The sequence below is a fragment of the Streptomyces sp. NPDC006487 genome (genome assembly GCF_042870555.1).
Classification (GTDB): Bacteria; Actinomycetota; Actinomycetes; order Streptomycetales; family Streptomycetaceae; genus Streptomyces.
On the sequence record NZ_JBIAHN010000003.1, the window covers coordinates 450955 to 507455 of the forward strand.

Sequence of the window (56501 nt, forward strand, 5' to 3'; positions counted from 1 at the left end):
ACTTCACGACGCCGTGCAGGGTCTTGCCCGCGTACGCCGTGACCTGGTTGCGGTGGTGCAGGTGGGCCGGGTCCACGGTGAAGGTCTCTTCGGGGGCCAGGACGGCGAAGTCGGCGTCGCGGCCGGCCTCGATCGCACCCTTGCCCGCCAGACCGGCGAGGGCGGCCGGGGCGGCGGACATCCAGCGGACGACGTCCTCGAGGGTGCGGCCGCGCTTCTTCGCCTCGGTCCAGATGGCCGGCAGGCCCAGCTGGAGGGAGGAGATGCCGCCCCACGCGGTGGCGAAGTCGCCGGTCTTGAGGTCCGCGGTGGAGGGTGAGTGGTCGGAGACGATGCAGTCGATCGTGCCGTCGGCGAGCGCGTCCCACAGGACGTCCTGGTTGGCGGACTCGCGGATGGGCGGGCAGCACTTGAACTCGGTGGCGCCGTCGGGTACTTCCTCGGCCGTCAGGGTGAGGAAGTGCGGGCAGGACTCGACCGTGATCTGTACGCCCTCGGCCTTCGCGACGGCGATCAGCGGCAGCGCGGAGGCGGAGGACAGGTGCAGGACGTGGACGCGGGCGTTCAGTCGCTTCGCCTGGTCGATCAGGTTCTGGATCGCGGTGTTCTCGGCGTCCTGGGGGCGGGAGGCCAGGAAGTCGGCATACTTGGGGCCCGGGTGCTGCGGCGCGGACTCCAGGTGGTGCGGGTCCTCGGCGTGCACGATCAGCAGGCCGCCGAAACCGGTGATCTCGGCGAGCGAGGCGGCGAGCTGCTCCTGGTCCAGGAGGGGGAACTCGTCGACGCCGGAGGGCGACAGGAAGCACTTGAAGCCGAAGACGCCGGCGTCGTGCAGCGGGCGCAGGTCCTTGACGTTGTCCGGCAGCGCGCCGCCCCAGAAGCCGACGTCCACGTGCGCCTTGGTCCGGGCCACGTCCTGCTTGACCACCAGGTTGGCGGTGGTCGTGGTCGGCGGCAGGGAGTTGAGCGGCATGTCGAGGATGGTGGTGATGCCACCGGCCGCGGCGGCGCGGGTGGCCGTCCAGAAGCCTTCCCACTCGGTACGACCGGGGTCGTTCACGTGGACGTGGGTGTCGACCAGGCCGGGGAGGAGCACGTCGTCGCCGAAGTCCTCCAGCCGGGCACCGGCCGGTACGTCGGCCTCGTACGGCAGCACGGCCGCGATCTTCCCGCCGGCGACGGCCACCGAAGCGGCACGCGTCCCCTCGGGGGTGATGACGCGCGTCGAGCGCAGTACCAGTTCCACAGCCAGGTCGGACACCGGAACCTCCCCATCTACTTCCACAGAGCGAAATTCAACGTTCTGTTGACGGAGTCTTCACGTCGATCCGGACCCAGTCAAGAGCGCCCGGACGGACCACTGACGGCGGCGTATCGCAATTGGAGGTTTCCACAGGATGGAATTAAGATTTCGCTATGCAGAATGTAGCTACCACCACCGGGAACCGGACGGGCAACTTCCCGAGGACGTCCGCCACCCGGACAAACCGCCTCTGACCGGCGGGGACGGCATTGCCCCGGCTCTAGGGCCGACGCAGACCGACCGGTAGGCTGCTTGCTTGCCTGCCAGCACCGAAAGGACCGCGCCCGTGCCGACGTCCAGCGCCAGCACCACCGACGCCTCCACCAAGCCCACCGCCGCCAGCGGTGGCGTCCAGTCCCTTGAGCGCGCCTTCGATCTGCTCGAACGCATGGCCGATGCCGGGGGCGAAGTCGGCCTCAGCGAGCTCTCCGCCGCCAGCGGTCTGCCGCTGCCCACCATCCATCGCCTCATGCGCACCCTCGTGGCATGCGGCTATGTCCGGCAGCAGCCCAACCGACGGTACTCCCTCGGACCCCGGCTGATCCGCCTCGGCGAGTCCGCGTCGCGGCTGCTGGGCACCTGGGCCCGCCCCTACCTGGCGCGTCTGGTGGAGGAGACCGGCGAGACCGCGAACATGGCCCTGCTCGACGGGGACGAGATCGTCTACGTCGCCCAGGTGCCCTCCAAGCACTCGATGCGCATGTTCACCGAGGTCGGCCGACGGGTGCTGCCGCACTCCACCGGCGTGGGCAAGGCGCTGCTCGCCTACACCCCCGCGGACGAGGTCCGGGCCCTGCTCTCGCGCACCGGGATGCCGGCCGCGACCGAGAAGACCATCACCACGCCCGAGGGCTTCCTCGAGGCCCTGGAGGTCGTCCGCCGGGTGGGCTACGCGGTCGACGACAACGAGCAGGAAATAGGAGTCCGCTGCCTGGCGGTCTCCGTGCCGAACTCGCCGACCGCCGCCGCGATCTCCATCTCCGGCCCGGCCGGCCGGGTGACCGAGGCCGTCGCCGAGTCCTTCGTGCCGATCCTCCAGGGCGTCGCGGCCGAGCTGTCGGTGGCCCTGCAGAGCCAGAATCCGGCGTAGGCCCTGGCCCGGCGGTAGACCCGAGAAAGAGCCCGGAGCCCCTTCAGAGGGGCGCCGGGCTCTTCGCGTACTCCCCTGGGCGCGCGGCGGCCTGGGGTGCCCGGGGCCTCGCGGAAGAACCCCTCCGGCCGGGCCGCCCGGAGGGGCTGCGCAGGAGATCGTGCCGGTCAGGCCACCCGGACGGGCCCCGTGCCCTGCTTCAGACGGCCGTCGGTCATCGTCGCCGTGGCGTCCATCCGCCCCAGGTGCGCGTGGTCGTGGGTGACCAGCACCGTGGCGGTGGAGCGCTCACGGGTGAGGGTGACCAGCAGGTCCAGGATCGCGGCGCCGCGCTCGTGGTCGAGGGCGCTGGTGGGCTCGTCGACCAGCAGCACGGCGGGCTCGTTCATCAGGGCGCGGGCGATGTTGATCCGCTGGCGCTGCCCCCCGGACAGCTGGTGCGGCCGTTTGTCGGCCTTGTCGGCCAGTCCCACCGCGTCCAGCAGCTCCAGGGCCCGCCGGCGCAGGGTCCGCGCGGGACGGCCTGAGAGGTGGGCCATGACCTGGAGCTGTTCGGCGGCGGTGAGCGAGGCCAGCAGGTTCGGCTGCTGGAAGACGATGCCGATCTTCTCCCGGCGCAGCGCCGACTTCTCGCCCGCGCCGAGCGCCGAGGTGTCCTGCCCGGCGACGACCACCCGTCCCGCATCGGGCGTGACGAGGGTGGCGGCGACCGCCAGCAGGCTGGACTTCCCGGAACCGGAGGGGCCGACCACCGCCGTCAGGGTGCCGGCCGGCACCTCCAGACCGACCGCGTCCAGCGCGGTGAGGCGGCCGTCGCCGTCCGGATAGGTGAGCGTGACGTCGTGCACGAGCAGGGTCATCGGGCGCTCCCGAGAGCGGTCAGGGGGTCTACGGCGGTGATCCGCCGGATGGACAGGGCGGCGCCCAGCGCGCCGAGCGCGATCATGACGGCGGCCGGGACCAGCACGGTGGCGGCGTCGAGCACGAAGGGCACGTCCCCGCCGCTGATCAGCGCTCCGAAGCCGGCCGCGAGCGCGGTGCCCGCACCGGTGCCGAGCGCCAGCATCACCACGGCCTGCCCCAGCGCGTCCTTGAGGAGGTACGGGGTGGAGGCACCCAGTGCCTTCAGCACGGCGATGTCCCCGCTGCGCTGGATGGTCCACACCGTGAAGAAGGCTCCTATGACCAGGGCCGAGATGGCGAAGAGGAAGCCGCGCATCAGCTGGAGCGAGCCGTTCTCCGAGGTGTACGAGCCGATCGCGCTCAGCGCCCCGTCGACGGTCTGCGCCTCGGTGCCGGTGGCCTTGTCCCCGGCCGCCCAGTCGACGCCCGAGCCGTCCAGGGCGACGACGGTCGCGAGGGTGTCGATGGAGGTGCCGGCGTTTCCGACGCGCTGCCAGTCGTTGAGGTCCATCCAGACGACAGGGGTGTGGCTGTAGGCGGCGGTGCCGGAGACCGCAGCCACGGTCAGCTCGACCTGGCCGATCCTGAGCTTGCCTCCGGCGGTCAGCCCGCCGAGCTCCTTGGCGGCCTTCTCCGTGAGGACCACCTGCCCCTGGGTGAGCCCGCTCCCCCGGGGCGCGAGGGAGCCCGCCGGATCCACGCCGAAGACGGACACGCCCGCCGTGCGCTCACCCGAGACGACGTTGGTGGTGCGGATGCCCAGCGGCTGCGCCGAGGTGACCCCCGGCTGCTCCCGCCAGGCCAGCCAGGCCTTCTCGGGCACCTGGGAGTTGGTGAAGGAGACCTTCTGGCCCCCGGCGGGCGCGGCGAACGCGAGGCGGGTGGTGGCGGGCAGGCCCGTGATGGCCGAGATGTTCTCCCGAGCCAGTCCGGCGGTGAGCCCGGACAACAGGCCGACCAGCAGTGTGATCAGCAGGACCACCGAGCCCATCAGGGCGAAGCGGCCCTTCGCGAACCGTAGATCTCTCCATGCGACGAACATGTTCCCCACCTTGGTCTTCCGCGTGGACACAAGGCATCGCGCCACAGTAGGGATCCTCGTATCGAAGGGCGCACGAACACATCAATCCTTTGGTTGACCGGGGCCCCCGGACCCGGACTTACGCTGGTCAGGCCATGACTGCTCACCTGCCGCCCGCCGCGGCCGCCCTCCCCCCGCCCCCCGCGCCCGGTGGCCCCGGCGCCCGCACCCTCACCCCCGTCTCCCGCGTCCTGCGGCTGTGCCTGCACGCCCTGCTCTTCGGCCTGCTCGCCCTCGCCGCCGGGCGGGCCGTCGCCGACTCCGCGCCGCGCGCGGGCTGGGTGGTCGCGGCCTGCGCGGTCCTGGCCGCCGTGTACCTCGCGGGCGTACGGATCCCCGCGGTGCACACCTCGGCGCGCGCCGGGGCGGTGTGGCTGGCGGCCCTGGGCGCGGCCTGGGCCGCGCTGCTGGTGGTCTCCCCCGACGGGCTGTGGATCGCCTTCCCGCTGTACTTCCTGGAGCTGCACCTGCTGCGGCTGCGCTGGGGCGTGACGGCCGTCGCGGTGACCGCCTGCGCGGCGATCGGCGGCTTCGTGGCGCACAGCAGCGCGGTGACCCCCGGGGCCTTCCTGGGGCCGCTGCTGGGCGGGGCCGTGGCGGTGGCGACCGTACTGGGCTACCAGGCGCTGTACCGGGAGAGCGAGCGGCGCCGCGAGCTGATCGAGGAGCTCATCACCACCCGGGCCGAGCTGGCCGCGGCCGAGCGGAGCGCCGGGATCCTGGCCGAGCGGGAGCGGCTCGCCCGGGAGATCCACGACACCCTGGCGCAGGGCCTGTCCTCCATCCAGCTCCTCCTGCGGGCCGCCGAGCGCAGCCTGCCCGAGGGCTCGGCGGCCCTTGCGCACATCGGCCGGGCCCGGGAGGCCGCCCAGGAGAACCTCGCCGAGGCACGGCGCTTCGTACGGGCCCTCACGCCTCCGGACCTGGAGCACGGGTCCCTGCCGGCCGCACTGGAACGACTGTGCTCCGCGGCGCCGGGCCCCCGGGTCCGGTTCTCCCTGAGCGGCACCGCGCGCCCCCTGCCGACCCCCTACGAGGTGGCGCTGCTGCGGATCGCGCAGTCGGCGCTGGCCAATGTGGTGCGCCACGCGGGGGCCGGACGCGCCGAGATCACCCTGACCTTCATGGACTCCTCCGTGACCCTCGACATCGTCGACGACGGCAAGGGCTTCGATCCCACGTCCGCGCCCTCCGGTGACGGCGGCTTCGGGCTGCCCGCGATGCGCTCGCGCGCCGAAACCCTCAGCGGCCTGTTCACGGTCGAATCCGCCCCGGGCCAGGGCACCGCCGTGGCCGTCACCCTTCCCCTGCCCGCGGAGGCCCTGTCATGACGATCCGGCTGCTCCTCGCCGACGACCACCCGGTGGTCCGGGCCGGGCTGCGCGCGGTGCTGGACACGGAGCCGGACTTCGAGGTGGTGGCGGAGGCGGCGACGGCGGAACGCGCGGTGGAGCTGGCCGGCTCCACCGCGGTCGACGTGGTCCTGATGGACCTCCAGTTCGGCCCCGGCGGCGGCATGCACGGCTCGGCGGCCACGGCCCTGATCACGGCCGGGTCACCGTCCCCCCGGGTGCTGGTCCTGACCACGTACGACACGGACGCGGACATCCTCGCGGCGGTGGAGGCGGGCGCCTCGGGCTACCTCCTGAAGGACGCCCCGCCGGAGGAACTCGCGGCGGCGGTCCGCACCGCGGCCGCCGGCCAGTCCGCGCTGGCCCCGGCGGTGGCCCTGCGCCTGATGGACCGCATGCGGACCCCGGCGGAGGCCCTGACCAAGCGCGAACTGGAGGTCCTCCAATTGGTCGCGGACGGCCTGTCGAACCAGCAGATCTCCAAACAGCTCTTCCTGAGCCAGGCAACGGTCAAGTCCCACCTGGTCCACATCTACGCGAAACTGGGCGTCGACTCCCGCACCTCGGCAGTCGCCACGGCGGCGACCCGCCGCCTGATCCGCACGCCGTAGCACTTTCAGGCCTTCTCAGCCGTCCGGCGTTCGAGGACGGGGGTCCGGGGCCAGGAAAGATCCGAAAGAGACGGCTAGGCCACCCAGTACGGCCGCTCCACCGCCGACGGCAGCGGCACACCCCCGTGGAAGGCCTCCGCCAGCCTCCGTACGCCCTCGTCCAGCCGGTCCGCCGGCAGGGTGTACGGGATCCGCAGCCGGTGCTCGAAGGTTCCGGGGTCCACCCCGAAGCGCGCGCCCCGCCCGATGTTGACCCCGGCCGCCGCCGCCCGGTCCGCCAGCGCGGAGCTGACCGGCTCCCCCAGGTCCACCCAGAGCGAGAGCCCGCCCGGCGCCACCTGCCAGCGCCACTCCGGCGTGTGCCGCTCCAGCGAGGCGATCAGCGCCGCCCGCTGCCCGCGCAGCCGCTCGAGCCGCGCGGGCAGCGTCCGCTCCAGCCCCTCGAGCAGCGGCAGCGCCACCAGCTGGTCCAGGACCGAGCCGGTCATGTCGGCCGCCACCCGTACCGCCGTCAGCTCCGTGATCATCTTGGCGGTGGCCCGGATCCACCCCACCCGCAGCCCGCCCCAGTGCGTTTTGCTCAGCGAGCCGATGGTCACCACATGATCGGCCCCGCCCTTCGGCGCGAGCGAGGCCAGCGGCGCGGGCGCCGGCACGTCGAGCGCGATGTCGGCGATGGTCTCGTCGACCACCAGCCAGGTCCCGGTCCGCCGGGTCGCCGCCAGCAGCCGCAGCCGCTGCTCCTCCGGCATCAGCGCGCCCGTCGGGTTGTGGAAGTCGGGGATCACGTACGCGAGCCTCGGTACGGTCTGGCGCAGCGCGGACTCGGCGATCTCCAGGTCCCAGCCCGCGTCGGAGACGGCGATCGACCCGGTGCGCAGCCGCGCGTGGCGCAGGGCGTCCAGGGCGTTGGCGTAGGTCGGGTTCTCGGTCATCACCCGGTCTCCGGGCCGGCAGAGCAGGCTCACCACCAGCGCGAACGCCTGCTGCGCGCCCGCCGTGACCAGGATCTGCTCCGGGCGGGTCGCCAGTCCCCGCCGGGTGAACCGCTCGGCGACGGCGGTCCGCAGGTCGGGCAGCCCGAAGGGGTGGTAGCCGGGGCTGCGGGCGAAGGCGGGGAGCCTGGGCGCGGCCCAGGCCACCGCGTCGGCGAGGCTGTCCTGGGGCGCTCCCATGGCGGCGATGGCGAGGTCGATGCCGGGGTCGCCGTCGGCGCTGTAGCCGCCGGCGCCGACGACGGCGTGCGCGCCGACCGGATGGTGGCCTTCGGGGAGCTCGGTCCAGGTCCCGGAACCGCGGCGGCTGCGGACGTAGCCGCTCTCGCGCAGGAGGTCATAGGCGCCGGTGACGGTGGCCCGGCTGGCGCCGACCGCCTCGGCGAGTTCGCGTTCGGCGGGCAGGCGCACGTGCAGGGCGATCCGCCCGTCGAGGATCAGGGTGCGGACGGCGTCGGCCAGGGCCCGGTAGCCGGGGCGGGCCAGTACCTCCGCCGGGAGCAGGGCCGCGAGCTGGCGGCTGCCGATCATTCTGTCCGCCGTCTGGACCACTCGCCCGTTTGCCATGCCAACCTCCCCTGATTGGCTCTGCCTGCCAGGCCAATCCAGGTACAGACTCGCTGCATTGGCCGCCGATTGGCAAGGAGAACGCAATGTTGACGAGGCTGACCGACCGTGACGAACGGGCCCTGCTCGCCGCCGCCGAGAACCGGATCGCCGAGCCCCTGCGCGTGGGGGCGGCGCTGGCCGCCGTACGACGCCTCCTGCGGCGCGAGCGAGAATCGGTGACATGTCACCCCACAACAGCACACCAGACGAGCACCGGCCCCAGCAGCAGCACCGGCAGCCCGCGGCGGCAACCGACCGCTCCGCTCCCCCGGTGATCGCCGGCCTGCTCCTCGCCGCCGGCGGCGGCCGGCGCCTGGGCGGCCGGCCGAAGGCCCTGCTGACCTACCGGGGCCGCCCGCTGGTGGAGAACGCCGTACGGGTTCTGCGCGAAGCGGGCTGCGGCCCGCTGCACGTGGTGCTCGGCGCCTCCGCGGCCGAGGTGCGCGAGCGTGCCGATCTGAGCGGCTGCGTGGTGACCGACAACCCGGACTGGGCCGAGGGCATGGGCTCCTCCCTGCGGGTCGGCCTCGCCTCGCTGGCCGGTACGGGCGCCCGCGCGGCCCTGGTCTCCCTGGTGGACCAGCCGGGCATCGGCCCGGAGGCGGTGGCCCGGGTCCGGGCCGCCTACCGGTCTCCGGCGAGCCTGGTGGCGGCGGCCTACGAGGGCGAGCGCGGACACCCGGTGCTCTTCGGGTCGGACCGCTGGCCGGACATCGTGGCGACGGCCACCGGAGACAGGGGCGCGCGGGTGCATCTGACGAAGCATGCGGCGGAGCTCACCCTGGTCGAGTGCGGGGACGTGGCGGAGGCCTTCGACATCGACACCCCGCCCGACCTGGCACGACTCGCCTGAGCTGGCTGTGATCGCGGTGGCACTGAGGGCCACCGTGAAGCGGAATCTGTCGACTCAGAGAATCTCGACATCAACAAACCATTGAACTTCCACCATGAGGAAATTACTATCCACTGGTCAGAAGCGCCCTGAACCCCCAGACGGCGCCCGCGACCGTATTCCGGAACTCTCCACACCCGACGGCACTGCGTGCCGTCTCGCGCGAGCATTCCCCCGCGGCCGCCAGGCACCGCCGCTGAAGGAGTGACAGATATGTCCGCACCAGCGCCGTCATCGCTGGCCATCGTCGACGCCGAGCCCCTGCCCCGGCAGGACGAAGTCCTCACCGAAGCGGCTCTCGCCTTCGTGGCCGAGCTCCACCGGCGGTTCGCCCCCCGCCGCGCCGAGCTCCTCGCCCGCCGCTCCGTGCGCCGCGCCGAGATCGCCCGTACCTCCACGCTCGACTTCCTCCCGGACACCGCACAGGTCCGCGAGGGCGACTGGAAGGTGGCGCCGGCCCCGGCCGCGCTGAACGACCGCCGTGTGGAGATCACCGGTCCGACGGACCGCAAGATGACCATCAACGCCCTGAACTCGGGTGCCAAGGTCTGGCTCGCCGACTTCGAGGACGCCTCGGCTCCCACCTGGGAGAACGTGGTCCTCGGCCAGCTCAACCTGATCGACGCCTACGAGCGCCGCATCGACTTCACCGACGCCCGCACCGGCAAGGCGTACGCCCTCAAGCCCGCCGCGGAGCTCGCCACCGTCGTGATGCGCCCCCGCGGCTGGCACCTGGAGGAGCGCCACCTGCAGTTCGAGGGCGGCCCGGCCTCCGGCTCGCTCGTGGACTTCGGCCTGTACTTCTTCCACAACGCCAAGCGCCTCATCGAGCTCGGCAAGGGCCCGTACTTCTACCTGCCGAAGACCGAGTCCCACCTGGAGGCGCGCCTCTGGAACGAAATCTTCGTCTTCGCCCAGGACTACGTCGGCATCCCGCAGGGCACCGTTCGCGCGACCGTCCTGATCGAGACGATCACGGCCGCGTACGAGATGGACGAGATCCTCTTCGAGCTGCGCGACCACGCGGCGGGCCTGAACGCCGGCCGCTGGGACTACCTCTTCTCCATCGTCAAGAACTTCCGTGACGGCGGCGAGAAGTTCGTCCTGCCGGACCGCAACGCGGTGACGATGACCGCCCCCTTCATGCGGGCGTACACCGAACTCCTCGTCAAGACCTGCCACAAGCGCGGCGCGCACGCCATCGGCGGCATGGCGGCCTTCATCCCGTCCCGCAAGGACGCCGAGGTCAACAAGGTCGCCTTCGAGAAGGTCAAGGCCGACAAGGACCGCGAGGCCGGCGACGGCTTCGACGGCTCCTGGGTCGCCCACCCCGACCTGGTCCCGATCGCGATGGCCTCCTTCGACGCCGTGCTGGGCGAGAAGCCCAACCAGAAGGACCGCCTCCGCGAGGACGTCCACGTGGCCCCGGGCGAGCTGATCGCGATCGATTCCCTCGACGCGAAGCCCACGTACGACGGCCTGCGCAACGCCGTCCAGGTCGGCATCCGCTACATCGAGGCCTGGCTGCGCGGCCTCGGCGCCGTCGGCATCTTCGGCCTGATGGAGGACGCCGCCACCGCCGAGATCTCGCGCTCGCAGATCTGGCAGTGGATCAACGCCGGCGTGGTCTTCGAGAACGGCAAGCTCGCCACCGCCGACCTGGCCCGCGAGGTCGCGGCCGCCGAACTCGCCGCGATCCGCGCCGAGGTCGGCGAGGAGGCCTTCGCCTCCGGCAAGTGGCAGCAGGCCCACGACCTGCTCCTCCAGGTCTCCCTCGACGCCGACTACGCGGACTTCCTCACCCTCCCCGCGTACGACCAGCTCATCGGCTGACACCCCGCCTTCGGCTGAATCGCACAGCAGCCGAAAGCCCGGCAGTAGCGACAACGCCCCCGAAGCCTTCCGGCTCCGGGGGCGTTGTCGTGCGTCCGCGACCGGCGCGTCCGACCGGTCGGCGCCGAACGACCGATCGGTTGTTACTTGTTCGTAACTTGCCTGTACCTAGCGGTAACAACGCGCGGGGTGGCACCTTTCCGATTGCCACCGGCCGGAGGTAACCCCCACTTACCCAGCCATGCGCCGGAGTTGTTCCTGGCTCCCGCATGGCCGACCGCAGGAGTTCCGCAGTGATCGGATTCCGCAACGACAGCATGGACCGGGCCCGTCGCGTGCGACGACTGGCCGGGATCGGGACGGCGGCGGCGCTCGGCGCCGGGGCCCTCGTCACCGGAGGAGCCGGGACGGCCGTGGCCGGGCCGGGGAACGGGCCCACCGCCGTGGTGTCCCTCGGCGACAGCTACATCTCCGGGGAGGCCGGGCGCTGGAAGGGCAACAGCCTGACCAACAGCGGGAGCCGGACCGGGACCGACCGGGCCTGGGTGAGCGGCAGCAGCTACGACCCCGGCAAGGTCTACGGAGCCACCGCCGGCGGATGCCACCGGTCGGACTCCGCCGAGGTGAAGAGCGCCGGGGCCATCGCCGACGTCGCGATCAACCTGGCCTGCTCCGGGGCGGTCTCGCAGAACGTGTTCCGCGCCTCCAACGGGGGCGTGGCCTTCAAGGGCGAGGCCCCGCAGGCCGATCAGCTCGCCGCCGTGGCCGCGAGCAACAACGTCAAGGTCATCGCGCTGTCCATCGGGGGCAACGACCTCGGCTTCGCCGACATCATCAAGGAGTGCGCGTACGACTTCGTGCTCTGGAACTCCTACTGCTACGACGACCAGCAGGAGGGTGTGAACGACAAGATCGACGGCGTCATGGCCGACGTCGGCAAGTCCGTGGACGAGGTGCGGGCCGTCATGCGCGGCGCCGGGTACGCCGACTCCTCGTACCGGATCGTGCTGCAGTCCTACCCGTCGCCGATCCCGCGCGGCGCGGAGAACCGGTACACCCAGAGCGACTGGAGCCGGCTCAACACCGGCGGGTGCCCCTTCTGGAACCGGGACTCCGACTGGGCGCGGGACTCGCTCGTGCCGCAGATCGCCGGGCGGCTCAAGGCGGTCGCCGCCGCCAAGGGCGCGCAGTTCCTGGACCTGAAGGACATGATGCAGGGGCGCGAGGTGTGCGCGAAGGCAAGCAAGCAGGTGACCACCGCGGCCCCGGCCTCGGCGAAGACCAGCGAGTGGGCCCGCTGGATCGACAGCAGCGAGACGCAGGGCCTGGTCCAGGAGTCCATGCACCCGAACTACTTCGGGCAGCTCGCGGCCGGGCGCTGCCTGGCGCTGGTCGTGGCGCAGCCTGCGGGCAGCGGGTTCGGCTGCAAGAACACCCCCGGGGCCGACCACAGCGGGATGTACCTGACCCCGGCGCCTTAGTCACGCCGTCCCGTAGCTCCGTAGCTCCGTAGCTCCGTAGTACTGATCCGTCGCGGCCTGGTCCTTGCGGCCTCGCCGCGGCGGGGTGCGGTCCTATCCGGCCTCGTCGAGGACGGACAGGATGTTGCCCGCCGGGTCCTTGAACCAGGCGATGGACGGCATTCCGCGCTCCGTGGAGCGGACGATGCCCCGGTCGTCGGCCACGAATCCTTCGTAGCGCTCGAGGACGACGCCTCGTGCGGTGAGTTCACCGACCGCCTTGTCGATGTCGTCCACGGTGAAATTGAGGATCGTGAAGGTCGCGGGCTCGTGGTTGTCCTTCGGGTAGACCAGTACCTCCGTGCCGCCCGCGAGGTGCAGTCGCAGGATCGGCATGTCCTCTTCCCCGGTGACCCGGAGCCCGAGCGTGCCGCCGTAGAACTCCTTCGCCTTCCCGAGGTCGTCGACCGAGAAGCCGCTGTAGGCCTTGCTCTCCGCAAACATGACCACTCCCTCGAACCGCCGCACACCCCCTGCCCCCATGTTCCCCCCGGGCCCGGCGGCCGTCGACCGGGAAATCGGGTGATCGCCCGCCCGTGCACTGGCATGCTCGCGTCCATGACAGTCCGCAGCGCGCGTCCCAGTCTCTACATCTCCGTCGACATCGAGGCCGACGGTCCCATCCCCGGGCCGTATTCGATGATCAGCTTCGGGGCCGCGGTGGCGGGGCGGCAGGACGGGGCTTCGTATACGGCCGCCGATCCCGAACGGGACACCTTCTACCGGGAGTTGCGCCCGATCAGCGAGGCGTACGTACCGGAGGCGCTCGCGGTCAGCGGGCTCGACCGGGACCGGCTGCTCCGCGAGGGCGCCGAACCGGCCGTCGCCATGGCGGAGTTCCGCGCCTGGGTGCGGGAGGTCTCGGCGGGGGCTCAGCCGGTGATGTGCGCCTACCCGGCCTCCTTCGACTGGATGTTCCTGTACTGGTACTTGATGAACTTCGGCGGCGACAGCCCCTTCGGGCACTCCGGTTGCCTGGACATGAAGACCCTCTACGCGGCCAAGGCCCGGGTCCCCCTCCGTGCCGCGGTCAAGGGCCGGATGCCGAGCGAGCTGCTCTCCCGCCGCCCGCACACCCATCACGCGCTGGACGACGCGGTCGAGCAGGCCGAGCTGATGAGCAACCTGATGGCATGGGTGCCACCCGGTCAGCCTGCTCAGCCCGGTCAGCCCGGTCAGCCCGCCAGTTCCGGCAGCAGTTCGCGCAGGGGCGTCCGGGCGCCGGAGGCGTAGGCCGCGCGGAAGGCCTGTGGGGTGAGGCGGCTGCGGACCGTGTGCTGGACGCGGGGGGCCGCGGCCGCGCGCGGGCGGGTGCGGGAGACGGCGCCGAGGAGGCGGGCGGCTTCGGCGTAGCGTCCCTGGTCCGCCTCCAGTTCGGCGAGGAGTTCCACCGAGAAGGCCTGCCCGAGCGTGTCGTCCAGCGCGAACTGGGTCCGCAGCGCGCTCAGCAGTTCGGTACGGGCCAGGGCCGGGCGGCCCTCGTGGCGCTGGACCAGGGCATGGGCGTAGCTCACCCAGGAACGGGCCCACGGATCGGCCGGCGCGTCCGGCGGCCCGTCCCGCAGGCCCTCCGGCAGCCCGTCCCGCAGGCCCTCCGGCGGCCCGTCCTCGACCGGAACCGAGGCCGGGTCCGTGCGGGCGACCGCCAGGGTGTGCGCGGCCCTCAGGGCTTCGCGGCCGGGGCCGAACTCCGGATCGGCCGGCAGGAGTTCCAGGCCCTCCCGGTACTCCGCCACGGCATCCTCGTACCGGTGCTCCCACAGCGCGATCGTGCCGCGCAGATGCGCGAGGTACGCCAGGCAGGCGTCCTCCCCCTCGTACACGGCCTCGGTCCACGCCTCCACCAACAGGGGGTCGGCGCCGGCGGACTCCCCGAAGGCCGCGACCAGCCACGCCGCGAGCCACAGCGCGCGGGCGGGCCGGGGCGCAGGGTGCACGGCCAGGGCGCGCTCCACGTGCCTGCGCCCCTCCGCAGCCATCCCGCACGCGGACCACACGAACCACAGGGACACCGCGATCTCCAGGGCGGCTCCCGGCCCTCCGGCGGCGAGCGGGTTCATCGCCGCGCGCAGCTCGGGGAGTTCCCGCAGGGCGAGGGCGCGCGCTTCCCGCTGCGCGCCGGCGCGCCACAGCTGCGCGGCTCGCTCCGCCAGCACCCGGCAGCGCTCGCGGTGGCGCCGGGCCGTCGTCGCGCCGTCCCCGGCGGGTCCGTGCGCGAGCCGCCGGGCCGCGTACGCCCGTACGGACAGCGGCAGCCGGTAGCGGCCCGGCCCGGCGTCCGCGAGCAGGCCCGGGGCCAGCCGGAGCAGCGCCTCGGCCGCGGTGTCCGGAGTGAGCGCCCCGAACCCGCACACCTCGGCGACGGCCGCCTGGTCGAAAGAGCCCGCGAAGACGGAGAGCCGCTCCCAGAGCAGCCGTTCGGCGGGCGAGGCCAGGCGCAGCGAGCGTTCCGCGTCGACCCGGGTACTGCGGCCGGCGCCGCCCGCGAGGAAGCCCAGCGGGTCGGAGCCGAGTCTGCGGAGCGCCTGCGCGGGCGCGTACTGGTGCGAGCGCCCCGCCGCGAGCTCCAGCGCGCCGGGGATCCCGTCGAGCGCCCGGCACAGCGCGGCGACGGCGCCCGCGTTGCGGTCGGTCAGCTCGAAGAAGGGGTCGGCGCCGCGTGCCCGCTCCTCGAAGAGCCGTACGGCCGCGTAACCGGCGACGTCGGCCACCGGGAACCGCCGGGTGGGATCGGGCCCTGCCTGCCCCGCCAGGACCGACGGCGCCGCGGGCAGCGGCTGCACGGAGGGCGCGGTCGGAACCGACAGCGGCGGTACGGCGAGCACCGCTTCCCCGGAGAGCCGCAGCCTCCGCTGCGAGGTGGCCAGAATGCGCAGCCCCGGCAGGCACCGCAGCAGTTCGGCCACCAGCCCCGCTCCGGCCTCCCCGAGCTGTTCGCAGCCGTCGAGCACGAGCAGTGCCTCGCGTCCCGCGAGGCGGTCCGCGAGCTCCGCTCCGAGGCGGTCCCAGCACTGCTCGGGCAGGGCTCCGAGCTCCGCCCAGACCGCGTCCAGACCGTCGCGGTCGCCCAGGGTGCGGACGGTGCGCACCGCGAGCCGGGTCTTGCCGATTCCAGCAGGTCCGGTGAGTGTGACCAGGCGCTGCGTCGCGAGCAGGGAGGCGAGGGCGGTGAGCTCCCGCTCCCGCCCGATGAAGCTCGACAGTTCGGCGGGCACCGCCTGCCGCACGCCCGAGCCGGCCTCCCCCACACGTCCTCCTGCTGTGTCCGACACGTGCGCACCGTCATGTGGTCAACAGTTGAACGCACAAAGAGAGATGATCGGCTCATAATCCCGTTGTCCCGTCACCGACCGGGAGAACCACCAAGGGGAGGGTATGAACTCGGCCATTTCCGCCATCGACGACACGGACCGGGCGCTGGTCCACGCACTGCAGCTCGCACCCCGCGCGAGCTGGGAGTTGCTGGGTCCGGTCCTCGGTGCGCGCCCGGACACCCTGGCGCGCCGCTGGGAGCGGCTGACCGAATCCGGCGAGGCGTGGCTGAGCGGACTCGGGTTGCGCACGGGCGTCACGAAGCCCTGCATGGCGTGGGTGGAGGTCATGTGCACCGCGGGCACTTCGCCTTCGGTGGGGGACGCCCTCGTGGCGGATCCGCACGCCCTGGGGGTCGAGCACACCACCGGGGGCCGGGACCTGCTCGTCTTCGTGGCCGTACCCGACCTCCCCACGCTGTACTCCTACTTGTCCTCCCGGGTGCAGCGGATCCCCGGCGTGATCGGCACCCGCACCTCGATGGTGACGGCGGTGCACTACGCCCCCGATCGCTGGCGCCTGGACCAGCTGACCCCGGCCCAGATCGGCCTGCTGACCAGACGGATCCGGCGGCCGGTGGCTTCCGCCGCCCCGGACCGGCCGGCGGTGGCGCCGCTCCAGGAGGAGGACCGGCCGCTGGTACTGGCCCTGGCCTCGGACGCACGGCGCAGCGTGGCTTCGCTGGCCCGGGAGTTCACGATGAGCGAGTCGACCGTACGGCGCCGGCTGGCGCGGCTGGAGGGCGGGCTGAGCCTGCGCTACAGCTGCGCGCTGGCCTCCGGGCTGTCGGGCTGGCCGGTGTCCGCGACGCTGTGGGCGGAGTCGTCCGAGTTCGAGCTCGCCGACTGCGCGGCGGTGGCCGCCGGGCTGCGCGAGACCCGTATCTGCATGTCCGTCAGCGGCCCCTGGAACTTCATGATCAGCGCCCGGCTGCGCACGGTGGAGGACCTCTCCCGCTACACGGCGGAGCTCACCCGGAGGCTGCCGGGCCTGCGCATCACGGACTCGGCGGTGGCCCTGCAGGTCCGCAAGACGGAAGCCCAGGAACTGGACCGCCGAGGCCACCGGGTGCGTACGGTCACCCCGGACATCTGGTCGGACCCGGTCCTGCGCGTGTTCGGCCCCGTCGGCGTTTGAGGCACGCCGAGAACACGTACGGCGGTGCGGACGCCAACCCCGCAGTGGGTGACGTACGCACCGCCGTATCCCGCGCACGGGCCGGGAACGGCCCGGTCAGTGCACCGGTACCGGTTCCGGGGCGGCCGAGGCCGATCCCTTCTTGGCACCGAGGTGGTTGAAGGCGAGGTTCAGCAGGATGGCCACGACGCAGCCGGTGCTGATGCCGGAGTCGAGGACGACCAGCAGGTCCTCGGGGAAGGCGTGGTAGAAGCCGGGGGCCGCGATCGGGATCAGGCCTATGCCGAGCGAGGCGGCGACGATCAGGGCGTTCTCGCCCTTCTCCATGGCCGCTCCGGCCAGCGTCTGGATGCCGCTGGCGGCCACCGACCCGAAGAGGACGATGCCCGCGCCGCCGAGGACCGGCAGCGGTACGACTCCGATGACGGAGGCGGCGATGGGACACAGGCCCAGCAGGATCAGGATGCCGCCGCCGGCCGCGACGACGAACCGGCTGCGGACCTTGGTCATGGCGACCAGCCCGATGTTCTGCGCGAAGGCACTGCACATGAACCCGTTGAACAGCGGGCTGAGCGCGCTGCCCAGGGTGTCGGCGCGCAGGCCGCCCTCGATGGTCTTCGCGTCCGCCGGACGGCCGACGATCTTGCCCAGGGCGAGGATGTCGGCGGTGGACTCGGTCATGCACACCAGCATCACGATGCACATGGAGATGATCGCGGCGACCTGGAACTGCGGCGCTCCGAAGTGGAACGGCGTCGGGAAGCCGATGAAATCGGCGTTCCGGACCGCGTCGAAGTTCGTCATCCCCAGCGGCAGCGCGATGAGCGTGCCGGCGACCAGGCCGAGGAGGATGGAGATCTGCTGGAGGAAGCCGCGCAGGAACTTGCGCATCAGCAGGACGATCGCGAGGGTGGCGGCCGCCATGGCGATGTTCTTCATCGAGCCGTAGCCGGTGGCGGTGCTGTTCCCGCCCTGCGACCAGTTGAAGGCCACGGGGAGCAGCGAGACGCCGATCAGGGTGATGACCGTACCGGTGACGACCGGTGGGAAGAACCGGACCAGTTTCCCGAAGTACGGGGCGGCGAAGAAGCCGAGGATTCCGGCGACGATGATCGCGCCGAAGATGATCGGGATGGCGTTGTCGCCCTCGCCCTTCCCGATGGCGATCATCGGGGTCACGCCGGCGAAGGAAACACCGTTGACGAAGGGGAGTTTGGCGCCGATCTTCCAGAACCCGAGGGTCTGGAGGAGGGTGGCGAGCCCTGCGGTGAAGAGCGAGGCGCCCATCAGGAAGGCGGTCTCGGTGGCGGAGAGGCCTACGGCCGGGCCGACGATCATGGGCGGGGCGACTACACCCGCGTACATGGCGGCCACGTGCTGGAGACCGCTGGTGAACATCTTCAGCGGGGGCAAGGTCTCGTCGACCGGGTGCTTCCCCCCGTGGTCGTCCGCGACCTGCGGTACTGCGACTGCGTCTGCGTCTTTGCGAAACCTGGGCGCCTGGGCCACGGCTTCCTCCGAACTGTTTAACACGCCGGCAGGGACGTGATGTGTCTGGGAGGTGATGCGAAAGCTGTACGAGTCGAGCCGGTATGGAGTTGTGGGCGCTGCGAATGCTTGTCCCAAGGGGTGCAGAAACGATTCGCCCGAGTCGTTCCACGCACGGGCGGCCTAGGGCCGCCGGTAAGGAAGTCAAAGAGAGCTGGAGGTGCCGTAGCAGTGGCGCGGTACACGAGCTGCGGGGCCAGTGGCACGAGTCACCGCTCCCGGGGCGCCCTCGGAAAGACCTCGGGCGCTACCCGGGAACAGCTGCCGCGGACCCCGCTCGGGTCCACGGCTGCCGGCCGGGGGCCGTCCCCCCCGGCCGGACTCCGTGGGATCAGGCCTGCGCGGAGATCCGCGCGAGGCGCTGGGCCTCTTCCCGAGTGGACACGGCGATGGCGTCCTCGTCGGCGAAGAGGAGACGGTTGTTCTCGACGATCTGCTTGCCGTTGACGAACGACGCGGTGACCGGGGCCGCCGCACCGAAGACCAGCGCGGTGACCGGGTCGGCGATCGAGGAGTGCAGGAGGGTGTTCAGGTTCCAGAGCACCAGGTCGGCGCACTTGCCGACCTCCAGCGAACCGATGTTGGAGGCGCGGCCGAGGACCTGGGCGCCACCGAACGTACCGAGGCGCAGGGCCTGACGGGCGTTCAGGGCACGCTCGCGGTGGACCGGGTTCAGACGGTTGATCAGCAGCGCGTTGCGCAGCTCGGTGTGCAGCTCACCGGACTCGTTCGAGGCGGTGCCGTCCACGCCGAGGCCGACCGGGACACCGGCGGCGAGCATGTCCGGGACGCGGGCGATGCCGGCGGCCAGACGGGCGTTGGAGGACGGGCAGTGCGCGACACCGGTCTTGGTACGGGCGAACGCGGCGATGTCGGAGTCGTTCATGTGGACGCTGTGCGCCATCCACACGTCCTCGCCGAGCCAGCCGGTCGACTCGAAGTAGTCGGTCGGGCCCATGCCGAACAGTTCCTTGCAGAACTGCTCTTCCTCGACGGTCTCCGAGCCGTGCGTGTGCATGCGCACACCCAGGCGGCGGGCCATCTCGGCGCCCTGCTTCAGCAGCTCGGTGGAGACCGAGAAGGGGGAGCAGGGGGCGACGGCGACCTGGGTCATCGCGTCGAAGGAGGAGTCGTGGTACTTCTTCACGGTCGCCTCGGTGTCCGCGAGGGCACCTTCGAGGGTCTCGACCGCGTGGTCCGGCGGCAGGCCGCCGTCCTTCTCGCTGCGGTCCATCGAGCCGCGGGCGAGGGTGAAGCGGACGCCCATCTCGGACGCGGCGCGGATGATCGACCCGGAGAGGTCACCCGAACCCTTGGGGAAGACGTAGTGGTGGTCCATCGCGGTGGTGACGCCACCCTTGGCCATCGCGGCGAGGGAGCCCTGCGCGGCCGTGTACGTCATCTGCTCGTCGATGCGCGCCCACGTCGGGTACAGCGCGACCAGCCAGTTGAAGAGGTTGTGGTCAGTGGCCAGACCACGCGTGATCCACTGGTAGAAGTGGTGGTGCGTGTTGACCAGACCGGGAGTCACGAGGTGCCCGGTGCCGTCGATGCGGCGGACGACGTTCTCGAGGTTCTCGGGGGCCTTGCCCGCGCCGACGAACTCGATCTTGTTACCGGCGAGCACCACGTGACCCGAGGCGTACTCGGTGTCGTTGGCGTCGACGGTCGCAATCGCACAGTTTTCGATGACGATGCGCTCTACGGCGCTGTCATTGGCTGCCGATGCTGCCATGGGACTTCCTCGTGCTTTCAGTGGCGGTGCGGGCACGGCAAAACCCAGGGGATTTGAGTGCCGGAGCCGGGGGCCTTGACAGCTGACAGTACTGCCGCCCCGTGTGGTGCGTCCGGGTGCCGATTCAGGAAGTTGAAAGTGTTGAAAGTGCTGACAGGTGTCGCGCCGCCCCGGGGCCACTGCGGAGCCCCGGGACGGGCGTGCCACATCAGAGGTTGGTCATGTCCACGGGGATACGGGCGTCTACGCCGTCGCGGAGGACCGTCGCCTCGATCAGACCGTACGGGCGGTCCGCGGCGAAGTAGACCTCGTTGTCGTTCTTGAGACCGAAGGGCTCGAGGTCGACGAGGAAGTGGTGCTTGTTCGGGAGCGAGAAGCGAACCTCGTCGATCTCCGAACGGTGGTTGATGATGCGCGAACCCATCTGGTACAGGGTCTGCTGCAGCGACAGGGAGTAGGTCTCCGCGAAGGCCTGGAGCATGTGCTTCCGGGTCTCGGCGTAGGACTTCTCCCAGTTGGGCATCCGCTGCTCGTCATCCGACCAGGCGAAGCGCCAGCGAGCCGAAACCTGGGTCGCCAGGATGCGGTCGTAGGCCTCCTTCAGGGTCGTGTACTTGTCCTTCACGTAACCCCAGAACTCGGAGTTCGTGGAGTTCATGACGACCAGGTCCTTGAGGCCGGAGATGACCTCCCAGTTCTTGCCGTCGTACGTGATCTGGGTGACCCGGGTCTCCATGCCCTCGCGGACGAAGGAGTGGTTCACCTCGTCGGAGCCGATGAACTTGGAGTTCGCGTCCGAGGTCGCGATCCGGGACCAGGAGTACTCCTCGATCCGGATGCGGGCCTTCTGGATCGGCTCCTGGCTGTTGACGAACCAACGCGCCAGGTGGATGCCGAACTGCTCGGCGGACTCGATGCCGTACTCCTTGGCGAACGCGTACACCGTGTTCTTCGTGGTGTCCGTCGGCAGGACGTTGGCGTTCGAGCCGGAGTAGTGGACGTCGTCCATGTCGCCCGAGAGGGCGACCGAGACGTTCAGGTCCTTGATGTGGTGGGTGTCGCCGTCCCGCGTGATCTTGACTACGCGGTTCTCTGCTTTGCCGTACTGGTTCTGGCCCAGAATGGTGGCCATGCTAGCTCCCTCGGTAAACGGAGTAGCCGAACGGGTTGAGCAGCAGCGGTACGTGATAGTGCTCGCCCGGGTTCACCGCGAAGGTGATGGTGACCTCGGGGAAGAACGCACCGCTGTCCCTTACGCGGGGGGCGTCCTGCTGTGCCTCGGCGGCTTGCTTCTTGGAGAAGTACGTCTCGGTCTCGAAGTCGAGGCGTACGTGGGTGGTGCCCTCCGGCAGCGCCGGCAGGTCCTTGCAGCGCCCGTCCGCATCGGTGGCGGAGCCGCCCAGGGCCGCCCACTCGCCGTCGAGACCCGTACGGGCCGACAGGGAGATCGCGACGCCTTCGGCGGGCTTTCCGATGCTGGTGTCCAGGATGTGCGTGGACACCGACGCGGTGGTCTGAGTGCTCATGCTCGGTCTTACTCTCCTTCTACGGATTCCACGAGACGGGTCAGGCGGATCCGGTTGATCTTGACGAGCTCGCCACGAGCGATTTCCCGCTCCTGTTCCGGCGAGTTCTCGATCCGGACCTTGACCGCGTCCCGCATGAACTCACCGGTCGCACCGGTGGCGCAGATGAGGAAGACGTGGCCGAACTTGTCCTGGTAGGCCAGGTTCAGTTCGAGGAGCTCGGTCTTGAGCTCCTCCGAGGCACCGGCCATGCCACGCTGCTCGCGGGCGGAGGTCGGGTCTCCCGGCTTCGGCCGGCCGATCGGCGCGTGTCCGCCCATCGCCTCGCCCAGGTCCTCCGCGGTGAGCTCGGCCATGGCGGCCTCGTTCGCGGAGAACAGGGTGTCGACGCTGGTGAAGGGGCGCTGGGCGAGCAGCTTGCTGCCCCATGCCGAGCTGGCACACACCTCGTGCAGCTCGGCCGTGGCCGCACTGTCGTCCAAGGCGTTGAACCGGGTGAGACCCGGGGTCGGACTCGAAGTCACGGTAGGCCTCCGTGGCCTGTTGTTGCTTTGACGGGCTGCGCATAGCTAACGCCCTCGACAACACGGCGTCAACACTTTGTTGAAACTTCCCGTACACAAAAGCCGCCGCCCGGGTGAATTGGGCGGCGGCTCGTCACGGTGAGTCAATCAGGATTCACTCTTGGTTGGTCCCGGTGGCCCCTTTGGGAGGGTTCGAGTCCCTGTTCAAGTAGTTGTAGACCGTGAAGCGGCTTACGCCGAGGGCTCCCGCGACCGTCTCCACACCGTGCCGGACCGAGAAGGCGCCGCGCGCCTCCAGTATCCGCACGACGTCCTGCTTGGACTTCCGGTCGAGCTGGGACAACGGTACGCCGTGCCGGCGCTCCAGCGCCGCCAGGATGTGGTCCAGCGAGTCCGAGAGCTGCGGAAGCCGTACGGCGAGCAGGTCCCGGCCCTCCCAGGCGAGCACGACGTCGTCGGGCTGGGCCAGGGACGGATCCATCAGCTCGCCGCCCATCGCATCCACCAGCGGCTTGACCGCGGCGACGAAGGGATGGTCCCGGGGCTCGGTCACGGCGTCTCCTCCCCGATCACGTTGACCTGGAGGGAGACACGCGTGGCTCCGGCCTCCAGGGAGTTGCGCAGCAGCGCGGTGACCGCGGTCAGCACCGCCCCGGACTCCCCTTCGGCCGTATTGCCGAACGGGCCGACATCCACGGCGTCCAGCTGGGCCGTCTGAATGACCTCGCGAGCGGCTACGGCATGGGCAGGGGCCTCTTCCAGATCGAAGGGCTCGGTCGTGAACTCCACTCTCAATCGCACGTCGCTCAAGCTACCCGGACCGGAAGGAGTGGCGCGATAGCGCCCCCTTGAGGAGCGGCGGGCGGGCGACGGGCGGACCGGACTTTTCGGGAGGCGGTACTTGACAACCGGGCCGCCCTGCTTGCAGTCTTCCATCAGGCAGAAACTAACTTCCGCAATACGGAAGGAGCGCACACCCCTCATGGGATACACGGACCAGCGCTTCGATGTAAATCTTTCGATCCTCTTCACGGAACTCCCGCTCCTGGAGCGTCCCGCGGCTGCCGCCGCAGCGGGCTTCACGGCGGTCGAGCTGTGGTGGCCCTGGATCGAGACCCCCACCCCCGCTCAGGAGGAGCTCGACGCCCTCAAGACCGCTCTTGAGGACGCCGGCACCCAGCTGGTGGGCCTGAACTTCTACGCCGGCCAGCTGCCGGGTCCGGACCGCGGTGCGGTCTCGGTTCCCGGTGAGGAGTCGGAGCGCTTCAACGCCAACATCAACGTGGCTGCGGACTTCGCCGCCTCGGTCGGCTGCAAGGCGCTGAACGCCCTGTACGGCAACCGCGTCGAAGGCGTGGACCCGGCCGTTCAGGACGAGCTCGCGCTGAAGAACCTGGTCGTGGCGGCTCAGGCCGCGGACCGCGTCGGCGCGATCCTCCTGATCGAGACCCTGAACAAGCCCGAGTCGCCGCTCTACCCCCTGGTGAGCGCCCCGGCCGGCATCGAGGTAGTGGACAAGGTGAACGAGGCCACCGGCCTCGGGAACGCCAAGTTCCTGCTCGACCTGTACCACCTGGCGATGAACGATGAGGACCTCTCCGAGGTCATCGAAAAGTACGCCGCCAAGACCGGACACGTCCAGATCGCGGACAAGCCGGGACGAGGTGCCCCCGGCACCGGCGAGCTGCCCCTCGAAGAGCTGCTCGACCAGCTCCAGAAGGCCGGCTACCAGGGCTTTGTCGGTCTCGAGTACAAGGCCGCCGACGCCGCCGCCTCCTTCGCATGGCTGCCGGCCGAGGCCCGCGCCGCGAAGTAAGCGGAAAAGTCCGGGCGAACAGCCAGGCACCTGACGAACTTTTCGTACGAAGCATTAAGAGAAGGACCCTCATCATGAGCAACCTCCCGAAGATTGCATGGATCGGTCTCGGCATCATGGGCTCCCCCATGGCCGAGAACCTCCTGAAGGCCGGCTACTCGGTCACCGGCTTCACGCTGGAGCAGGACAAGCTGGACCGCCTCGCCGCGGCCGGTGGCGGCGCCGCCGGTTCGATCGCCGAGGCCGTCAAGGACGCCGACGTCATCATCACGATGGTGCCCGCCTCCCCGCAGGTCGAGGCCATCTCCTACGGTGAGAACGGCATCCTCGAGAACGCGAAGTCCGGCGCGCTGATCATCGACATGTCGTCGATCACCCCGCAGACCTCGATCGACCTGGCGAAGAACGCCGCCGCCAAGGGCATCCGCGTCATCGACGCCCCGGTGTCCGGTGGCGAGGCCGGCGCCATCGAGGCCGTCCTGTCGATCATGGTGGGTGGCGAGCAGGCCGACTTCGACGAGGCGCTCCCGATCCTCGAGGCCCTCGGCAAGGTCATCGTCCTGTGTGGCCCGCACGGCTCCGGCCAGACGGTGAAGGCCGCCAACCAGCTCATCGTCGCGGTGAACATCCAGGCGTGCGCCGAGGCCGTCGTCTTCCTCGAGAAGTCGGGCGTGAACCTCGAAGCGGCTCTGGACGTGCTCAACGGCGGTCTGGCCGGCTCCACGGTCCTGACCCGCAAGAAGGCCAACTTCCTGAACCGCGACTTCAAGCCCGGTTTCCGGATCGACCTGCACCACAAGGACATGGGCATCGTCACCGACGCCGCCCGCAACGTCGGTGCGGCCCTCCCGGTCGGCGCGGTCGTCGCCCAGCTGGTCGCCTCGCTGCGCGCCCAGGGTGACGGTGGCCTGGACCACTCCGCGCTGCTCCGCGCGGTCGAGCGCCTCTCCGGCGCCCAGATCTGAGCTCCGCTCCGATCGGCGGCCCGCCCGTAGGGCCGCCACCCGCCCCGCTCACGGGGCCCTGAGTTTCCGGATGGTGCCGGTGCTGACACCTGTCCTGTCGCGCCCAAGTGCCGGCACCGTCCGGATTACCTCTCCTCCACTCTTTCTTTCAACAAACTGTTGACGTCGAGTTCATGCCGAAATTAGGCTGTTCCGCATGACGGAAGACGGATTCCGTCAGCAGTTCCCCGTACGGAAGGTCACCATGTCGAAGCGCACGCTGACGACCGAGTCTGGCGCCCCGGTCGCCGACAACCAGAACTCCGCTACCGCCGGCGTCGGTGGCCCCCTGCTGATCCAGGACCAGCAGCTCCTCGAGAAGCTCGCCCGCTTCAACCGCGAGCGCATCCCGGAGCGCGTGGTGCACGCCCGCGGCTCGGCCGCGTACGGCTACTTCGAGGTGACCGACGACGTCACCGCGTACACCAGCGCCGCGTTCCTGAACACGGTCGGCAAGAAGACCGAGACCTTCCTGCGGTTCTCCACCGTCGCCGACTCGCTGGGTGGCGCGGACGCGGTCCGCGACCCGCGCGGCTTCGCGCTGAAGTTCTACACCGAAGAGGGCAACTACGACCTCGTCGGCAACAACACCCCGGTGTTCTTCATCAAGGACCCGATCAAGTTCCCCGACTTCATCCACTCCCAGAAGCGCGACCCGTTCACGGGCAAGCAGGAAGCGGACAACGTCTGGGACTTCTGGGCGCACGCCCCCGAGGCGACGCACCAGATCACCTGGCTGATGGGTGACCGCGGCATCCCGGCGTCGTACCGTCACATGAACGGCTACGGCTCCCACACGTACCAGTGGACCAACGCCCAGGGCGAGGCCTTCTTCGTCAAGTACCACTTCAAGACGAACCAGGGCATCCGCTGCCTGTCGGGCGAGCAGGCCGCCGAGCTCGTCGGCTCCGACGCCAACTCGCACCAGACCGACCTGCTTCAGGCCATCGAGCGCGGTGTGAACCCGAGCTGGACCCTCTACGTCCAGGTCATGCCCGCCTCCGAGGCCGCGGACTACCGCTTCAACCCGTTCGACCTCACCAAGGTGTGGCCGCACAGCGACTACCCGCTGCAGCGCGTGGGCCGTCTGGTCCTCGACCGCAACCCGGACAACGTCTTCGCCGAGGTCGAGCAGGCCGCGTTCTCCCCGAACAACTTCGTCCCGGGCATCACCGCCTCGCCGGACAAGATGCTCCAGGGCCGCCTCTTCGCGTACGCGGACGCCCAGCGCTACCGCCTCGGTGTGAACCACACCCTGATCCCGGTCAACGCTCCGAAGGCGACGAAGGCCGACAACTACGGCCGCGACGGTGTCATGGCGCTGCGCAACGGCTCGCGCTACGACAAGAACTACGAGCCCAACTCGCACCAGGGTCCGGCCGAGACCGGTCTGGCGCTGGGCGCCCCGAAGGCCGTCTCCGGCTACACGGGCACCCACGAGGCTCCGGCCCACACCAAGGACGACGACTTCTTCCAGGCCGGTGAGCTCTACCGCCTGATGTCGGAGGCCGAGAAGCAGCGTCTGGTGGCGACCATCGCCGGCGGCCTGTCTCAGGTCACCCTCGAGGACGTCATCGAGAAGAACCTGGCTCACTTCCACGCCGCGGACGCCGACTACGGCAAGCGCGTCGAGGAGGCCGTCCGCGCCCTGCGCGACGCCTGAGCCCACAAGCTGCGCCGGGATCCTGACGGGAGGTCAGGATCCGGGTGCTGAGCCCACACTGCGGACCCGGATGAGGGGTGGTACGCGGTGAGGGCAGGACGAGGACCGTGGCGAGCGTGCGAGCCAGTGCGGTGGTAATGGGTTCCGAGGCCCGTCTCTTGACCTGAGGGAGACGAAGCCGGAGTTCTCGTCGCCGTTCGCCACGGTCCCAGCCAAAATCACTCCTCTATATATAGGGGCCACGCACAGAGGCCCCTATGCACGAAGGAGAACCTCCCCCACCCTCTCCGCCCGGCGGTGCGAACGTCCTGTCGCGCCAGCCTCGTACCGTCGGGCGGTAACAAGCAACACACACCCAAAGAGCCGAGTCACGGACGGTCCCGTGACTCGGCTCTTTGCCGTGCCCCGGAGCGCCCCGGAGCGCCCCGGAGCGAGGGAGCGAGGGAGCGCCCTCGGCTCCCCGCGGGGGCTGCCGGCGCCGCTGGAGAAAGCCCCCGGACCCAGCCCCCCGGCCGGTCGGAACGGGTCTGCATACGGTGGGAAACCGTTGGCGACACCGGCACGGCGGATGGCAGGGTGCGGTGCATGACCCCGCAGTATCAGATCCGCGCCGACTACGACGCCCGTACGATCGTGGTCTACCAGGCGTACTCGTCCGCGATCGCCGACGCCGCGGTGCGGGCGGGGCGCTTCGTCACACCGTTCTCGTTCCAGCGGATGACGTGGATCAAGCCCTCGTTTCCGTGGCTGATGCACCGCAGCAACTGGGCCCGCAAGCCGGGGCAGGAGCGCGTACTCGCAGTGCGGATGACACGGGAAGGCTGGGAGCAGGCACTGTCCCAGGCCGTACGGACGACCGCGGTCCCGACGGCGGTGGCTCGGGCCGCCGTGCACCTTCAGTGGGACCCCGAGCGCTCGGTGCGCGGCGCGGCTCTGAACCACTACAGCATCCAGGTCGGCATCGGCCGCCACCTGATCCGCACGTTCGCCGAAGACTGGGTCGTCAGCCTCACCGACCTCACGCCGCAGGTCCACAAGGCCGCGACACTGGTCCGGAACGGACGCGCCGCCCAGGCTCAGCGGCTTCTGCCCGCGGAGCGCGTCTACCCGCTGAGCCGGAGCTTGGAAGAACACCTTTCGGCGATGTAGGCCTCCGACCCCTGCGTCGTGCCGCCTGGTGGGACGCCACCGGGACCTGGGGCCCGTAGGGAACGCGGAACGGCCCCCGTTCCTCCTGGAGGAGGGACGGGGGCCGTTCGGTGGTGCTAGACCAGCCTGGTGGGACTAGGCGGGCAGGGTGTTGCGGAGCGCGGTCGGGGCGTGGCCCAGCTCGGTCGCGACCTCTTCGAACTCGGTGACGTCGCTCATGTCGACCGTCTTGCTCATCGAGATGTTGGTGATGCGCTCGAGGATGGCCTCGACGACGACCGGGACCTGGTGCTCCTGGGCCCACTTCTTGGCCGTCTCGAAGGCCTCGCCCAGCTTGTCCGGGTCGGTGACGCGGATCGCCTTGACGCCCAGGCCCTCGGCGACCTTGACGTGGTCGACACCGTAGACACCCAGCTCGGGGGTGTTGATGTTCTCGAACTCGAGGTTGACCTCGAAGTTGATGCCCAGGCCGCCCTGCGCCTGGCGGATCAGACCCAGGTAGGCGTTGTTCACGAGGACGTGAACGTAGGGGACCTTGTGCTGGGCGGCGACCGCCAGCTCCTCGATCATGAACTGGAAGTCGTAGTCGCCGGACAGGGCGACGATCGGGGTCTCCGGGTCCGCGGTGGCGGCACCGATCGCGGCCGGGATGGTCCAGCCGAGGGGGCCGGCCTGGCCACAGTTGATCCAGTTGCGCGGCTTGTAGACGTGCAGCATCTGCGCACCGGCGATCTGGGACAGACCGATGGTGGTGACGTAGCGGGTCTCGGGGCCGAACGCCTTGTTCATCTCCTCGTAGACGCGCTGCGGCTTCATGGGGATGTTGTCGAAGTGCGTGCGGCGCAGCAGCGTCGCCTTGCGCTCCTGGGCGGAAGCGGCCCAGGCGCTGAAGTCGGGCAGCTTGCCCTCGGCCTTGAGCTCCTTGGCGATCTCGACGAAGAGCTCCAGGGCCGCCTTGGCGTCCGAGGCGATGCCGAAGTCCGGGGCGAAGATCTTGCCGATCTGGGTCGGCTCGATGTCGACGTGGACGAACTTGCGGCCCTTGGTGTAGGCGTCGAGGTTGTAACCGGTGTGACGGTTGGCCCAGCGGTTGCCGATGCCGAAGACGAAGTCCGACTCGAGGAACGTCGCGTTGCCGTAGCGGTGCGAGGTCTGGACACCGACCATGCCGGCGGCCAGCTCGTGGTCGTCCGGGATGACGCCCCAGCCCATGAGGGTGGAGATGACCGGGACGTTCGTCAGCTCGGCGAACTCGACCAGCAGGTCGGAGGCGTCGGCGTTGATGATGCCGCCACCGGCGACGATCAGCGGACGCTCGGAGTCGAGCAGGAACTGCAGGGCCTTGCGGGCCTGGGCGCGGGTGGCGCTCGGCTTGTAGACCGGCAGCGGCGAGTAGGTCTCGGGGTCGAACTCGATCTCGGTCAGCTGGACGTCGATCGGGAGGTCGATCAGGACCGGGCCCGGACGGCCGGAGCGCATCAGGTGGAAGGCCTCCTGGAACACGCCCGGAACCTGGGCGGCCTCCAGGACGGTCGTCGCCTTCTTGGTGACCGGCTTGGCGATCGAGGCGATGTCGACGGCCTGGAAGTCCTCCTTGTGGAGCTTCGAGACCGGAGCCTGACCGGTGATGCACAGGATCGGGATGGAGTCCGCGATCGCGGAGTACAGGCCGGTGATCATGTCGGTGCCGGCCGGGCCCGAGGTGCCGATGCAGACGCCGATGTTGCCGGCCTTGGCGCGGGTGTACCCCTCGGCCATGTGCGAGGCGCCCTCGACGTGGCGGGCGAGGGTGTGCGCGATTCCGCCCACGTTCTTGAGCTCGCGGTAGAACGGGTTGATCGCAGCACCGGGGACACCGAACGCTTGTTCGACACCCTCGAGCTTGAGGATCTCCACTGCAGCGGCGGCGGCTGTCATACGAGGCATCGAGTTCTCCTGCGGGTCTGGCGGTCAGGCTTTTCCGTAATCCGGAAGTTTTGTTCTGCTATACGGAACAAGCTAAGCGGCGACTCCCCACAACGTCAAGGCGGTACGGCACCCCGGAACCCACCAAAAGCCGCCGATGGGGCAGTGAGTTGTACGAAAATCCAGGGCCCGACCGAAAATCGAGGGTCTGCCCACCCCTCCGGTGGCAGGTGGTGGACCATGGGCCTACGCACAGCGACGAAGGCGAAGAGCGACGAAGGCGAAGGGGGTCCGGCACTCATGGCGGATGCGGTACCGGTGCGCTGCCCGGCGTGCCTGCGCGAGAACGGCTACGCCGCCCCGGTCTTCCCCTGCGCCTGCGGGAACCCGGTCACTCCTCCCCTGGACCTGGCGTCACCGCCCCGGGAGCTGACCCACCGCACGTGGACGCAGAGCTGGGTCGCGGTGCGGTGCGAGGCCTGCGGCCGGGAGAGCGAGTGGCCGCATCCGGAGGTGGGGTGCACTTCCTGCGGGACGGTGGTGCTGGTTCCGGTCCATCCCCTGGAGCCCGCGGGCGGGGCTCCCTCCGGCGGGGAGGTGCGGACTCCCCCGCGTGGGGCGCAGCCGCCGGCAGCTTTCCCGGCTCCCTCCGGTCTCCCCGGTCGCTCCGGTCCCTCTGGTCTCCCCGGTCCCTCTAGCGCCTCCATGCCTCCGGCGCCCCCCGCCACCTCGGCTCCTCGCGCTGCCCCGGCGGCCCCGGACCCCGCGGTGCCCCGCCCCGCCTTCCGGCCCGTGACGATCCGTACCGCCCGGGACGCGGTGGTCACCGCCGCGCTGTACCTGCGCTGGCTCGGCTTCCAGGACGTGCGCCAGCCCGACGGGCGGCCGATCCCGTCGGCGGCGGTGGACCTGCGGGCCCCCGGCCTGGTCGCCCAGGTGGACCCGACCACGGCCCCGGCCGGGCTGCGGGCGGTGGAGTGCGTCTGGCTGAACGGGCTCACGGCCTGCGCGACCAGCGTCTACTTCTCGCTCGCCGGATATACGCAAGACGCGCGCGCCCGCGCGGACGACCTCGGGATACCCCTCTTCGTCATGGACCTCACGGGCATGCCCCAGCCGGTCAACGACCCGGCGGAAGACCTCCTCGGCATGGGGGCCTAGGCTCGGGGGGTATTACGTGTGTTTGCCTGCCGAGGAGAGCTTGATGAGCCTGTACGACATCCCGCTGACCACCCTGTCCGACGAGCCCACCAGCCTCGCCGCGCACAAGGGCAAGGCGATCCTGCTCGTGAACACCGCCTCCCAGTGCGGTCTCACCCCTCAGTACTCGGGCCTGGCCCGTCTGCAGTTCAAGTACGAGGAGAAGGGCTTCACCGTCATCGGTGTGCCGTGCAACCAGTTCGGCGGGCAGGAGCCGGGCAACGCCGACGACATCCAGACGTTCTGCGCGGCCGGCTTCGGCGTCACCTTCCCGATGCTGGAGAAGACCGACGTCAACGGCGAGAACCGCCACCCGCTCTACGAGGAGCTGGTGAAGGTCCCGGACGCCGAGGGCGAGGCCGGTGACATCACCTGGAACTTCGAGAAGTTCCTGATCTCCCCCGCCGGCGAGGTCGTGGCCCGCTTCCGCCCGCGCACCGAGCCCGAGGCCGCCGAGGTCATCGCGGCGATCGAGGCGCAGCTGCCGGCCTGACACCACCTGATGTCTGAGGGCCGGGGGCCGAGCCTGAGGGCCGGTACGGGGCTGCGCGCGCAGCTCCGTACCGGCCCTCGGTCGCCCACGGAGGTGCAGGTGGGGCCGGGGTCAGTTCACCTGCCGCTCCCGGCCCGACCAGTACGGCTCGCGGAGCTTGAACTTCTGGATCTTGCCGGTGGCCGTACGCGGGATGGTGGCACGGAATTCGACCGTCGTCGGGGCCTTGTACCCGGCCAGTCGTTCCTTGCAGTGGGCGATGATCTCCGCCTCCTGCACGGCCTCTCCCTCGGCGAGGACCACGAGGGCCTTGATCGTCTCGCCCCATTTCTCGTGCGGCACGCCGATGACGGCGACCTCCGCGACCGCCGGATGGCTGAAGATCGCGTCCTCAACCTCGATCGAGGACACGTTCTCGCCGCCGGTGATGATCACGTCCTTCTTCCGGTCGGAGATCGTCAGATGGCCGTCGGCCTCGTCGACCGTGCCGCCGTCGCCCGTATGGAACCAGCCGTCCCGCAATGCGGCCTCGGTCTCCTCCGGCTTGTCCCAGTACCCCTCCAGCACGACGTTCGACCGGGCCAGTACCTCGCCGTCCTCGGACACCCGCAGCTTGACGCCCAGCGCGGGAAGCCCCGCACGCGACAGCCTGCGTGCCCGTTCCCCGGCCGGCAGCTCCGCGTCGGCCGGCCGGGTCCGGTTGAAGGTGAGCAGCGGCGAAGTCTCGGTCAGGCCGTAGATCTGCGTGAACTCCCAGCCCAGTTCCTCGCCGATGCGCTGGATCGTCCGGCTCGGCGGAGGAGCGCCCGCGCAGACGACGCGTACCCGGTCGCGGCCCGGGATCTCGCCCTCCCAGCTCGCCGCCGCGTCCAGCACCGTGTTCCACACGGCGGGCGCACCGCACATCAGCGTCACGCCGTGTTCCTCGACCCGGCGCAGGATCTCGGCGCCGTCGACCTTGCGCAGCACGACCTGCTTGACGCCGAGCCCGGCCATCACGAAGGGCATGCCCCAGCCGTTGCAGTGGAACATCGGCAGCGTGTGCATGTAGACGTCACGCTCCCAGACCCGGGTGTGCAGGCCGAAGGTGAGCCCGTTCACCCAGATGTTGCGGTGGGTGAGCTGGACACCCTTGGGCCGGGCCGTGGTCCCCGAGGTGTAGTTGATCGTCGCCGTCGCGTCCTCGTCCGGGTGCGACCAGGGTCGCGGCTCCACGCCGAAGCGCATCAGTTCGGCGTCCGTCTGCGGGCCGAGGACGAAGCGGTGGCGCGCCTTGACGCCCGACAGCGCCTCGTCCAGCTCCGGGTCGACCAGCAGGACCGAGGCCCCGCTCTGCCGGACCACGTAGTCGACCTCCTCCGGCTTCAGCCGGAAGTTGACCGGTACGCAGACGCGCCCGCTCATCGGCAGCGCGAACAGCAGCTCCAGCAGCCGGGCGGAGTTGTGGCTGACCACTGCCACGCGCTCGCCCTCGCCGACCCCCAGCGCGTCGAATCCCGCCTGCCAGGCCCGTACGCGCTCGCCGAGCCTCCCGTACGTCGAATCGGGGACCGGTGGACCGGGCTGATCCGGCTCGTCCACCACGCCCGGACTGGACGAGAACCCCAGCTCCGCCCGGTCGAGGAAGTCCGTGACGGTCATGGGAATCCGCATTGCTCTCTCCTAGGTCCCGAATGAGGATCGCGGTTGATCTCTGTCGTGCCTGGCATCGTGCCGTGTCCGGCGCACGGCCCACCAGTGCGCGACGGGTCCTGGCCACCCGGCTCGGCCACCCATCGGGCTGCCACCCATCGGGCTCAGCCGCGGATGGACCCGAACCGTACGGAGCCGCCCCCGGGACCCTCACCCGCGCTGTCGCCCATGGCGGCGAGAAGGGCCTCTCCCTCGGCCACGATCTCTGCCTTACCGGCCTTGGAGACGGCCGAGAACAGCTCGACGGTGAGCGTCCCGCCGCCCGTCCCACCGCCTTGCCCGCCGTCCGGCCCACCGCCCAGCTTCCAGAGCCCGGCGAGGAAGCCGTCGACGAGCAGCGTGCAGTGGGCCTGGTTCCCGGACCACGTGCTCCCCTTCAGCTCGGGCGCGATCACCCGGGAACGGTCGGCATGGGAGAGGAGCAGGTTGTCGAACTCGGGAAGGAAGCGGGGCGGCGCGGGCTGGTCGGCGTCGGGGCGCGGCCCGTCGGGCAGATCGAAGAGCTCGACGCCGTTCTCATCCTGGAACACCTCCAGGCCGGGCCTGAGCCGCTCGAAGGCCTCGCGCAGCCGGGTGAGCCCGGCCCACGTCTGCATGTCTTTGACGGAAGCGGGCCCAAAAGCCCCGAGATACCGAAGGACAACGTCATCAATCCCGGCCCCCTCCTCTCTTCCCTCTCCCTCTCCCCCTCCCACCCACTCACTCAAGGTGGTGAGGCGGACTTGGCCGCTCTTCCCCCAGACCCCGCGCGGCGTCACCTGGACGAGCGGCAGCCGGCAGCGCGCGGCGACGGACAGCGACTGCGGGTCGGCTGCGGGCCACTCCTTGAGGAGTTCCTCCCGTATCTCCGCCATGGTCCGCGGCTCGGCCTCCACGAACGCCCGCGCCCGCTCGGCCAGCTTGTCCAGGTCCACTCCGACCAGGCCCTTGCGGAAGTAGTTGATCTCCCGGTCACGGGCGGGCTGGACGAGCGGGCGCAGGGTGAGCGCGTCGTGGACGGTGTGGGTGTGGATGGTGGACCTCATGGTGACCATCCGAACCACCTGACGCGACTCCATCAGCCCGGCGAGCTCGGCCGGCCGGAATCCGGCGAGGCGGGCGTGGAGCTGGAAGTAGGGCGGCTTAACGTTCTGCGCCTGGAGCCCCAGCAGGTGCTGGGTGGCGTCCTGTGCGGACATCTCGGCGCGGGTCAGGAGCAGCTGACGGGCGAGCGTGGCACGGTTCAGCGCACGGGTGTCGAGTACGGGACGCATCGTCTTGGAGGCCATGACAGCAACGTAGCGGCCCATGCGGACACCTTCTGTCCGCAACTCCGAACCGGCCGCACCCGCACGCACGGACCCGCATGAACCCCGGGATCCATCCACCCGGATATCCTGCCCTTTGCCCGTAAACACCCGTTCGACCGGGAGCTGACCTGCGATGTCGGAGCGACCAGACCGCCGCCCCTCGCCCCCGTCCGCCTCCGTGCCCGCGAAGCGTGCGGGGTGGCGGCGCCCGGCCGCCCCTCCCTCCGCTCCCCCGGCCGCCCCTCCCTCCGCTCCCCCGGCCACACCCCCACGGGCCCCGAAGCCGCCCCCGCCGGCCCCCACCCCCGCGGACCACCGCAGCGTGATCGACTCCGCGGTCTACCGCGACGGCGTCCGGGTCGCATCCCCCACCACCCTCGCCGAGACCTTCCGCCGGCTGCGCGAACAGCCCGACGGCATGGCCTGGATCGGCCTGCACCGCCCCACGGAGCCCGAACTCCACTCCCTGGCAGATGAGTTCAACCTCCACCCGCTCTCCATCGAAGACGCCCTGGAGGCCCACCAACGCCCCAAGCTGGAGCGCTACGGAGACACCCTCTTCGTCGTCCTGCGGGCCGCGCGCTACCTGGACGCCCTGGAGGAGGTCGACTTCGGCGAACTCCACATCTTCGTCGGCCCCGACTTCCTGATCACGGTCCGCCACGGCGCGGCTCCTGACCTGTCGGCGGTCCGCCGCCGCATGGAGGAGTCCCCCGAACTCCTCTCCCTCGGCCCGGAAGCCGCCCTGTACGCCATCCTCGACGCGGTGGTCGACGGCTACGCCCCGGTCGTCGAGGGCGTCCAGATCGACATGGACGAGATCGAGACCGAGGTCTTCAGCGGCGACCCGGAAGTCTCCCGCCGCATCTATGAACTCTCCCGGGAAATGGTCGAGTTCCAACGCGCAACCCGCCCCCTGGTCGGCATGCTCCACAGCCTGATGGCCGGCTTCGCGAAGTACGGCACGGACGAGGAACTCCAGCGCTACCTCCGCGACGTAGCCGACCACGTCACCCACACCAGCGAACGCGTGGACGGCTTCCGCCAGGCCCTGACCGAAATCCTCACGGTCAACGCCACCCTGGTCTCCCAACAACAGAACGCCGAAATGCGCGCCTTGGCCGAGGCCGGCTTCGAACAGAACGAGGAGATCAAGAAGATCTCCTCGTGGGCCGCCATCCTCTTCGCCCCCACCTTGGTCGGCACGATCTACGGCATGAACTTCGAGGACATGCCGGAGTTGAAGTGGGCAGGCGGCTACCCCTTCGCCATCCTCCTGATGGCAGTGGTCTGCGTCAGCCTGTACGTCATCTTCAAGAAGCGCGACTGGCTGTAGACCACACAGCAGCACGGATCCCGCGGCGAAGCAGGTCGTCCTCGGATACTCAGATCATGGATCTCACCCGCCGGCCCCGCCTCCACGGCCCTATCAGGCCAAGGCCCTGACTGCACGGTCGAGGCGCTGAGTCAGGGCCCGAGCCTCGTGTCCCGCTCGTGGTACCAGCGCAGGGAGTCGCGGATGCCCTCTTCGAGGGGGCGCTCGGGCCGCCAGTCGAGGAGTTCGCGGGCGAGGTCGGCACATGCGTAGGCGCCGGCCGAGTCGCCCGGGCGGCGGTCGCTCTCGATGGTGGCGAGAGGTGTGCCGGTGACGTTCTCGAACGCGGCGACCAGTTCGCGGACGGTGGTACCGCGCCCGGTGCCGAGGTTGATGACCCGGTACGGCTCCTCGCGGGTGATGGCGGCGAAGCGTTCGACGGCCTTGACGTGGGCTATCGCGAGGTCCCAGACATGGACGTAATCACGGATGCCGGAGCCGTCGCGAGTCGGGTAGTCGGTGCCCGTCAGCGGGAAGGCCTCCCCGGCGTGGTGGACGTCGATCATCTTGCCGAGGGCGCCGTCTCGATGAGGGATTTGGTGCGGGCGTAGGGGCTGAGGGGTTCGAGGGGAGAACCCTCGTCGACGGAGAAGTCCTCGGGGTCGGCCCGGTAGAGGGAGGCCGAGCTGCTGAAGAGGAGGTTGCGGCAGTTGTTGCGGGCGAGGTGTTCGAGGAACTCGATGCCCTTGGAGACGTTCTCCCGGTAGTAGCCGAGCGGGTTGGCGACGGAGTCGGGGACCACGATGAGGGCGGCGCAGTCGATGACGGTGTCGATGCCGGGATGCTCCTCGAAGATCCGGTCGACGAGGGCGCCGTCGCAGATGTCGCCCTCGTAGAAGGTGTGGCGGTCGGTGAACTCGCGTCGTCCGGTCGCGAGGTTGTCGAGGATGACCGGCGTGATGCCCGTGTCGATGCACGCCGAAGCGATGGTGGAGCCGATGAATCCGGCGCCGCCCGCGATCAGTACCTTCAAGGGGCTTTCCTCTTCCGTTCGTTGGATTCGTTGGAGCTGTCTCGTGTGGGAGCCCGAGGGCCCGGGCCGCACGAGGGCGGCCCGGGCCGGTCATCGCCGCGAGGGCGTCAGCTGATGGTCCACTGCTGGAGCGTGCTGCCGTTGTCGGGCTGCTGGGTGGCGAGTGCGCCGTTCCCGGTGGAGGCCGTGGTCAGGAGCAGTCCGCTCGCCACGGAAGTGACGGTATGGGTGCCGTTCGCCTGCCGGATGACGTTCCAGCGCTGATTGGCGCCGTTGCCGCAGGTCCATTGGACGATCTTCGCTCCGGTGCTCGTGGAACCTCCTTCGACATCGGCGCACAGGCCGGACTCGCTGTTCCTGAGCGCGTAGGTGCCGTCGGCCTGCTGGGTGAAGGTCCAGTTCTGGTTGGCGCCGCCGTTGGCCGTCCAGGTGATGAGCTGGGTGCCGGGGGTGGTGCTGTGGCCGGGGTTGTCGAGCGCCTTGCCGCCGGCGGTGAGGGTGTGGGCTCCGCTGAAGGAGGCCGTCACCCCCCAGCTGAACCCGGCCGTGCCGCTGGCCGTGCCGGAGGTGGCGGTGACCGTCACCGTCGAGCTGCCGGGGGTGGTGGGGGTGCCGCTGATCAGGCCGCCGGGGCTGATGCCCAGTCCGGCGGGAAGCCCGGTCGCCGTGAAGGTCAGCGGCTTGCCGGCGGAGTCGGTGGCCGCGAGCTGGAGGGAAGCGGCCTTCCCCGAGGTGCTGTTCTGGCGGCCCGGGTTGGTGACCGTCACCGTCTCGGGGGCCTGACCGGTCGGGGTCAGGGTCAGGGTCTGCTCTCCGTTCGTACGGGTGCCTCCGACCGCGTTGCCGGTGGCGTTGGTCCAGCTGCGGGTGGGGGTGGTCTCGGAGGGGCGGGCGGAGTCGGAGGAGAGGCCGATGACGAGGCCGCTGTACCGATTGACGATCTTGAACGCGCCGGTGGGCGTACCGTCGCCGGGTGAGGTGCCGCGGATGACGAACCACTGCTGGCCGACGGTGGGACCGCCGGTTCCGGCGGCCGTGACGGTGGGCTTGGTGCCCCAGGCGCGGGTGCTCGTGGCGGTGGCGCCCACTCCCAGGAGCCCGCCGGTGGCGGAGTTGGCGATGCGGTGGGAGCCGTCGCCGTTCGAGGTGAAGAGCCACGACTCCAGCCCGGAGCCAGTGCCGGCGGGGAGCGAGGTGGTGGCGGCGCTGCCGGAGACCTGGGCCAGCACCCGGCCGCCCGCGTTGGCGATGCGGTACGCCTTGGAGGTGTCGACCGGGGCGGCCGGCGCGGTCGTGTTGATCGTCAAGTTGACGTACTCGCTGCTGGACCCGCCGGAACAGCCGAAGGAACAGTAGGAGCGGAAGTCCTTGCCGACGATCGTCGAGCTGGTCTTGTTGCCGCTGTCGAGGAACCAGCGGTACCAGGAGGCGTTCTTGTGGCTGCCGGTGTCGCCGAGCTTGAACCACTTCTGGGTCGTGAGGTCCGCGGTGGCGTAGATCTCCTGCGGGGCGTTGCCGCTCTGGTCGACCGCCTGGGGCTCGCCGATGTACAGGCCGAGGTGGGCGTTGTAGGTGATGTCCATGACGAACAGCGGGGAGGTAGGGGGCGTCAGACCGGCGGCGACCTGCTGGCTCACGGAGCCGCTGCTGGCCGGGGCGTACTCCTTGGCCGGCGGGGTGTAACCCGTCGTGCTGCCCGAGCCCACGGGGACCATGTTGCTCTCGCGGCCGCCGACTCCGGGCTGGGACCAGGCGCCGTCGTACCACTTCTGCCAGGAGCCGGGCGCCATCTTCCCCGATATCGGGGCGCGGGCGACGTGCCCGTAGAACGCGGCCCAGCCGCCGCCCTTGTTCACGATGCGGGAACCGTAGAAGGCGTAGAAGTAGCCGGATCCGGTGTCCACGAAGAGCCGCTGGTCACCGGTGCCGTAGTGGTACGTCTGCTGCGGGAATGCGGCGGTGTCGCCGCGCTTGGTGCTGTAGGGCGAGGTGATGACGTGGTCCTTGACGGCCCACGTCCGGCCCTGGTCCGTGGACACGGCGTAGTCGATGCCGTCGTAGTGCACGCCGTCGCCGAAGGGCTGAGGGGTGAACTCGTTGTGCACCAGCCCGTACCAGTCGCCGGTGTCCGGGTCGACCCACACGCCGGCGAGGTCGCAGTAGTTGCGGTGCGCGTAGCTCGACCCCGACGGGGCCGCCGTCGATTCGCGCCCGGTCGGGCTGTTGTTGCAGCGCCAGGTCGTGTCGTTGTTGCGGTCGTTGGAGTTGGCCGGGTTGACGGCGTCGCTCAGGGCACCGGTCCGGGTGGCGGAGTCCATGGTCGTGCCGGTGTAGAAGGTCCACTTGCGCGGGTCCGAGGCGCCGTAGAGGGCGTGGGCCTGCTGGAAGTAGAAGGTGCCGTCCTTGTCGATGTACGGGCCGGCGGGGGTGTCGTCCGCGTAGGTCCAGGAACCCTTGGCGCCGACCGTGACGGTGTACGTGGCGGCTGCCGGGTCGGCGGTCGGGGCGGCGGATGCGGTGGGCACCGCCAGTGCGGCGCCTGCGGTGGCGAGCAGCGCGGCGGCGGCCAGAGCCCCGGCCAGTCTGCTTCTTATGGTGGTCACGAGTACTCCCTGGTCGAAGGAGCCGGGTTGGCGGCTCCTGTGATGGGTCCGGCGTCCGTCTGGACGGCGGTCGTGAACGGGGCCGCCGCGGCGCGGCCCGGGTGCGGGGCTCCGGCCAGAACGCCCAGGAGGCGCGCGACTTCCGCGGCGACCTCCTCGCGGGCCGGTGCGATGTACTTGCGGGAGTCGCTGACCCCCGGCCGGCGGTCCAGCTCCCGCCGGACGGTCGCGGAGAAGATGCCGTTGAGGTGGGTGGAGACGTTGACCTTCGTCATCCCGGCCGCCACGGCCCTGGTGAGGTCCGCGTCCGAGACCCCGGACGAGCCGTGGAGGACGAGCGGTACGCCGGTGCCGGCGCGCAGTCGCGCGATGAGGTCGAAGTCCAGGACGGCATCGCGGGTGGCCATCGCGTGGGAGCTGCCGACCGCCACCGCCAGGCAGTCCACCGCGGTCGCTTCCGCGAACTCCCGCGCTTCCTGCGGGTCGGTACGGACGCCCGGTGCGTGGGCGCCGTCCTTTCCGCCCACCTCGCCGAGCTCCGCTTCGACGAACACGTCGGCCCGGTGGCCGAAGTCGGTGACCGCCCGGGTCGCGGCGACGTTCAGCGCGTACGGCAGGGCGGAGGCGTCGAACATCACGGACGTGAAGCCGAGGCGGACGGCTTCGTGCACCAGGTCCTCGGACTCGGCGTGGTCCAGGTGCAGGGCGACCGGCACCGCGGCCTGCTCGGCCAGGGCCAGTGCGGCCCGGCCGATCGGGGCCAGGGAACCGTGGTAGCGGACGGTGTTCTCGCTGATCTGGAGGATCACCGGCAGGTTCGCCCGCTCCGCTCCCTCGACGATGGCTTCGGCGTGTTCGAGCTGAACGACGTTGAAGGCTCCGACGCCCCGGTTCCGGGCGTAGGCGGGGGCGATGATCTCGTCAGTTGCCGTCAGAGGCACGGGGCGTCTCCATGGTCACGGTGGTGCGGAACCGGTCGTACAGGTCTCGGCGGAAGTCACCGGCGAGGGGCGCCGCGACGGCGGCCGCAGACAGCGCCACGGCGTCGCGCAGTACGTACGGCCAGGGCAGGCCGACCGCGAGGCCGGCCGCCAGAGCGGCGACGCAGGCGTCGCCGGCACCGGTGGGGTTGCCGCGGAGAAGGGCGGGCGGGCGCACGCGGTGGTGTCCTTCGGGGGTGAGGGCGTACAGGCCTTCAGGGCCGGCTGAGGCGATGACCGTCCGGGCTCCGTGCGCCTGAAGGTCCGCCGCCGCCTGCGCGAGATCGGACCGGCCGGTGGCATCGAGGATTTCCGCCGCGTTCGGCTTGATCACGTCGGGGTGCGCGCCCAGGGCGGCGAGCAGGGCGGGACCGCTGGTGTCGAGTACGGTGACGGCCCCGGCGGCACGGGCCGTCGCCACCAGTCCCGCGTACGTGTCGCACGGCAGGCCCGGCGGGAGGCTACCGGCGAGGACCACGACCCGGGCCCGCCGGGCGAGTTCGGCGAACCGCCGGGTGAAGGCGGTCCATGACGGCGGGTCGACGGGTGGCCCGGACTCGTTGAACACGGTGGCGTCGCCGCTCCGCCCGCAGACGACGGTGACGGTCCGCCGGGACTCTCCCCGGACGGACACCAGCGCGTCCGTCACCCCGGATGCCCGCAGGTCGTCGCGGAGGAGCTGCCCGGTCGTCCCTCCCACCAGCCCGGTGACGAGCACCGGGTGGCCCAGGGTCGTCAGGACGCGGGCCACGTTGATCCCCTTGCCGCCTGCCCGTTCCACGGTGCGCTGGACGCGGTGGGTGGTATGGGGTGTCACCTCGTCGACGAAGTAGGTCACGTCCAGCGCGGCGTTCAGCGTGACGGTGAGGATCACGATGTCCCTCCCCTCCTGCTGACCGTCCCGCCGACCGGCTCGACGACCCTCCCGGCGAAGCGCGTGATGACCGTTCCCACGGCTGCCGGAGCAACTGCCGAGCCGGCGCCGGCGGCTTCCCAGCCGAGCAGGCCGGCTCCCAGACAGCCGGCCTGCGCTCCGAGGGCCGCCTGCACCAGCTCCGGTCGCCGTTGACAGCTCAGACGACCGTCGAGTGCGACCCGGAGCGGGTCGAGCAGGAGGCCACCGGCCCGGGAAAGTCCCCCGCCCACCACGATCCGTTCCGGAGCGAGGACCGTGGCGCACGCGGCGAACGCCTCCGCCAGTGCTCCTACCGCGCGCTCCCACACGCCGCGCGCCTCGGGATCGCCCTGGGCCGCCAGCGCGGCGACCTCTTCGGCCCCCTCGACCTCCCGCCCCGACCGGGCGGTGTAGGCGGAGGCGATGGCCCGGGCCGAGGCCACGGCCTCCAGACAGCCGCTCCTGCCGCACGCGCACCGCTCGGCCGGCGGGGCGACGGCCAGGTGGCCGAGCTCCCCGGCGTACCCGCCGGCCCTGAGCGGGCGGCCTTCGAATAGCTGGACGGAGGAGATTCCCGTACCGATGGCCACGAACAGCGCGTCATCGACACCGCGAGCGGCGCCGAGCCTGCTCTCCGCCAGGCCGCCGGCCCTGACGTCGTGACCGATCCTGACCGTGAGTCCCGTCGCGTCCTGGAGCACCGCGGCCAGCGGGACGTCGCGCCAGCCGAGATTGACCGAGTGCACCGCGCACTGCCCGGGCTCGTCGACGATCCCCGGAACCACGACCCCGGCGGCGACGGGTTCCCGGCCGATGCTCCTCGCCTCGGACACCAGACGACGCAGTTGCCGGGCGATCGCGTCGATCACGGCGTCGGGGCCCTGATCGCGCGGGGTCGTTGCGCGTCCGGTCGTCAAGGGCCGCATGCCGCGGTCCACGACCGCGCCCTTCATCGACGTACCGCCCACGTCCAGGGCGATCACGCACGTGCGGCCTCCGGCACGCTCACCCACGGTCGTCGGCCAGCAGCACGGAGCGGCTCAGCGCCCGGGGCCTGTCCGGGTCCAGCCCGCGGGTGACGGCGACGTGGACGGCCAGTCGCTGCGCCCGTACGAGGTCGGCCAGCGGGTCCAGGTCGCCCGGTGCGTCGCCGGATTCGGCGATGCACCGGCCGCCGGTGCGGGCCACGTCGTCGGCGAGACCGTGCGGTGGCCGTCCGAAGATCCAGGTGCCGCGGCCGGGGCCGGCGATGCTGATGGGGCCGTGGCGGTACTCCATCGCCGGGTACGCCTCCGTCCACGCGCCGGCCGCCTCGCGCATCTTCAGCCCCGCCTCCAGGGCGAGGCCGTAGGTCCAGCCGTCACCCAGGAACGTGATCTGTTCCGCCGAGAGCATCCCCCCGGGCAGCGGGGCGGTGACGGCCCGTTCGGCGTCCGCCGCGGCCTGTGCGATGGGGCGCACTCCCGAGGGCAGGGGGCCCTCGTTCTCCAGGTGGGCCCGCAGGAGGGCGAGTTCGGTCGTGGCGAACCTGGTTTGGACGACCGACTCCTCGTCGGCGTACGCGAGCTCGATGACGGCGTCGGCGACGGCGGCCACGGGGGTGTTCGCGTCGGCGGTGACGGTGGTGACCGGCGTCCGGCCCTTCAACCGGGCCAGGAGGTCGACGAGTTCGGTGGTCGTGCCCGAGCGGCTCAACACCACGACACGGTCGTAGTGGCGGCCCACGGGGAAGAGGGAGGCGGCGAAGGCGTCCGTCTCGCCCTGGCCGGCCTCCTCGCGGAGCTCGGCGTAGGCCAGGGCCATGAACCAGGACGTTCCGCAGCCGACGACGGCCACGCGCTCGCCGCGGCGCGGCAGGACGGAGCCGTAGTGGTGGGCCGAGGCCGCCGCCTTGCGCCAGAGGTCCGGCTGGGTGGCGATCTCACGTGCGGTGTGGGAGGTGTACTCGGGTTCCAGGGGTGTGTACATCGGTGCCGTCTTCCTCCGGGGCGTGCCGCGGTCGGCCATCGACCGGCGGCAGTGGTGTGCGGGTGCGGGTGCGGGGCGGTACGGGCGTCGCGTCGCGTCGCGTCGCGTCAGTCGAACGTCTCGATGTACTCCTCGCACGGCCCGAGGCGGGGTGCGTCGAGCAGCTCGACGTGCTCGCCGAAGCGGTCGAGTTCCAGGACCGTCAGGAGGTTGTCCCCCGCGCGCAGCAGGGGGCCCGGCAGGTACAGGGTCGTCTGCGGGCCGACTTCCCAATAGCGGCCGAGGAGCGTGCCGTTGACCCAGAGGAAACCCTTGCCGAAGCCTGGCAGGCTCAGGAAGGTGTCAGCCGGTTCGTCGACGTGCAGGTGCGCGGTGGCGACCCCCCGGCCGTCCGCCGGTCCGGAGGCGGTGGCCGCGTGCGCGAGGTCCTGCGCGCTCCACTCGTCGAGGGGCAGGGAGCGGACGGACCAGCCGTGGACGAGCCGCCGCCCGATGTGCACTCCACCGAGGATGCCCTTGCCCTGCCCGAGCAGCGGGCCGTAGTTGATGCGTCCCTGATTCTCGACGAGCAGGCAGAGCTCGACCGCGGCGCCCGTGCCGGTGACGGGGAAAGACGCCGTCGACTGGTCCAGGACGGTGACGAGGGTGCCGTCGACGAAGACCTGCGCCCGGTCGTGGAGGCCGGTGACCGTCACCTCGTGGCTGCCGGCCGGGACGACCGGGCGTGCCGTGTAGAGGACGAGGCCGGAGGCTTGTCCGAGTTCCTCGAAGCTCGGCGGGTTGGCGGCGTGCAGCGGTGTCGACACCGACCTCAGCGCGTCGAGCAGCGCGGATCCGCGCCGTACGGGGAGTGTGGCGGGGGCCAGCAGGGGCGGGTCCTGCGGCGGCACGGGGACGGGACCCGTGCTGTATGGAGCGAGTTTGCCGCGCAGTGCGTGGAACTTGGCGGTGAGCGCGCCGTGTTCGGCGATCGGGGCGTCGGAGTCGTAGCTGGTGACGGTGGGCTGGAGGGTCGTACCGTCGTGGTTGGCGCCGGCCCACAGGCCGAAGTTGGTGCCGCCGTGGGCCATGTACAGGCTGAGCGAACCGCCTTGGGCGAGGATGCCGTCGACGTCTTCGGCGGCGCTCGGAGCGGGCCGTACGTGATGCTTCTCGCCCCAGTGGTCGAACCAGCCGTTCCAGAACTCGGCGCAGAGGAAGGGTTCCCCGGTACGGCGCTCGCGCAGCAGGTCGGCGGCCTGGTCGGGGCGCGAGCCGAACGTGGCGGCCGCGAGCACGCCGGGCAGGCTGCCGCCGTCGAGCATCAGCGGTGTGGGCCCGTCCGCGGTGAACAGCAGCTCGGATATCCCGTGTGCGACCAGCGCGTCGCGCAACCGGCGCAGGTAGATGCGATCGTCGCCGTAACTGCCGTACTCGTTCTCCACCTGCACGGCGACCACCGGACCGCCGCGTGACGTCTGGCGGGCGGCGATGAGCGGGATCAGTACGCCGAACCAGCGCTCGACCTCGCCGAGGAACTCGCGGTGGCTGCTCCTCGGCCGCATGCCGGGGCGGCCGGTGAGCCAGACGGGCAGGCCGCCGTTGTCCCATTCGGCGCAGATGTACGGGCCGGGGCGGACGATGACGTCCAGTCCGGTCTGCTGGGCGAGGCGCAGGAAGCGCGGCAGGTCGCGCCCGTCGTCGAAGCGGATGTCACCGCGGCTGCGCTCGTGGAAGTTCCACGGCACGTAGGTGTCCACGGTGTTCAGGCCGAGCGCGGCGACGCGCTGGAGACGGTCCTCCCACTGCTCCGGGTGAACACGGAAGTAGTGCAGGGAGCCGGCCAGGATCCGGTGGGGCCGCCCGTGGCGCAGGAAGCCGCCGCCGTCCCAGGTCAGGGCGGGCCGGGGGGCCGGTGTCCGGGAGCCGGGAGCGGGGTCGACGGTGCCGGCGGGCGTGGTGGTGAGGGCGGAGGGGATCATTTGACGGCTCCGGCGGTCATGCCCGCGCGCCAGAACCGCTGGAGCGCGAGGAAGGCGATCAGAAGCGGGGCGATGGACACCAGCGATCCGATGACGACCAGCGGCGGGGGCACCGCGACGTGGCTGGCGTTCCAGCAGACGAGGCCGACCGTGACCGGCTGCAGCCGGTCGTCGCCGAGGACCATGGCGGGCAGGAGGTAGTTGTTCCAGATCTCGACGAACTGGAACAGGAAGATGGTGACGAGGGCGGGGAGCATCATCCGCACCCCGATCGTGCGGAAGATGCGCAGTTCACCGGCGCCGTCGAGGCGGCCCGCTTCGAGTACCTCGTCGGGCACGCCCTGTTCGGCGAACACCCTCGCGAGGTAGACGCCGAAGGGGCTGACCGCGCTCGGCAGCAGGACCGCCAGCGGATTGTCGATGAGCTGGACGCCCGAGAACATGAGGTACAGCGGCAGCGTGAACAGCACCTTGGGCAGCAGGACGGCTGCCATGACCAGCGCGAAGAGCGCCCCGCGGCCCGGGAACTCGTACTTGGCCAGGGCGTAGCCGGCCAGTGCGGAGAGCAGGGTGCCGACGAGGGCCCCGATGCCGCAGTACAGGACGCTGTTGAGCATCCAGTGCCAGAAGATGCCGCCGTCGTGGCTGCTCAGGCGGGCGATGTTGTCGAGGAGCCCGAAGCCGTCGAACCACAGGCCGTTGCCGCTGAACTGCTCTCCGAAGGGCTTGGTCGCCGAGACGAGGAGCCACCAGAGCGGGAAGAGGAAGTAGAACGCGGACAGCCCGAGCAGGGCGAGTACGGTCAGTCGGGCGGCCGGGCGCGTCTCGCGGCGCGGCTTGACCCGGGCGGGTGCTGCGGTCACCGGGGTCATGCACGGTCTCCTCGGCGGGTGAGCTTGAAGAAGATGAGCGATACGAGGCCCACGGCGGCCGCGAGCAGGACGGACTGGGCCGCCGCGTAGGGGTAGTTGCCCGCCGCGACCGCGCTCTGCGCCGACATCAGCGGGGTGAAGGCGGAGGTGATCGATCCGCCGGAGACCGGTTGGAGGACGGCCGGTTCGTTGAACAGCTGGGCCGATCCGATGATCGAGAAGACCGTGGTGAGGACCAGCGCGCCGCGCACCGAGGGGATCTTGATGCTCCAGGCGATCCGCAGTGCGGAGGCCCCGTCCATGCGGGCGGCTTCGAGCACCTCGGCGGGGATGGACTGCAGGGCCGCGTAGATGATGATCATGTTGTAACCGGCCCAGCTCCACGTGACGATGTTGGCCACCGACAGCAGCACGACGTCCTCGTCGAAGAACGGGATCGTGACCGAGAGCGGTTCGAGCAGCCGGTTGAGCGGGCTGGACGTGGAGGAGTACATGAACGACCACACGAGCGCGGCGCTCACACCGGGAACCGCGTAGGGGACGAAGCTCGTCAGGCGGAAGAAGCCGCGGCCCCGGGCCGACTTGGAATCGATGAGCAGCGCCAGTGCGAGGGCCAGCCCCAGCATGAGCGGGACCTGCACGAGACCGAACAGGGCCACCCGGCCGAGCGAGGCCATGAACGCGCTGTCGTGCACGGCGCGCGCGTAGTTGTCCAGCGGGGCGAAGACCTCCGTCGGGGCGGTCAGGCCCAGGCCCGACCGGTGGACGGTGAAGAAGCTGCTGTACGCCGCGTACAGGATCGGTGCGATGTACATGGCCGTGAACAGGACCACGAACGGGGCGCAGAAGAGCAACGGGCTCCGGTGGCGCGAGCGGGGTGCGGGGGCGCCGGACGCACGGCCGGACGCACCGGCGGCGATCGGGCGCCGTTCGGCGGCGCTTACCGAAGGGGAGGCTTGGGTCACGTACGGGGTCCCTCACTGTGGTCGGCCCCACTGGCCCGGCGGGGCCACCGAGGGGCGACGGCGTGCGCTTGTCGGTACCGGGCCGGGGCGGAGGAGTGCCTGCCGCCCCACCCCGGCGGCGGGGTTACGGGGCGACCGTCAGGCCCTGCTTGCGCATCTCGGTCAGAGTGGAGTCCTGCGCATGGCTCAGCGCCTCGGCGATGGTGCCCTTTCCGGTCCACGCCTTGCCGAGGCCGTCATCGAGGTCCGCGACCGTGGAGGTCATCAGCGGCCCCCAGGTCCACCCGGAGGCAACGTCCGGGGCGGCCGCGGCGAAGACGTCGTAGATCCGCTGCCCGCCGAAGTAGGGGTCTTCGTTCAGCTGCGGCAGCCCGAGCAGCCCGTTCGCGGCGGGGTAGAGCGAAGCCTTCTCGACCAGCATGCCGAAGGCGTCCTTGTCGGTTCCCAGCCAGTGGGCGAACTCCCAGGCGGCCGCGGTGTTCTTGCAGCCCTTGAGCACGGCCGTGGCCGATCCGCCGGCGTTGCCGACCTTCTTGTCGCCCTTCTCCCACTGCGGCATGGGAGCGACGGCCCACTGCCCCTCCCCCGCCTTGGCGCCGCCCTTGATGACTCCCGCCTGCCACACCGCCCCCACGACCGTGGCGATTTCCCCGCTGCCGAGCCCCGTGTACCACGCCTGGTCGTACATGGGGGCGCTGCTGATCAGGCCGTCGCCGGCGAGGCCCTGCCAGTATTCCGCGACCTTCTTGTTCTCCGCGGAGGCCATGCTGACCTTCCAGGCGTCCTTGTCGACGGCGAACCAATTCGCCCCCGCCTGCCAGGCGAGCCCGGCGTAGTCGTAGTCCAGGTAGGGCGAGGAGACGAAACGCTTGGGGTCGGAGGCGTGGATCTTCTCCGCCGCCGTCCGGTACTCGGCCCAGGTGGCCGGCGGCTGCAGACCGAGCGAGTCGAACAGCTTCTTGTTGTAGAAGAGGGCCATGGGGCCGGTGTCCACCGGCGCTCCGTAGACGGCATCGCCGAGGCTCACCGCGTTCCAGGCGGCCTTCTGGTAGTCCGACGCGGCAGAGCCCGCGCGCTTGGACACGTCCTGCAGGGCCCCCTGGGCGGCGAAGCTGGGAAGGGTCTCGTATCCCAGCTGGGCCAGACAGGGCGCATTGCCCGCCTTCACGGCGTTCAGCATCTTCTGATATCCGCCCTTCGCCCCGGGCTGCACCGTCTGGTAGGTGACCTTGATGTTCGGGTGGCTGTCGTTGAACGACTTCACAGCGTCCTCGTACCCCGGGGCCCACCCCCAGAATGTTATCGATGCCATCTTGGAGGCCGAGTCCGAATCGGCACCCGAACCGGAGCAGCCGGTGACCGTGAAGGTGAGGGCGAGGGCACCCGCCACCCCCGCAGAACGGATGAATGTGCGCTTCACAGCTCCTCCTGAGTGCCACTGCAGGGGAAATGAGGCGCCCTGCACGGGGCTGCGTATCCGGTGGGCACCGTCGGCGCCGTCCGTCCGACGTGTGCGATGGCCGAAACTATGGCAGAGAATGTTATCGATGCCAATAGGCGTCGTCGATACACACTCCAGTCGACGAAACAGCACGTGAACAGGCATGTGGGCGATACCATTGCCGGGTTGGACGGCACGAGGGGATCCCATGACGAAGCACGGCGAGACCGACAACGGAGCACGGCCCCCGGGCATGGCGGACGTGGCCCGGGTCGCCGGCGTGTCGGCGCAGACCGTCTCCCGCGCGCTCGCCGGGCACCCCAACGTGCAGGAGAAGACCCGAGCCAAGGTGTTGTCCGCGGTCGAGCAGCTCGGCTACCGCCGCAACAACGCCGCCCGCATGCTCTCGTCGGGCCGGAGCCGCACCATCGGCGTCGTGACCCTCCAGACCAGCTTCTACTCCAGGGCGGCCGTTACATCCGGGATCGAGAGCGCCGCCCGTGAGGCGGGCTACGCCGTCAGTACCGCCACCACCACCTCGCTGGACACCTTCGCCATCGAGAGCGCCCTGTCCCGGCTCGCCGACCAGGGCGTCGAGGGGATCATCCTCTCGGTGCCCCTCATCCACACCAGCAGCAGGATCGAGCAGCTCACCCGCTCCACGCCCACCGTCACCATCGACGGCTCGCGCACCGACGCCACCGAGGTCCTCGCCATCGACCAGACCGAGGCGGCCCGCATCGCCACCCGGCACCTGCTGGACCTCGGACACGAGACGGTGTGGCACATCGCCGGCCCCGCGGAGTGGCTGGAAGCGGCGAACCGCCGCGAGGGCTGGCAATCCGCCCTCGAAGACGCGGGCCGCCCCGTCCCGCCACCGCTCGAAGGTGACTGGTCACCCGCCTCCGGTTACCGCAACGGCCTGGTGCTCGCGCGCATCCCGGACGTCACCGCCATCTTCGTCGCAAGCGACGAGATGGCCTTCGGGGTGATCCGAGCCCTGCACGAGGCCGGGCGGCGCGTACCGGACGACATCTCGGTCGTCGGGTTCGACGACATCGAGCTCGCCGAGTACTGCTCACCCTCCCTCACCACCATCGCCCAGCCGTTCCGGCACATGGGGGCCCTGGCCGTGGCCCATCTCCTCCGCCAGATCGCGGCCCCGGGATCCCCGCCCGAGCCGCAGTCGGTCGAACCGCGCCTCGTCGTACGCTCCAGCACGGCGGCCGCACCCGGCAGTTGAGCCCCAGGACTCTCACCGAGACGCTCACCCCGTCTCTCGCGGCGACATCCCCCGCCCCATGTGCCCGTCGCTGATCAACCGCTCCGGGCCGCCTCCTTCACGCGCGCCCTCACCTGGTCCGAGGCCGCGGACTTCCACCTCACGCAGGACCGGGCCGAGGACGCCCCCCAGCCTCCAGCGCGGCCTGCCGACGCATCCCCACGGCGAGGCCCACATCGCTAATCGCCGAAGACTGCTCCGAGCACCAAAGTGAGGGAGCGTCGGTCAATGAGATCATCCGAGTTGCCGCCGTAACCAAGGGCGCCTTCTATTTTCATTTCCGGTCAAAGAATGACCTGGCGGTAGCGATCCCGGAATCGACCCTTCAAGTCGACGGGCTCGTCCCACAGGGAATCAAGCTTCAAGAGGTGGTCGACGCCGGGTTGATCCTGGGCCACAGGATCTCTCGGGACCCGAAAATCATGGCCGCATTGCGCCTGTCACTGACCCATGAGGCGCGCGAGGTTTACGGAACTCCCTGGCCCGAATGGATCAAATTCAACACCGCCCAGCTGAACGAAGCCCAACGACGAGGCGAGAAGCCTCTCTCGACCAGCGGCCCTGAGGGCCTGCGCCCCTTCCATGAAGTGCGTGTGAACCCAGGACGTTTTATGCTGTCTGTCCATAAAAGTGACGATCCTTCGAACTCTCAAATGCACAACGTGACGCAGATAGGTGTGGGAAAGCTCTCCTTTTGCGTGGAAGTTCAACGGTGAGGGTAGGCAGCGCTGGCCATCACTGTTCGATCTTGCAAGGAAGAGTTGTTTTGAATACTTCCACGGCCACTGTCGGCGTCGACCGGCGGGCGTTGACGGCTATTTTTTCTCGGCTGCGAACAGAGGTGGGACAGTCGGATCCGCTGCCCGCCTATCGGCAGCTCGCAAAAATGGGAGAGCTTATCCCGGCGCCCTGGGGTGGATACATTGTCACGTCCTACGCTCTCTGTGACCAGATCCTTCGAGACAAGGCCTGGAGCGTTCCCGACGCCGATTGGCGGACAAACAACTCGGCTCGATGGAATTCACCCGCCTCGCAGCAGATGGCCGCGTCCCTGCCGATGCTCAACCCGCCCCAGCACACGAGGGAACGGCGGTCCCTGGGAAGCCTCTTCCCACACAGCTCACTCGAAATCCTTCGTCCGTCCGTGGAGCGGGCCGTCGACCGGCTGCTCACCGACTTCACGGACCAACTGCGCCATGGGCCGGCCGATTTCCACACACTCGTCAGCGAAGAACTGCCCATCATCGCCATCGGCGAGTGGATGGGGATACCTGCCACCGACTACGGACTCCTGCGCGCCCTGACGCACGACCAGGTTTTCGCGCAGGAGCTCTTCCCCACACCGAGCCAGCTGGCCCTCTCCGATAGCGCCACGAGGCAACTGAGAACCTACTTCGCCGAGTTGATCCGTGCGCGCCGTAAGGAACCTGGGAACGACCCGGTTTCGGAGTGGCTTCGGACCTGGGATGCGTTCGAACCTGACCGGCACCGCGTAGACGAAGCCGTTCACGCTCTCGCGCTCTTCATGATTCTCGCGGCGCTGGAGACAACCTCGCATGTCCTGTCCACGTCGGTGCGCCTGCTCCTCGAATGCCCCGAGCATCTGGAGTCACTGCGCCGTGACCCCGAACTCATCCCGGACGCCCTCGACGAAGTACTGCGCTACGACGCCCCTATCCACATGATCAGCCGTGTGGCCCAGACGGACACCCAGCTCGGAGACACCCTGGTGCCAGCCGGCCACATGGTGCAGCTCATGGTGGGGGCCGCCCATCACGATCCCGCACGCTACCCCGACCCCCATCGTTTCAGCCTCGGTCGCGGAGCGTCCCACCTGGCCTTCGGAGCAGGAATCCACTACTGCGCAGGCAATGCCCTGGCCCGGCTGGAAGCTGTCACGCTGCTCACCTCGCTCCTCAGTCGCTCGATACGGCCGCGCCTGAGCGGGCCCGCACGATGGGCACCCCGCGTAGCCTTCCGACGGATTACGTCCTTGCAACTCACCCTCACCTGACCACCCACGCGAGACTCGAGAAACGAGACAAAGCCCCACATGCTCACGGACTTCAAGGCCCTCCAGGTAACCGACGAAGGGCCCATCCTCAGGGTGCAGCTCAACCGCCCCGAGACGGGCAACAGCGTCGACGGCCAGATGCTCAGCGAACTGCTGCAGGTCCTGCGCGCCCTGGAGGACGACAGCACCGTCCGCGTGATGGTGCTGTCCGGTGCGGGAGACCATTTCTGCCAGGGAGGTGACCGAGCGGAGTTCCCCGCACTGCTGGAGAGAGACCCGTCCGGCTCCGAGCTGAGGTCCCTCGCCGACAAGGCCCAGCGGGTGTGCTCGACGCTCTCGCAACTGAGACTTGTCACCATCGCCCGCCTCCACGGCGATGTCATAGGCGCCGGCCTCGGCCTCGCGGTCTTCTGCGATCTGCGCGTCGGAGCAGACACCTGCCGGTTCCGGATGCCGGAGGTCGGCCTCGGAGTCCCGCCCGCCTGGGGCGGTGTCCTTCCCCGTCTCGCGGAAGAGGCGGGCCAGGCCTGGGTTCGCCGGCTCCTCCTCACGGCCGAGCCGTTCGACGCCGCCAGGGCGGAGCAGCTGTCCATCCTGCATGAGGTGGTGCCGGAAGGCGATCTCGACGCTGCAGTCGCACGCTGGGCGAAGCCGATCATTCGTCGTGACCCGACGACCGTGCGGATCACCAAGAGCATGCTGAACGCGCGCGCAGGCGCAACTCAGCTTTCCGTCGCCTCGCACTTCGACGACGAGTTGCTGACGGCTGCTGTCGCCAGGCGGGCGTTGCATCGGCGGTGACTTCAGGCAGGTGCAACGCCCGCCCGCGTACGACTGGGGCCTTGATGCCTGCTCGCGCGAACAGGACCAGGTGACTCGTGGGCCGCTGGGGGACGCCCCCCGCGGAGGTCAGCGGCACAGGGTGGTGTCCACGGTGCGTTCGAGATTCCTCCGGCCCTCCTCGCCCTCGAGCTGCATGGTGACCGCGACGTTGGTGGCACGGCCGTCGTCGGTGGCGCCGCCCCGGGTCTCGTACCCCGGGAAGCTGCCTCCGTGGCCCCAGGAGAGACCGCCGCACGGCAGCGGCCTGCTGACGAGTCCGAGTCCGTAGCGGGCGGCGGGGCCGAAGGTCGCTTCGGCCGGGACGGTGGAGCGCATCTGGGCAAGCTGGGCCGAGGGGAGGAGGCGGCCCGCCAGGAGGGCGCTGAAGAAGCGGTTGAGGTCGGAGTTGGTGGAGACCATCTGGCCTGCGGCCCAGCCCCAAGAGGGGTCGATCTCCGTGATGTCGCGCAGTGGTCCGTCCGCCGCGTCGCGGAGGTAGCCGTGGGGGTGGGGCTCTCGGATTCCCGCATCACCGGGGGCGGGGAAGTAGGTGTGGCGCAGCCCGATGCGCTTCATGATGCGCCGGTCGATCTCCTCGGCCAGGGAGCGGCCGGTGACCTTCTGGACGATCAGGCCGGCGAGCACGTAGTTGGTGTTGCTGTACTTCCAACTCGTCCCGGGGGCGAACTCGGCCGGGTGCCGGAGGGCTGTGTCGAGCAGCTCGCGCGGGGCGTAGTACCGCACGTCGTCCCCGAGGTGGTTGCTGTAGTCGGGGAGTCCGCTGGTGTGCTGGAGGAGCTGGCGAACGGTGATGCGCCGTCCGTCGATCCCCTTGCCGCGGACGAGATCGGGCAGGTAGGTGTCCACTGTGGTGTCCAGGCCGATCCTCCCTTCGCCTACCAGCTGCAAGACGACGACCGCGACGAAGGTCTTGGTGTTGCTGCCGATCCGTACCTGGCCGTCCCTGGGCACCTTCGAGCCGGTGGTCAGGTCACCGACTCCTGCGGTGTGGGTACGGGTACGGCCGTCGCGGTCCTGGACACTCGCCAGCGCGGCGGGCATGCCGTCGTCGCGCACCAGCGCGTTCAGACTCTGCTGGACGGCGTTCGGGCCGGCAGCGGCGGGGGCGGCCGAACCGGAGGCGGTGGCGGAGGCGGTGGCGGAGACGGAGGCGGAGGCGGAGGACGGGGCGAGGGCGCCCGTGGTCGTGACGCCGATGACCAGCGCGGCCACGGCCGCGACCGACGCAGCTCGTCGCCGACCGCCGCCCTGCTGCCGACGGGTCGGTGAGGGAAGGCGAAGGCCCTGCCGGATCTGAGCTCGCATGAGTCAACTCCTGGGGAATCGTTCGGTCGGAACACGAATCCTGGTTCCAGGGCCCTGCGACCGCATCGCGGGAAGTCGGGAGGAATCGCTCCCCCGATCGGGGGAGGCTGCCGGGGGGGCTGCCCGGCGATACTGCGACCATGATCAGGGGAATTCGGCCGCTGTTGCGCGGCTCCACGTATTCGGGTGTGCTGTTCGCCTATTGCGGCGCGCTGGCGAGCCTTCCGCTGCTGCCCTTCGCCCTGTTGCCGGCGCTGTCGTGGCAATCCGCCCCCGAGAGCGTGCAGATCGTCCTGGTCCTGCTGGTCTGGGCGGCACTGGTCGGCGTGGCCGGACTGGCGCGCCCCGTACGGCGGGCGCTGGTCGTGTCCGCCCGCCGGCTGCTGCGGGTGCCGCTGCCGATACCCGTGTCCGGTCGCCGTACCTCTGGTTCCCCCGGCCTCGACCACTGGCGGACCCCGCTCTGGCTGGTGCTGCACGTGGCACTGGGGTGGACGGGCGCGCTGGTGAGCGGCCTGCTGGTCATCGCGGGCCTGACCCTGCCGGGAGGCCGGCTCCGCTCCGAGGTGGAGCTGAGTCTGTTCGGCTGGTCGGCGCGCGCGGAGGGTGGTTGGGGCAGCTGGGCGGTGGCGCTCGGCTGCCTGCTGCTGGCGGCTGCCGTCTGCGTGGTGGTGACGAACGCTCTGCGGTGGCTGGCGCCGAGGCTGTTGGGGCCGTCGTCGGCCGAGCGGCTCGCACTGGCGGCCGAGCGGGAACGGATGCTGGCCGAACGCAACCGACTGGCCCACGAGTTGCACGACTCGATCGGGCACACGCTGACCGCTGCGACGATCCAGGCCGCGGTGGCCGGCGAGGTGCTCTCCGTCGACCCGGCGGCGGCGCGGGCCGCCATGCGCAGCATCGAGGAGTCGACGCGGGCCGCGCTGGAGGACCTGGACTACGTGCTCGGTGTTCTGCGCGAGGAACAGTCGGGAACGGCTCCGACCCGGACCCTGGCCGATCTCCCCGAACTGCTGGACCGCCTGCGGCACGCGGGCGCGGTAGTGGAACCAGAGCTGTCGGGCGAGCCGTCACTGGTCCAGGGGACGCTCTCCCGGGCGGCGTACCGGATTCTCCAGGAGGGGCTGACGAACGCGCTGCGCCACGGGGCGGGCGGCCCGATCGAGGTCCGGGTGGCGGCCGGGCCGGACGGACTGGATCTCACGGTGGTCAACCTGACCGGGGCACGGACGGGCCCGGGCCCCGGCCCGGGTACTTTCCCGACCTCCGGCCACGGTCTGCCCGGACTGGCCGAGCGCGTCAGGCTGCTGCACGGCGAATTCCAGGCCGGCCCGGACGGGACGCGGCACTGGCGGCTGGCCTGCCGGCTGCCGGCACGGGTGTCGGCATGAGCGGATCCGGCGCGGGCGAGGGCACGGCCCTGCCTTCCGCCACCGGCCCCTCCGTCACCCTCCTGATCGCGGACGACGACGAGGTCACCCGCAGCGGCTTGCGCATGCTGCTCGCCGCGCAGCCGGGGATCACTGTGGTCGGCGAGGCCGCCGACGGCGTCGAGGCGGTCGAACGGGCGAGAATCCTGCGACCGGACGTGGTCCTGATGGACGTCCGGATGCCGCGTCTCAACGGGATCGAGGCCACCCGCCAACTCGTTGCCGAAGCGCCCGAACCGCCGAAGGTCGTGGTGATCACCACCTTCGAGAACGACGGCTACGTCACGGCCGCCCTCAGCGCGGGCGCCAGCGGCTTCGTCCTCAAGCGCCTCCCGGTCCCCCGGATCGCGGAGGCGGTCCGGGTGGTGGCGGCGGGCGAAGCGGTGCTCTTCCCGGCCGCACTGGGCCGCATGGTCGCCCCCCGCCCGCTGGGCTCCGCAGAGGCCCTGCCGCGGGCCTCCCTGACCGGCCGGGAGGAGGAGGTGCTGCGCCTGGTGGCCACCGGGCTCTCCAATCCGGAGATCGCGGAGTCCCTCACGGTGAGCCTGGAAACGGTCAAGACGCACGTCGGGAATGTGCTGACCAAGCTCGGCGCGCAGAACCGGACCCATGCGGTGGTGATCGCGTACGAGTCGGGCCTGGTGGTCCCGGGCTTCGCCGGCTGACCGGCATCGGCACGGGCCGCGACGCAGCTCCGCCCTGCGGTCCACGGTGCCGCGATCTCCGGATCGATCGCCCCAGGCCCTACGGGTATGCGACACGAGGTCGACGGACGGCTCGGGGGAACCCTCTGTGCGTACGCGGCGCGCATAGGCTGCCCGCACTGACCTTTCGCCCCAAAGGGAGTGAATGTGGCCTCTCGCCTGAAGCAGATGTGGGGTGACGTCTTCGGCATGTGCACGGACAAGTTCGGCATCACGTGGATGGTCAACGTCAGCGAACAGCAGGGCTGATCCGGCCCCGCGGCTCCGGATCCCAGGGCGTACGTCTCTCAGCGCGGGGGTGCCGGGGCGGGGGTTGGCCGAGCATTCCGTGGTGGCATGGAGGAAGAGGCCTCGGTGGCCCAGGCCAGCATCATCCGCAGGGAGTCGTGCGAGGGGCTGCCCGGTTCGGCGGCGTACGTGATCAAGGCCTGGTCCGGGTCGTCCGTCGGGCGCAGGGTCTCGTAGGCCAGTTCCAGATCGCCGACCACCGGATGGTGGAATCGCTTGGTGCCCGAGGTCTTGTCCTGCACCGGGTGTTCGGCCCACCAGCGGCGGAAGTCTTCGCTCTTCATCGACAGTTCGCCGATCAAGCTCGCCAGACGTGGGTCCTCTGGGTGCCGTCCCGCGTCCATGTGGAGGTAGGCCACGTTCTCGCGGGCGCAGGAGGCCCAGTCCGCGTACAGCTCCCGGGTCGTCTCGTCGAGGAAG

50 protein-coding genes and 2 pseudogenes (2 of these 52 only partly in view) are annotated in these 56501 nt (G+C 70.4%); 23 read left to right on the forward strand and 29 right to left on the reverse strand.

The window, feature by feature from the left end; translation table 11 throughout:
• Positions 1–1252, reverse strand: the 5' portion of a protein-coding gene (gene allB / locus ACFYM0_RS07245; protein ID WP_388497737.1) for an allantoinase AllB. The gene continues 83 nt to the left of window position 1, outside the view; the window shows 1252 of its 1335 coding nt (coding positions 1–1252); the start codon lies at positions 1250–1252; the stop codon falls past the left edge of the window.
• Positions 1253–1589: 337 nt separating this feature from the next.
• Here allB and ACFYM0_RS07250 point away from each other — a divergent pair, with 337 nt between their 5' ends.
• Entirely contained in the window at positions 1590–2393 is an 804-nt protein-coding gene (locus tag ACFYM0_RS07250; protein ID WP_274550203.1) for an IclR family transcriptional regulator, read from the forward strand.
• A 167-nt stretch (positions 2394–2560) separates the two neighbouring features.
• Here ACFYM0_RS07250 and ACFYM0_RS07255 read toward each other — a convergent pair whose 3' ends face one another.
• Both ACFYM0_RS07255 and ACFYM0_RS07260 read right to left on the reverse strand, forming a co-directional pair.
• Complete coding sequence (locus tag ACFYM0_RS07255; RefSeq protein WP_388497578.1) at positions 2561–3253, reverse strand: ABC transporter ATP-binding protein; 693 nt, start codon at positions 3251–3253, stop codon at positions 2561–2563.
• Entirely contained in the window at positions 3250–4338 is a 1089-nt protein-coding gene (locus ACFYM0_RS07260) for an ABC transporter permease (RefSeq protein ID WP_388497580.1), read from the reverse strand. The genes ACFYM0_RS07255 and ACFYM0_RS07260 overlap by 4 nt, the downstream gene beginning before the upstream one ends.
• A 134-nt stretch (positions 4339–4472) precedes the next feature.
• Here ACFYM0_RS07260 and ACFYM0_RS07265 point away from each other — a divergent pair, with 134 nt between their 5' ends.
• Positions 4473–5708 carry a sensor histidine kinase gene (locus ACFYM0_RS07265; protein ID WP_388497583.1) on the forward strand — a complete coding sequence of 412 codons (1236 nt, stop codon included), beginning with the start codon at positions 4473–4475 and terminating at the stop codon, positions 5706–5708.
• Positions 5705–6340 (forward strand): response regulator, encoded by a 636-nt coding sequence (locus ACFYM0_RS07270; RefSeq protein ID WP_388497585.1) that lies wholly within the window; start codon positions 5705–5707, stop codon positions 6338–6340. The genes ACFYM0_RS07265 and ACFYM0_RS07270 overlap by 4 nt, the downstream gene beginning before the upstream one ends.
• Positions 6341–6414: 74 nt before the next feature.
• Here ACFYM0_RS07270 and ACFYM0_RS07275 read toward each other — a convergent pair whose 3' ends face one another.
• Positions 6415–7902 (reverse strand): PLP-dependent aminotransferase family protein, encoded by a 1488-nt coding sequence (locus ACFYM0_RS07275; RefSeq protein ID WP_388497588.1) that lies wholly within the window; start codon positions 7900–7902, stop codon positions 6415–6417.
• 223 nt (positions 7903–8125) lie between these two features.
• Here ACFYM0_RS07275 and ACFYM0_RS07280 point away from each other — a divergent pair, with 223 nt between their 5' ends.
• The 3 genes from ACFYM0_RS07280 (at position 8126) to ACFYM0_RS07290 (ending at position 12150) form a co-directional block, all read left to right on the forward strand.
• Positions 8126–8797, forward strand: coding sequence for an NTP transferase domain-containing protein (locus ACFYM0_RS07280; RefSeq protein WP_388497589.1), 672 nt, complete (start codon positions 8126–8128; stop codon positions 8795–8797).
• 252 nt (positions 8798–9049) lie between these two features.
• On the forward strand, positions 9050–10669 hold the full coding sequence (gene aceB, locus ACFYM0_RS07285) for a malate synthase A (RefSeq protein WP_388497591.1): 1620 nt from the start codon (positions 9050–9052) through the stop codon (positions 10667–10669).
• A 293-nt stretch (positions 10670–10962) separates the two neighbouring features.
• Positions 10963–12150 (forward strand): hypothetical protein, encoded by a 1188-nt coding sequence (locus ACFYM0_RS07290; protein WP_388497595.1) that lies wholly within the window; start codon positions 10963–10965, stop codon positions 12148–12150.
• A 93-nt stretch (positions 12151–12243) separates the two neighbouring features.
• Here the strand turns inward: ACFYM0_RS07290 and ACFYM0_RS07295 are convergent, their stop codons facing one another.
• On the reverse strand, positions 12244–12633 hold the full coding sequence (locus ACFYM0_RS07295; protein WP_388497597.1) for a VOC family protein: 390 nt from the start codon (positions 12631–12633) through the stop codon (positions 12244–12246).
• Between the two features lie 114 nt (positions 12634–12747).
• Between ACFYM0_RS07295 and ACFYM0_RS07300 the strand changes: the two genes are divergently transcribed.
• Positions 12748–13422, forward strand: a complete 675-nt coding sequence (locus ACFYM0_RS07300; RefSeq protein WP_388497599.1) for a 3'-5' exoribonuclease domain-containing protein — start codon at positions 12748–12750, stop codon at positions 13420–13422.
• On the opposite strand, the gene ACFYM0_RS07305 is transcribed toward ACFYM0_RS07300, so the two are convergent.
• Positions 13365–15437 carry an ATP-binding protein gene (locus ACFYM0_RS07305; protein WP_388497601.1) on the reverse strand — a complete coding sequence of 691 codons (2073 nt, stop codon included), beginning with the start codon at positions 15435–15437 and terminating at the stop codon, positions 13365–13367. The two genes, ACFYM0_RS07300 and ACFYM0_RS07305, sit on opposite strands and share 58 nt — an antisense overlap.
• Positions 15438–15564: 127 nt before the next feature.
• Between ACFYM0_RS07305 and ACFYM0_RS07310 the strand changes: the two genes are divergently transcribed.
• Positions 15565–16638 carry an Lrp/AsnC family transcriptional regulator gene (locus tag ACFYM0_RS07310; protein WP_388497604.1) on the forward strand — a complete coding sequence of 358 codons (1074 nt, stop codon included), beginning with the start codon at positions 15565–15567 and terminating at the stop codon, positions 16636–16638.
• A 96-nt stretch (positions 16639–16734) separates the two neighbouring features.
• On the opposite strand, the gene ACFYM0_RS07315 is transcribed toward ACFYM0_RS07310, so the two are convergent.
• The 7 genes from ACFYM0_RS07315 to ACFYM0_RS07345 all read right to left on the reverse strand — a co-directional run bounded on the left by ACFYM0_RS07315 (position 16735) and on the right by ACFYM0_RS07345 (position 22772).
• Positions 16735–18147 carry a nucleobase:cation symporter-2 family protein gene (locus tag ACFYM0_RS07315; RefSeq protein ID WP_388497740.1) on the reverse strand — a complete coding sequence of 471 codons (1413 nt, stop codon included), beginning with the start codon at positions 18145–18147 and terminating at the stop codon, positions 16735–16737.
• Between the two features lie 370 nt (positions 18148–18517).
• Positions 18518–19921, reverse strand: coding sequence for an 8-oxoguanine deaminase (locus tag ACFYM0_RS07320; protein WP_266885243.1), 1404 nt, complete (start codon positions 19919–19921; stop codon positions 18518–18520).
• Between the two features lie 208 nt (positions 19922–20129).
• The gene (pucL, locus tag ACFYM0_RS07325; protein ID WP_327255912.1) at positions 20130–21053 is read right to left on the reverse strand and encodes a factor-independent urate hydroxylase; all 924 of its coding nucleotides are present in this window, start codon (positions 21051–21053) and stop codon (positions 20130–20132) included.
• 1 nt (position 21054) lies between these two features.
• Positions 21055–21447: a hydroxyisourate hydrolase gene (gene uraH, locus ACFYM0_RS07330; protein WP_388497608.1), complete on the reverse strand. Its 393-nt coding sequence runs from the start codon at positions 21445–21447 to the stop codon at positions 21055–21057.
• A gap of 8 nt (positions 21448–21455) precedes the next feature.
• A complete protein-coding gene (gene uraD / locus ACFYM0_RS07335; RefSeq protein WP_327255910.1) occupies positions 21456–21971 on the reverse strand; it encodes a 2-oxo-4-hydroxy-4-carboxy-5-ureidoimidazoline decarboxylase in 516 nt (171 codons plus the stop codon).
• A 154-nt stretch (positions 21972–22125) separates the two neighbouring features.
• Positions 22126–22524: a helix-turn-helix domain-containing protein gene (locus tag ACFYM0_RS07340; RefSeq protein ID WP_388497610.1), complete on the reverse strand. Its 399-nt coding sequence runs from the start codon at positions 22522–22524 to the stop codon at positions 22126–22128.
• Positions 22521–22772 (reverse strand): hypothetical protein, encoded by a 252-nt coding sequence (locus ACFYM0_RS07345; protein ID WP_388497613.1) that lies wholly within the window; start codon positions 22770–22772, stop codon positions 22521–22523. The genes ACFYM0_RS07340 and ACFYM0_RS07345 overlap by 4 nt, the downstream gene beginning before the upstream one ends.
• A 181-nt stretch (positions 22773–22953) precedes the next feature.
• Here ACFYM0_RS07345 and ACFYM0_RS07350 point away from each other — a divergent pair, with 181 nt between their 5' ends.
• The 4 genes from ACFYM0_RS07350 (at position 22954) to ACFYM0_RS07365 (ending at position 27603) form a co-directional block, all read left to right on the forward strand.
• Positions 22954–23787 carry a TIM barrel protein gene (locus ACFYM0_RS07350; protein WP_243339126.1) on the forward strand — a complete coding sequence of 278 codons (834 nt, stop codon included), beginning with the start codon at positions 22954–22956 and terminating at the stop codon, positions 23785–23787.
• Between the two features lie 74 nt (positions 23788–23861).
• Complete coding sequence (locus ACFYM0_RS07355) at positions 23862–24752, forward strand: 2-hydroxy-3-oxopropionate reductase (protein WP_388497615.1); 891 nt, start codon at positions 23862–23864, stop codon at positions 24750–24752.
• 244 nt (positions 24753–24996) lie between these two features.
• Positions 24997–26454 carry a catalase gene (locus ACFYM0_RS07360; RefSeq protein WP_388497743.1) on the forward strand — a complete coding sequence of 486 codons (1458 nt, stop codon included), beginning with the start codon at positions 24997–24999 and terminating at the stop codon, positions 26452–26454.
• Positions 26455–27039: 585 nt separating this feature from the next.
• The gene (locus ACFYM0_RS07365; RefSeq protein WP_388497617.1) at positions 27040–27603 is read left to right on the forward strand and encodes a DUF4291 domain-containing protein; all 564 of its coding nucleotides are present in this window, start codon (positions 27040–27042) and stop codon (positions 27601–27603) included.
• A gap of 135 nt (positions 27604–27738) precedes the next feature.
• Here ACFYM0_RS07365 and gcl read toward each other — a convergent pair whose 3' ends face one another.
• Positions 27739–29520 carry a glyoxylate carboligase gene (gene gcl, locus ACFYM0_RS07370; RefSeq protein ID WP_266912577.1) on the reverse strand — a complete coding sequence of 594 codons (1782 nt, stop codon included), beginning with the start codon at positions 29518–29520 and terminating at the stop codon, positions 27739–27741.
• 288 nt (positions 29521–29808) lie between these two features.
• On the opposite strand from gcl, the gene ACFYM0_RS07375 reads away from it, so the two are divergent.
• Both ACFYM0_RS07375 and ACFYM0_RS07380 read left to right on the forward strand, forming a co-directional pair.
• Complete coding sequence (locus tag ACFYM0_RS07375; protein WP_388497747.1) at positions 29809–30669, forward strand: hypothetical protein; 861 nt, start codon at positions 29809–29811, stop codon at positions 30667–30669.
• 43 nt (positions 30670–30712) lie between these two features.
• On the forward strand, positions 30713–31201 hold the full coding sequence (locus ACFYM0_RS07380; RefSeq protein ID WP_388497619.1) for a glutathione peroxidase: 489 nt from the start codon (positions 30713–30715) through the stop codon (positions 31199–31201).
• Between the two features lie 111 nt (positions 31202–31312).
• Here ACFYM0_RS07380 and ACFYM0_RS07385 read toward each other — a convergent pair whose 3' ends face one another.
• Positions 31313–32854, reverse strand: a complete 1542-nt coding sequence (locus ACFYM0_RS07385) for an AMP-binding protein (protein ID WP_388497621.1) — start codon at positions 32852–32854, stop codon at positions 31313–31315.
• 143 nt (positions 32855–32997) lie between these two features.
• A complete protein-coding gene (locus ACFYM0_RS07390; protein ID WP_388497624.1) occupies positions 32998–34161 on the reverse strand; it encodes a winged helix DNA-binding domain-containing protein in 1164 nt (387 codons plus the stop codon).
• 154 nt (positions 34162–34315) lie between these two features.
• On the opposite strand from ACFYM0_RS07390, the gene ACFYM0_RS07395 reads away from it, so the two are divergent.
• Positions 34316–35518: a magnesium and cobalt transport protein CorA gene (locus tag ACFYM0_RS07395; protein ID WP_388497627.1), complete on the forward strand. Its 1203-nt coding sequence runs from the start codon at positions 34316–34318 to the stop codon at positions 35516–35518.
• 131 nt (positions 35519–35649) lie between these two features.
• On the opposite strand, the gene ACFYM0_RS07400 is transcribed toward ACFYM0_RS07395, so the two are convergent.
• The 11 genes from ACFYM0_RS07400 to ACFYM0_RS07450 form a co-directional block, all read right to left on the reverse strand.
• Positions 35650–36063: a GDP-mannose 4,6-dehydratase gene (locus ACFYM0_RS07400; RefSeq protein WP_388497629.1), complete on the reverse strand. Its 414-nt coding sequence runs from the start codon at positions 36061–36063 to the stop codon at positions 35650–35652.
• Positions 36060–36530, reverse strand: coding sequence for an NAD-dependent epimerase/dehydratase family protein (locus tag ACFYM0_RS07405; protein WP_388497631.1), 471 nt, complete (start codon positions 36528–36530; stop codon positions 36060–36062). Before ACFYM0_RS07405 ends, ACFYM0_RS07400 begins: the two co-directional genes overlap by 4 nt.
• Positions 36531–36637: 107 nt before the next feature.
• Complete coding sequence (locus ACFYM0_RS07410; RefSeq protein ID WP_388497633.1) at positions 36638–39133, reverse strand: RICIN domain-containing protein; 2496 nt, start codon at positions 39131–39133, stop codon at positions 36638–36640.
• The gene (locus tag ACFYM0_RS07415) at positions 39130–40074 is read right to left on the reverse strand and encodes a ketose-bisphosphate aldolase (protein ID WP_388497636.1); all 945 of its coding nucleotides are present in this window, start codon (positions 40072–40074) and stop codon (positions 39130–39132) included. Before ACFYM0_RS07415 ends, ACFYM0_RS07410 begins: the two co-directional genes overlap by 4 nt.
• Positions 40055–40987, reverse strand: coding sequence for a 1-phosphofructokinase family hexose kinase (locus tag ACFYM0_RS07420; RefSeq protein ID WP_388497638.1), 933 nt, complete (start codon positions 40985–40987; stop codon positions 40055–40057). The genes ACFYM0_RS07415 and ACFYM0_RS07420 overlap by 20 nt, the downstream gene beginning before the upstream one ends.
• A complete protein-coding gene (locus ACFYM0_RS07425; protein WP_388497640.1) occupies positions 40984–41991 on the reverse strand; it encodes an ROK family protein in 1008 nt (335 codons plus the stop codon). Before ACFYM0_RS07425 ends, ACFYM0_RS07420 begins: the two co-directional genes overlap by 4 nt.
• 22 nt (positions 41992–42013) lie before the next feature.
• Entirely contained in the window at positions 42014–42976 is a 963-nt protein-coding gene (locus tag ACFYM0_RS07430) for an SIS domain-containing protein (RefSeq protein WP_388497643.1), read from the reverse strand.
• A 107-nt stretch (positions 42977–43083) separates the two neighbouring features.
• On the reverse strand, positions 43084–44937 hold the full coding sequence (locus ACFYM0_RS07435; RefSeq protein WP_388497645.1) for a glycoside hydrolase family 35 protein: 1854 nt from the start codon (positions 44935–44937) through the stop codon (positions 43084–43086).
• Complete coding sequence (locus ACFYM0_RS07440) at positions 44934–45809, reverse strand: carbohydrate ABC transporter permease (protein ID WP_388497648.1); 876 nt, start codon at positions 45807–45809, stop codon at positions 44934–44936. The genes ACFYM0_RS07435 and ACFYM0_RS07440 overlap by 4 nt, the downstream gene beginning before the upstream one ends.
• A complete protein-coding gene (locus ACFYM0_RS07445) occupies positions 45806–46774 on the reverse strand; it encodes a carbohydrate ABC transporter permease (RefSeq protein WP_388497649.1) in 969 nt (322 codons plus the stop codon). The genes ACFYM0_RS07440 and ACFYM0_RS07445 overlap by 4 nt, the downstream gene beginning before the upstream one ends.
• A gap of 124 nt (positions 46775–46898) precedes the next feature.
• On the reverse strand, positions 46899–48194 hold the full coding sequence (locus tag ACFYM0_RS07450; RefSeq protein ID WP_388497651.1) for an ABC transporter substrate-binding protein: 1296 nt from the start codon (positions 48192–48194) through the stop codon (positions 46899–46901).
• 229 nt (positions 48195–48423) lie between these two features.
• Here ACFYM0_RS07450 and ACFYM0_RS07455 point away from each other — a divergent pair, with 229 nt between their 5' ends.
• The 5 genes and pseudogenes from ACFYM0_RS07455 to ACFYM0_RS07475 all read left to right on the forward strand — a co-directional run bounded on the left by ACFYM0_RS07455 (position 48424) and on the right by ACFYM0_RS07475 (position 52312).
• The gene (locus ACFYM0_RS07455) at positions 48424–49458 is read left to right on the forward strand and encodes a LacI family DNA-binding transcriptional regulator (RefSeq protein WP_388497653.1); all 1035 of its coding nucleotides are present in this window, start codon (positions 48424–48426) and stop codon (positions 49456–49458) included.
• A 221-nt stretch (positions 49459–49679) separates the two neighbouring features.
• Positions 49680–49796 (forward strand): annotated as a pseudogene (locus ACFYM0_RS07460) (TetR family transcriptional regulator); the annotation flags it as partial.
• Between the two features lie 69 nt (positions 49797–49865).
• On the forward strand, positions 49866–50213 hold the full coding sequence (locus ACFYM0_RS07465) for a hypothetical protein (protein WP_388497656.1): 348 nt from the start codon (positions 49866–49868) through the stop codon (positions 50211–50213).
• Between the two features lie 50 nt (positions 50214–50263).
• On the forward strand, positions 50264–51511 hold the full coding sequence (locus ACFYM0_RS07470) for a cytochrome P450 (RefSeq protein ID WP_388497659.1): 1248 nt from the start codon (positions 50264–50266) through the stop codon (positions 51509–51511).
• A 39-nt stretch (positions 51512–51550) separates the two neighbouring features.
• A complete protein-coding gene (locus ACFYM0_RS07475) occupies positions 51551–52312 on the forward strand; it encodes an enoyl-CoA hydratase/isomerase family protein (RefSeq protein ID WP_388497662.1) in 762 nt (253 codons plus the stop codon).
• Between the two features lie 108 nt (positions 52313–52420).
• On the opposite strand, the gene ACFYM0_RS07480 is transcribed toward ACFYM0_RS07475, so the two are convergent.
• The gene (locus ACFYM0_RS07480) at positions 52421–53659 is read right to left on the reverse strand and encodes a serine hydrolase domain-containing protein (protein ID WP_388497663.1); all 1239 of its coding nucleotides are present in this window, start codon (positions 53657–53659) and stop codon (positions 52421–52423) included.
• 140 nt (positions 53660–53799) lie between these two features.
• On the opposite strand from ACFYM0_RS07480, the gene ACFYM0_RS07485 reads away from it, so the two are divergent.
• From ACFYM0_RS07485 to ACFYM0_RS07495, 3 genes and pseudogenes are all read left to right on the forward strand, one after another.
• Positions 53800–55050, forward strand: coding sequence for a sensor histidine kinase (locus ACFYM0_RS07485; protein ID WP_388497666.1), 1251 nt, complete (start codon positions 53800–53802; stop codon positions 55048–55050).
• Positions 55047–55754: a response regulator gene (locus tag ACFYM0_RS07490; RefSeq protein ID WP_388497669.1), complete on the forward strand. Its 708-nt coding sequence runs from the start codon at positions 55047–55049 to the stop codon at positions 55752–55754. Before ACFYM0_RS07485 ends, ACFYM0_RS07490 begins: the two co-directional genes overlap by 4 nt.
• A gap of 201 nt (positions 55755–55955) precedes the next feature.
• Positions 55956–56042: pseudogene (locus ACFYM0_RS07495) on the forward strand (VOC family protein); the annotation flags it as partial.
• A 38-nt stretch (positions 56043–56080) separates the two neighbouring features.
• Here ACFYM0_RS07495 and ACFYM0_RS07500 read toward each other — a convergent pair.
• On the reverse strand, positions 56081–56501 hold the final stretch of the coding sequence (locus ACFYM0_RS07500) for a helix-turn-helix transcriptional regulator (protein ID WP_388497671.1). The gene runs 485 nt beyond the window's last position; the window shows 421 of its 906 coding nt (coding positions 486–906); the start codon falls outside the window, past its right edge; its stop codon occupies positions 56081–56083.

What these genes read in the sequence shown, in the direction of transcription:
- ACFYM0_RS07255 (WP_388497578.1), bottom strand. Translation starts at nt 3,253, where the DNA reads ATGACCCTGCTCGTGCACGACGTCACGCTCACCTATCCGGACGGCGAC.
- ACFYM0_RS07260 (WP_388497580.1), bottom strand. Translation starts at nt 4,338, where the DNA reads ATGTTCGTCGCATGGAGAGATCTACGGTTCGCGAAGGGCCGCTTCGCC.
- ACFYM0_RS07265 (WP_388497583.1), top strand. Translation starts at nt 4,473, where the DNA reads ATGACTGCTCACCTGCCGCCCGCCGCGGCCGCCCTCCCCCCGCCCCCC.
- ACFYM0_RS07270 (WP_388497585.1), top strand. Translation starts at nt 5,705, where the DNA reads ATGACGATCCGGCTGCTCCTCGCCGACGACCACCCGGTGGTCCGGGCC.
- ACFYM0_RS07275 (WP_388497588.1), bottom strand. Translation starts at nt 7,902, where the DNA reads ATGGCAAACGGGCGAGTGGTCCAGACGGCGGACAGAATGATCGGCAGC.
- ACFYM0_RS07280 (WP_388497589.1), top strand. Translation starts at nt 8,126, where the DNA reads ATGTCACCCCACAACAGCACACCAGACGAGCACCGGCCCCAGCAGCAG.
- aceB (WP_388497591.1), top strand. Translation starts at nt 9,050, where the DNA reads ATGTCCGCACCAGCGCCGTCATCGCTGGCCATCGTCGACGCCGAGCCC.
- ACFYM0_RS07295 (WP_388497597.1), bottom strand. Translation starts at nt 12,633, where the DNA reads ATGTTTGCGGAGAGCAAGGCCTACAGCGGCTTCTCGGTCGACGACCTC.
- ACFYM0_RS07300 (WP_388497599.1), top strand. Translation starts at nt 12,748, where the DNA reads ATGACAGTCCGCAGCGCGCGTCCCAGTCTCTACATCTCCGTCGACATC.
- ACFYM0_RS07310 (WP_388497604.1), top strand. Translation starts at nt 15,565, where the DNA reads ATGAACTCGGCCATTTCCGCCATCGACGACACGGACCGGGCGCTGGTC.
- ACFYM0_RS07320 (WP_266885243.1), bottom strand. Translation starts at nt 19,921, where the DNA reads ATGGCAGCATCGGCAGCCAATGACAGCGCCGTAGAGCGCATCGTCATC.
- pucL (WP_327255912.1), bottom strand. Translation starts at nt 21,053, where the DNA reads ATGGCCACCATTCTGGGCCAGAACCAGTACGGCAAAGCAGAGAACCGC.
- uraH (WP_388497608.1), bottom strand. Translation starts at nt 21,447, where the DNA reads ATGAGCACTCAGACCACCGCGTCGGTGTCCACGCACATCCTGGACACC.
- ACFYM0_RS07350 (WP_243339126.1), top strand. Translation starts at nt 22,954, where the DNA reads ATGGGATACACGGACCAGCGCTTCGATGTAAATCTTTCGATCCTCTTC.
- ACFYM0_RS07355 (WP_388497615.1), top strand. Translation starts at nt 23,862, where the DNA reads ATGAGCAACCTCCCGAAGATTGCATGGATCGGTCTCGGCATCATGGGC.
- ACFYM0_RS07360 (WP_388497743.1), top strand. Translation starts at nt 24,997, where the DNA reads ATGTCGAAGCGCACGCTGACGACCGAGTCTGGCGCCCCGGTCGCCGAC.
- ACFYM0_RS07365 (WP_388497617.1), top strand. Translation starts at nt 27,040, where the DNA reads ATGACCCCGCAGTATCAGATCCGCGCCGACTACGACGCCCGTACGATC.
- gcl (WP_266912577.1), bottom strand. Translation starts at nt 29,520, where the DNA reads ATGACAGCCGCCGCCGCTGCAGTGGAGATCCTCAAGCTCGAGGGTGTC.
- ACFYM0_RS07375 (WP_388497747.1), top strand. Translation starts at nt 29,809, where the DNA reads ATGGCGGATGCGGTACCGGTGCGCTGCCCGGCGTGCCTGCGCGAGAAC.
- ACFYM0_RS07380 (WP_388497619.1), top strand. Translation starts at nt 30,713, where the DNA reads ATGAGCCTGTACGACATCCCGCTGACCACCCTGTCCGACGAGCCCACC.
- ACFYM0_RS07385 (WP_388497621.1), bottom strand. Translation starts at nt 32,854, where the DNA reads ATGCGGATTCCCATGACCGTCACGGACTTCCTCGACCGGGCGGAGCTG.
- ACFYM0_RS07390 (WP_388497624.1), bottom strand. Translation starts at nt 34,161, where the DNA reads ATGGCCTCCAAGACGATGCGTCCCGTACTCGACACCCGTGCGCTGAAC.
- ACFYM0_RS07395 (WP_388497627.1), top strand. Translation starts at nt 34,316, where the DNA reads ATGTCGGAGCGACCAGACCGCCGCCCCTCGCCCCCGTCCGCCTCCGTG.
- ACFYM0_RS07400 (WP_388497629.1), bottom strand. Translation starts at nt 36,063, where the DNA reads ATGATCGACGTCCACCACGCCGGGGAGGCCTTCCCGCTGACGGGCACC.
- ACFYM0_RS07430 (WP_388497643.1), bottom strand. Translation starts at nt 42,976, where the DNA reads ATGTACACACCCCTGGAACCCGAGTACACCTCCCACACCGCACGTGAG.
- ACFYM0_RS07435 (WP_388497645.1), bottom strand. Translation starts at nt 44,937, where the DNA reads ATGATCCCCTCCGCCCTCACCACCACGCCCGCCGGCACCGTCGACCCC.
- ACFYM0_RS07440 (WP_388497648.1), bottom strand. Translation starts at nt 45,809, where the DNA reads ATGACCCCGGTGACCGCAGCACCCGCCCGGGTCAAGCCGCGCCGCGAG.
- ACFYM0_RS07455 (WP_388497653.1), top strand. Translation starts at nt 48,424, where the DNA reads ATGACGAAGCACGGCGAGACCGACAACGGAGCACGGCCCCCGGGCATG.
- ACFYM0_RS07475 (WP_388497662.1), top strand. Translation starts at nt 51,551, where the DNA reads ATGCTCACGGACTTCAAGGCCCTCCAGGTAACCGACGAAGGGCCCATC.
- ACFYM0_RS07480 (WP_388497663.1), bottom strand. Translation starts at nt 53,659, where the DNA reads ATGCGAGCTCAGATCCGGCAGGGCCTTCGCCTTCCCTCACCGACCCGT.
- ACFYM0_RS07485 (WP_388497666.1), top strand. Translation starts at nt 53,800, where the DNA reads ATGATCAGGGGAATTCGGCCGCTGTTGCGCGGCTCCACGTATTCGGGT.
- ACFYM0_RS07490 (WP_388497669.1), top strand. Translation starts at nt 55,047, where the DNA reads ATGAGCGGATCCGGCGCGGGCGAGGGCACGGCCCTGCCTTCCGCCACC.